Annotated in this window: 59 protein-coding genes, 1 other RNA gene and 1 pseudogene (1 of these 61 running past the window's edge); 21 read left to right on the top strand and 40 right to left on the bottom strand. The window is 37.8% G+C overall.

From position 1 onward, the window contains the following. The 12 genes from RTR43_RS14655 to RTR43_RS14600 form a co-directional block, all read right to left on the bottom strand. Positions 1-93, bottom strand: partial view of a phosphoribosyltransferase family protein gene (locus tag RTR43_RS14655; RefSeq protein ID WP_312472972.1) — the 5' end (the start) only. It extends 1284 nt beyond the left edge of the window; the window shows 93 of its 1377 coding nt (coding positions 1-93); the start codon lies at positions 91-93; the stop codon falls past the left edge of the window. Continuing rightward, positions 44-1231 carry an HpcH/HpaI aldolase/citrate lyase family protein gene (locus tag RTR43_RS14650; protein ID WP_312472970.1) on the bottom strand — a complete coding sequence of 396 codons (1188 nt, stop codon included), beginning with the start codon at positions 1229-1231 and terminating at the stop codon, positions 44-46. The genes RTR43_RS14655 and RTR43_RS14650 overlap by 50 nt, the downstream gene beginning before the upstream one ends. 78 nt (positions 1232-1309) lie before the next feature. Next, on the bottom strand, positions 1310-2086 hold the full coding sequence (locus RTR43_RS14645; protein ID WP_312472967.1) for a TerC family protein: 777 nt from the start codon (positions 2084-2086) through the stop codon (positions 1310-1312). Positions 2087-2166: 80 nt separating this feature from the next. Next, on the bottom strand, positions 2167-2748 hold the full coding sequence (locus tag RTR43_RS14640) for a TerD family protein (protein ID WP_312472965.1): 582 nt from the start codon (positions 2746-2748) through the stop codon (positions 2167-2169). Between the two features lie 105 nt (positions 2749-2853). Then, positions 2854-3447 carry a YpjP family protein gene (locus RTR43_RS14635; protein ID WP_312472964.1) on the bottom strand — a complete coding sequence of 198 codons (594 nt, stop codon included), beginning with the start codon at positions 3445-3447 and terminating at the stop codon, positions 2854-2856. Between the two features lie 239 nt (positions 3448-3686). After that, on the bottom strand, positions 3687-4121 hold the full coding sequence (locus tag RTR43_RS14630) for a BrxA/BrxB family bacilliredoxin (protein WP_312472963.1): 435 nt from the start codon (positions 4119-4121) through the stop codon (positions 3687-3689). A gap of 58 nt (positions 4122-4179) precedes the next feature. Beyond that, a complete protein-coding gene (locus tag RTR43_RS14625) occupies positions 4180-5313 on the bottom strand; it encodes a conserved virulence factor C family protein (RefSeq protein ID WP_312473019.1) in 1134 nt (377 codons plus the stop codon). Between the two features lie 109 nt (positions 5314-5422). After that, positions 5423-7312 carry an ABC-F family ATP-binding cassette domain-containing protein gene (locus RTR43_RS14620; protein ID WP_312472961.1) on the bottom strand — a complete coding sequence of 630 codons (1890 nt, stop codon included), beginning with the start codon at positions 7310-7312 and terminating at the stop codon, positions 5423-5425. Further along, the gene (locus tag RTR43_RS14615) at positions 7309-7959 is read right to left on the bottom strand and encodes an HD domain-containing protein (RefSeq protein ID WP_396954582.1); all 651 of its coding nucleotides are present in this window, start codon (positions 7957-7959) and stop codon (positions 7309-7311) included. Before RTR43_RS14615 ends, RTR43_RS14620 begins: the two co-directional genes overlap by 4 nt. A 95-nt stretch (positions 7960-8054) precedes the next feature. Further along, a complete protein-coding gene (locus RTR43_RS14610) occupies positions 8055-8903 on the bottom strand; it encodes a DegV family protein (RefSeq protein ID WP_312472958.1) in 849 nt (282 codons plus the stop codon). A 104-nt stretch (positions 8904-9007) separates the two neighbouring features. Then, positions 9008-9547 carry a hypothetical protein gene (locus RTR43_RS14605; RefSeq protein ID WP_312472956.1) on the bottom strand — a complete coding sequence of 180 codons (540 nt, stop codon included), beginning with the start codon at positions 9545-9547 and terminating at the stop codon, positions 9008-9010. Between the two features lie 14 nt (positions 9548-9561). After that, positions 9562-11244: a formate--tetrahydrofolate ligase gene (locus tag RTR43_RS14600; RefSeq protein ID WP_396954584.1), complete on the bottom strand. Its 1683-nt coding sequence runs from the start codon at positions 11242-11244 to the stop codon at positions 9562-9564. Between the two features lie 234 nt (positions 11245-11478). Between RTR43_RS14600 and metA the strand changes: the two genes are divergently transcribed. Both metA and RTR43_RS14590 read left to right on the top strand, forming a co-directional pair. Further along, a complete protein-coding gene (metA, locus tag RTR43_RS14595) occupies positions 11479-12387 on the top strand; it encodes a homoserine O-acetyltransferase MetA (RefSeq protein WP_312472953.1) in 909 nt (302 codons plus the stop codon). A 114-nt stretch (positions 12388-12501) separates the two neighbouring features. Beyond that, positions 12502-12714 (top strand): DUF3892 domain-containing protein, encoded by a 213-nt coding sequence (locus tag RTR43_RS14590; RefSeq protein WP_312472952.1) that lies wholly within the window; start codon positions 12502-12504, stop codon positions 12712-12714. Between the two features lie 97 nt (positions 12715-12811). Here the strand turns inward: RTR43_RS14590 and mntR are convergent, their stop codons facing one another. Together mntR and RTR43_RS14580 are read right to left on the bottom strand one after the other, a co-directional pair. Then, a complete protein-coding gene (gene mntR / locus RTR43_RS14585) occupies positions 12812-13288 on the bottom strand; it encodes a transcriptional regulator MntR (protein ID WP_312472950.1) in 477 nt (158 codons plus the stop codon). A 93-nt stretch (positions 13289-13381) separates the two neighbouring features. Continuing rightward, positions 13382-15550: a DNA topoisomerase III gene (locus tag RTR43_RS14580; RefSeq protein WP_312472948.1), complete on the bottom strand. Its 2169-nt coding sequence runs from the start codon at positions 15548-15550 to the stop codon at positions 13382-13384. 559 nt (positions 15551-16109) lie between these two features. On the opposite strand from RTR43_RS14580, the gene cspD reads away from it, so the two are divergent. Then, positions 16110-16310, top strand: coding sequence for a cold-shock protein CspD (gene cspD / locus RTR43_RS14575; protein ID WP_071459908.1), 201 nt, complete (start codon positions 16110-16112; stop codon positions 16308-16310). Between the two features lie 234 nt (positions 16311-16544). Here cspD and RTR43_RS14570 read toward each other — a convergent pair whose 3' ends face one another. Further along, positions 16545-16706 carry a zinc-finger domain-containing protein gene (locus RTR43_RS14570; protein ID WP_312473017.1) on the bottom strand — a complete coding sequence of 54 codons (162 nt, stop codon included), beginning with the start codon at positions 16704-16706 and terminating at the stop codon, positions 16545-16547. Positions 16707-16751: 45 nt separating this feature from the next. Further along, a complete protein-coding gene (locus RTR43_RS14565) occupies positions 16752-17408 on the bottom strand; it encodes a reverse transcriptase-like protein (protein ID WP_312472944.1) in 657 nt (218 codons plus the stop codon). A gap of 184 nt (positions 17409-17592) precedes the next feature. On the opposite strand from RTR43_RS14565, the gene RTR43_RS14560 reads away from it, so the two are divergent. Further along, positions 17593-18012, top strand: a complete 420-nt coding sequence (locus RTR43_RS14560) for an RNase H family protein (protein WP_312472943.1) — start codon at positions 17593-17595, stop codon at positions 18010-18012. Further along, on the top strand, positions 18009-18926 hold the full coding sequence (locus RTR43_RS14555; protein ID WP_312472941.1) for a DMT family transporter: 918 nt from the start codon (positions 18009-18011) through the stop codon (positions 18924-18926). The genes RTR43_RS14560 and RTR43_RS14555 overlap by 4 nt, the downstream gene beginning before the upstream one ends. A gap of 40 nt (positions 18927-18966) precedes the next feature. Here the strand turns inward: RTR43_RS14555 and RTR43_RS14550 are convergent, their stop codons facing one another. Both RTR43_RS14550 and RTR43_RS14545 read right to left on the bottom strand, forming a co-directional pair. Continuing rightward, positions 18967-19236, bottom strand: a complete 270-nt coding sequence (locus tag RTR43_RS14550; protein WP_248735847.1) for a DUF6123 family protein — start codon at positions 19234-19236, stop codon at positions 18967-18969. 41 nt (positions 19237-19277) lie between these two features. Next, a complete protein-coding gene (locus RTR43_RS14545) occupies positions 19278-19769 on the bottom strand; it encodes a divergent PAP2 family protein (protein ID WP_312472938.1) in 492 nt (163 codons plus the stop codon). 90 nt (positions 19770-19859) lie between these two features. Here RTR43_RS14545 and sspL point away from each other — a divergent pair, with 90 nt between their 5' ends. After that, complete coding sequence (sspL, locus tag RTR43_RS14540; protein ID WP_312473016.1) at positions 19860-19994, top strand: small, acid-soluble spore protein L; 135 nt, start codon at positions 19860-19862, stop codon at positions 19992-19994. A gap of 62 nt (positions 19995-20056) precedes the next feature. On the opposite strand, the gene RTR43_RS14535 is transcribed toward sspL, so the two are convergent. The 6 genes from RTR43_RS14535 to RTR43_RS14510 all read right to left on the bottom strand — a co-directional run bounded on the left by RTR43_RS14535 (position 20057) and on the right by RTR43_RS14510 (position 27536). Then, a complete protein-coding gene (locus RTR43_RS14535) occupies positions 20057-20950 on the bottom strand; it encodes a 5'-3' exonuclease (RefSeq protein WP_312472937.1) in 894 nt (297 codons plus the stop codon). Between the two features lie 74 nt (positions 20951-21024). Next, positions 21025-21852, bottom strand: coding sequence for a sulfurtransferase (locus tag RTR43_RS14530; protein WP_312472936.1), 828 nt, complete (start codon positions 21850-21852; stop codon positions 21025-21027). A gap of 14 nt (positions 21853-21866) precedes the next feature. Next, complete coding sequence (locus tag RTR43_RS14525; RefSeq protein WP_312472934.1) at positions 21867-25538, bottom strand: dynamin family protein; 3672 nt, start codon at positions 25536-25538, stop codon at positions 21867-21869. A 148-nt stretch (positions 25539-25686) separates the two neighbouring features. Further along, positions 25687-25848, bottom strand: coding sequence for a hypothetical protein (locus tag RTR43_RS14520; protein ID WP_312472932.1), 162 nt, complete (start codon positions 25846-25848; stop codon positions 25687-25689). A 29-nt stretch (positions 25849-25877) separates the two neighbouring features. Beyond that, positions 25878-26447, bottom strand: coding sequence for an isoprenylcysteine carboxyl methyltransferase family protein (locus RTR43_RS14515; protein WP_312472929.1), 570 nt, complete (start codon positions 26445-26447; stop codon positions 25878-25880). After that, positions 26448-27536 carry a type III polyketide synthase gene (locus RTR43_RS14510; RefSeq protein WP_312473015.1) on the bottom strand — a complete coding sequence of 363 codons (1089 nt, stop codon included), beginning with the start codon at positions 27534-27536 and terminating at the stop codon, positions 26448-26450. An 843-nt stretch (positions 27537-28379) separates the two neighbouring features. Here RTR43_RS14510 and RTR43_RS14505 point away from each other — a divergent pair. From RTR43_RS14505 to RTR43_RS14495, 3 genes are read left to right on the top strand one after another with little or no spacing between them, the layout of a single operon-like run. Next, positions 28380-28529, top strand: coding sequence for a cytochrome c oxidase subunit 2A (locus RTR43_RS14505; RefSeq protein WP_312472926.1), 150 nt, complete (start codon positions 28380-28382; stop codon positions 28527-28529). Positions 28530-28550: 21 nt separating this feature from the next. Next, positions 28551-29027: a cytochrome c oxidase subunit II gene (locus RTR43_RS14500; RefSeq protein WP_312472925.1), complete on the top strand. Its 477-nt coding sequence runs from the start codon at positions 28551-28553 to the stop codon at positions 29025-29027. Beyond that, positions 29027-30691, top strand: a complete 1665-nt coding sequence (locus tag RTR43_RS14495) for a b(o/a)3-type cytochrome-c oxidase subunit 1 (protein ID WP_312472924.1) — start codon at positions 29027-29029, stop codon at positions 30689-30691. Before RTR43_RS14500 ends, RTR43_RS14495 begins: the two co-directional genes overlap by 1 nt. A gap of 124 nt (positions 30692-30815) precedes the next feature. Here RTR43_RS14495 and RTR43_RS14490 read toward each other — a convergent pair whose 3' ends face one another. Together RTR43_RS14490 and RTR43_RS14485 are read right to left on the bottom strand one after the other, a co-directional pair. Next, positions 30816-32318 carry a carboxypeptidase M32 gene (locus tag RTR43_RS14490; protein WP_312472922.1) on the bottom strand — a complete coding sequence of 501 codons (1503 nt, stop codon included), beginning with the start codon at positions 32316-32318 and terminating at the stop codon, positions 30816-30818. A gap of 203 nt (positions 32319-32521) precedes the next feature. After that, complete coding sequence (locus RTR43_RS14485; RefSeq protein WP_312472920.1) at positions 32522-32755, bottom strand: DUF2249 domain-containing protein; 234 nt, start codon at positions 32753-32755, stop codon at positions 32522-32524. Positions 32756-32883: 128 nt separating this feature from the next. Between RTR43_RS14485 and RTR43_RS14480 the strand changes: the two genes are divergently transcribed. Then, complete coding sequence (locus RTR43_RS14480; protein WP_312472918.1) at positions 32884-33036, top strand: hypothetical protein; 153 nt, start codon at positions 32884-32886, stop codon at positions 33034-33036. Between the two features lie 19 nt (positions 33037-33055). On the opposite strand, the gene RTR43_RS14475 is transcribed toward RTR43_RS14480, so the two are convergent. Next, positions 33056-35419 carry a nitric-oxide reductase large subunit gene (locus tag RTR43_RS14475; protein WP_312472915.1) on the bottom strand — a complete coding sequence of 788 codons (2364 nt, stop codon included), beginning with the start codon at positions 35417-35419 and terminating at the stop codon, positions 33056-33058. Positions 35420-35634: 215 nt separating this feature from the next. Here RTR43_RS14475 and RTR43_RS14470 point away from each other — a divergent pair, with 215 nt between their 5' ends. From RTR43_RS14470 to RTR43_RS14450, 5 genes are read left to right on the top strand one after another with little or no spacing between them, the layout of a single operon-like run. After that, the gene (locus RTR43_RS14470; protein ID WP_312472913.1) at positions 35635-36327 is read left to right on the top strand and encodes a Crp/Fnr family transcriptional regulator; all 693 of its coding nucleotides are present in this window, start codon (positions 35635-35637) and stop codon (positions 36325-36327) included. Between the two features lie 44 nt (positions 36328-36371). Beyond that, positions 36372-36605, top strand: a complete 234-nt coding sequence (locus RTR43_RS14465; protein ID WP_312472911.1) for a DUF2249 domain-containing protein — start codon at positions 36372-36374, stop codon at positions 36603-36605. Positions 36606-36630: 25 nt separating this feature from the next. Further along, positions 36631-36837, top strand: coding sequence for a DUF2249 domain-containing protein (locus tag RTR43_RS14460; RefSeq protein WP_312472909.1), 207 nt, complete (start codon positions 36631-36633; stop codon positions 36835-36837). Between the two features lie 14 nt (positions 36838-36851). Then, positions 36852-38096 carry a hypothetical protein gene (locus RTR43_RS14455; RefSeq protein WP_312472908.1) on the top strand — a complete coding sequence of 415 codons (1245 nt, stop codon included), beginning with the start codon at positions 36852-36854 and terminating at the stop codon, positions 38094-38096. A 13-nt stretch (positions 38097-38109) separates the two neighbouring features. Beyond that, positions 38110-38409: a metal-sulfur cluster assembly factor gene (locus tag RTR43_RS14450; protein ID WP_312473014.1), complete on the top strand. Its 300-nt coding sequence runs from the start codon at positions 38110-38112 to the stop codon at positions 38407-38409. A 56-nt stretch (positions 38410-38465) separates the two neighbouring features. On the opposite strand, the gene RTR43_RS14445 is transcribed toward RTR43_RS14450, so the two are convergent. The 8 genes from RTR43_RS14445 to RTR43_RS14410 all read right to left on the bottom strand — a co-directional run bounded on the left by RTR43_RS14445 (position 38466) and on the right by RTR43_RS14410 (position 47642). Beyond that, positions 38466-40388: an ATP-dependent DNA helicase gene (locus RTR43_RS14445; protein ID WP_312472906.1), complete on the bottom strand. Its 1923-nt coding sequence runs from the start codon at positions 40386-40388 to the stop codon at positions 38466-38468. A gap of 21 nt (positions 40389-40409) precedes the next feature. Beyond that, complete coding sequence (locus RTR43_RS14440; protein WP_312472903.1) at positions 40410-41561, bottom strand: THUMP domain-containing class I SAM-dependent RNA methyltransferase; 1152 nt, start codon at positions 41559-41561, stop codon at positions 40410-40412. Positions 41562-41749: 188 nt separating this feature from the next. Then, an RNA gene (gene rnpB, locus RTR43_RS14435) (RNase P RNA component class B) lies at positions 41750-42147 on the bottom strand. A gap of 79 nt (positions 42148-42226) precedes the next feature. Beyond that, positions 42227-42529, bottom strand: a complete 303-nt coding sequence (gene gpsB, locus RTR43_RS14430; protein WP_312472901.1) for a cell division regulator GpsB — start codon at positions 42527-42529, stop codon at positions 42227-42229. A 125-nt stretch (positions 42530-42654) separates the two neighbouring features. Further along, a complete protein-coding gene (locus RTR43_RS14425) occupies positions 42655-43212 on the bottom strand; it encodes an SLOG family protein (protein WP_312473013.1) in 558 nt (185 codons plus the stop codon). Between the two features lie 127 nt (positions 43213-43339). Further along, entirely contained in the window at positions 43340-43669 is a 330-nt protein-coding gene (locus RTR43_RS14420) for a CotD family spore coat protein (protein WP_312472899.1), read from the bottom strand. A gap of 413 nt (positions 43670-44082) precedes the next feature. After that, complete coding sequence (locus RTR43_RS14415; protein WP_312472896.1) at positions 44083-45348, bottom strand: ribonuclease H-like domain-containing protein; 1266 nt, start codon at positions 45346-45348, stop codon at positions 44083-44085. Continuing rightward, entirely contained in the window at positions 45348-47642 is a 2295-nt protein-coding gene (locus tag RTR43_RS14410; protein WP_312472895.1) for a DEAD/DEAH box helicase, read from the bottom strand. Before RTR43_RS14410 ends, RTR43_RS14415 begins: the two co-directional genes overlap by 1 nt. A gap of 198 nt (positions 47643-47840) precedes the next feature. Between RTR43_RS14410 and RTR43_RS14405 the strand changes: the two genes are divergently transcribed. Beyond that, positions 47841-48539, top strand: a complete 699-nt coding sequence (locus RTR43_RS14405) for a Crp/Fnr family transcriptional regulator (protein WP_312472893.1) — start codon at positions 47841-47843, stop codon at positions 48537-48539. Positions 48540-48572: 33 nt separating this feature from the next. Here RTR43_RS14405 and hcp read toward each other — a convergent pair whose 3' ends face one another. Next, on the bottom strand, positions 48573-49871 hold the full coding sequence (gene hcp, locus RTR43_RS14400) for a hydroxylamine reductase (protein ID WP_312472892.1): 1299 nt from the start codon (positions 49869-49871) through the stop codon (positions 48573-48575). 169 nt (positions 49872-50040) lie between these two features. On the opposite strand from hcp, the gene RTR43_RS14395 reads away from it, so the two are divergent. Continuing rightward, a complete protein-coding gene (locus RTR43_RS14395) occupies positions 50041-50544 on the top strand; it encodes an Hsp20/alpha crystallin family protein (RefSeq protein WP_312472890.1) in 504 nt (167 codons plus the stop codon). A gap of 59 nt (positions 50545-50603) precedes the next feature. Here RTR43_RS14395 and RTR43_RS14390 read toward each other — a convergent pair whose 3' ends face one another. Beyond that, a complete protein-coding gene (locus RTR43_RS14390; RefSeq protein WP_312472887.1) occupies positions 50604-51158 on the bottom strand; it encodes a YppG family protein in 555 nt (184 codons plus the stop codon). 187 nt (positions 51159-51345) lie between these two features. Between RTR43_RS14390 and yppF the strand changes: the two genes are divergently transcribed. Both yppF and RTR43_RS14380 read left to right on the top strand, forming a co-directional pair. Then, positions 51346-51555, top strand: a complete 210-nt coding sequence (gene yppF, locus RTR43_RS14385) for a YppF family protein (protein ID WP_312472886.1) — start codon at positions 51346-51348, stop codon at positions 51553-51555. Between the two features lie 70 nt (positions 51556-51625). Next, positions 51626-51824: pseudogene (locus RTR43_RS14380) on the top strand (transposase); the annotation flags it as partial. 355 nt (positions 51825-52179) lie between these two features. On the opposite strand, the gene RTR43_RS14375 reads toward RTR43_RS14380, so the two are convergent. From RTR43_RS14375 to RTR43_RS14365, 3 genes are all read right to left on the bottom strand, one after another. Further along, positions 52180-52536 (bottom strand): DUF1798 family protein, encoded by a 357-nt coding sequence (locus RTR43_RS14375; RefSeq protein WP_312472885.1) that lies wholly within the window; start codon positions 52534-52536, stop codon positions 52180-52182. 84 nt (positions 52537-52620) lie between these two features. Beyond that, entirely contained in the window at positions 52621-52896 is a 276-nt protein-coding gene (locus tag RTR43_RS14370; RefSeq protein ID WP_312472883.1) for a hypothetical protein, read from the bottom strand. 344 nt (positions 52897-53240) lie between these two features. Continuing rightward, positions 53241-54218, bottom strand: coding sequence for a DUF2515 family protein (locus RTR43_RS14365; RefSeq protein ID WP_396954583.1), 978 nt, complete (start codon positions 54216-54218; stop codon positions 53241-53243). 190 nt (positions 54219-54408) lie between these two features. Here RTR43_RS14365 and recU point away from each other — a divergent pair, with 190 nt between their 5' ends. After that, positions 54409-55011 carry a Holliday junction resolvase RecU gene (recU, locus tag RTR43_RS14360; RefSeq protein WP_312472878.1) on the top strand — a complete coding sequence of 201 codons (603 nt, stop codon included), beginning with the start codon at positions 54409-54411 and terminating at the stop codon, positions 55009-55011. A 49-nt stretch (positions 55012-55060) separates the two neighbouring features. After that, positions 55061-57637 (top strand): PBP1A family penicillin-binding protein, encoded by a 2577-nt coding sequence (locus RTR43_RS14355; RefSeq protein WP_312472876.1) that lies wholly within the window; start codon positions 55061-55063, stop codon positions 57635-57637. Positions 57638-57671: the final 34 nt, after the last annotated feature.

The following is a 57671-nucleotide window of genomic DNA, read 5'->3' as shown; positions in this document are numbered from 1 at the left end:
ATTTTCTACTATTTCTATCTCCGTTTCAATGGAGTCAAGGATATTAAACGTATACTTCTTTTTTGATAAGGTCAATGTTTGTGTATTCTTCATGTAACACCCCGTAAAGCTGTGATTTTAAGATGATTTTCTTCGCCCAAAAATAATGAGGCTTTACTTCATTCATTTTATTGGCAAAATTACTTTTCATAACTCCGATATCCCCAGTAGCTGCTTTAACTATATTGCTGGCATCAATATATTCCTCGTAGGAAACAACATTCAGTGACTGAACTATTTTAATATGTGAAGGATGGATGATCGTTTTTCCAGTCAAACCATTTGCAATATCCATAAGGATTTCACGAATCAATCCATCCATGTTCTCACCAATCAGTTCGGCTCTCCATTTCAGTCCTTCATCACCGTACCGTTCGCGAAACGGCGTTTGCCGAAGCTGTGGTTTTAACATCCTCTCTTTAGCTGAAAAATATTCCCAGACTGGACCAGATACCACATACCCACTATTGAACCTTTGAAAGACATTAATAATATCGGAAATACAATCTCTTAATACAGCAATTTCATAAACTGTTGTATCCGCACTCCGGCGAATTCCATATAAACCACAAAAGTCTGTCGCTCCAATCCGAACATTCAGAATATTATCTTTATAGCAATCGAGTAGATGCTTGATCGCTAATAATTCTTCCATTCTCGTTTCTTTTTGAATAACTTTGGCTGTCTCTAAGATAGGCATCGCGTAAAAAGGATGCTGCTCAGAGTGAATTTTTCGTATCTCTGTTAAAAATTCTTCACCATTTCCAACGGTAAACTTGGGTAGGACAACCCCAGTTAGGAGCCTCAGCGCATCACCTAATTGATCTGTAATACGTTTAAATTGCTCAAGGTCCCGAATTCGGATAAACATTAGTGGTAAATCCACATAACCTAAAAACCCTTTATTCAATTCTCCATCCAATTTCAGCATTTCCTCGATAAGCATTGTTTCAGCACGAATCACTTCGTTATCGCCAACGGCATCTTCAAGGTCAATGACTAGGGATGTTAAACCTTCATGCTTTCTTGAAAGAATTTCCTGATGTATATTTGAGCGGGTAGCAGGCATATAAAGGGTCGCACCCAGACCATAGGACAAAAGCTCCCTGTTTGAGTATTTATTAAAAGGCTGCGGCTTTTGAAAGAAAAATCGCTCGATTTCGTCTTCATAAAAATATGTAAAAAAATTCATATTTTATATTTCTCCTTAATTTAAGGTAAAAAAGAAAGGAGACGGACTTTCGTCAGCTCCCTTTTTTATGCAAAATTTCTATAAACTATTTTCTTTTTCTTCGCCCTTTTTCTTATTCATAAAATGAACGATAAATGTTGCACCGAATGTAACTAGTAAAATAATAAAGAAGGTTAGATGTCCCATTTCAATATTGACTGCCGCAAGTAGCATTTTCAAGGCAATAATAAGAATTAATATATAAGCGGAAGTCTCAAGTTCTGGCACACGATCAATTAAGGTTAAGAATAAACCGGCAACTCCTCGCATCATTAACACGCCAAGCATACCGCCAATTAATAAAACCCAAACTTGTTCACTCACGCCAAAGGCAGCAAGAACGCTATCAACAGAAAATGCAATATCCATTAATTCAACAGCTACAACTGTTCCCCAGAAGGTTCCAAATAAACGAATCAGCATTCCGCTCTGATTCATGCCTTCTGCTTCATCACTGTCACCTTCAGCACTTTTTCGTTTGTCTATGAAGTACTTTATCGATAACCAGGCAAGGTACCCTGCACCTAATATCTTCACCCACCAAAGTTTGATAAGAAAAACACCAATTCCAATCGCAATGAATCGGAACGTGTAAGCTCCTAATAATCCATAAAAAAGAGCCTTTTTCCGCTTTTTAGGGGGCAAATGTTTAACCATTACGGCTAAAACAAGTGCGTTATCTGCTGATAACAGCCCTTCAAGAATAACTAAAGTACCAATAAGTCCCCAAGATACAGGGCTTGTTAAAACCTCACCCCACATTTCCCAGTTAAAAAATTGGGCGTAGGTGTCAAGGATATGATTCAAAACTGACATTAAAGTAATTCCTCCTAGAATGTGTACACAATTTTTGTAATAAGACCCTGCCGATCGCCGGATCTCTCAATTTCTAATAATTATCCAATTTGTAAGCCAAAATCCGTTGCCAACGCTGCTAGTCCACCTTGATAGCCGCTACCAATAGCACTGAATTTCCACTCGCCATTGTGACGATACAATTCTCCAACCACAATCGCGGTTTCAATAGAGAAGTCTTCACCTAAATCAAAGCGAATGAGCTCTTCTTCGTTTGTTTCATTAAAAATACGGGCATAGGCATTTGAAACTTGCCCGAAGTTCTGATTTCTGCTTTCTGCATCGTGGATTGTGATGGTAAAAGCAATGCGCTGAACATTTGCCGGTATGGTTGTTAAATTGATTTTTACTTGTTCATCATCTCCGTCACCAGCACCAGTACGATTATCTCCAGTATGTACAACGGACCCGTTAGCCCCCTGAGGATTATTGTAGAAAACAAAATCTGTGTCATTTGAAACTTTGCCGTTTTCTCCTAAAAGGAAAACAGATGAATCTAGATCAAAATCATGTCCCCCATCATATTTATTAGTATCCCAGCCAAGGCCAACCACAACATTTGACAAACCTGGGTTAGATTTCGTTAAATCAACTTTTTGACCTTTTGATAAACTTACTGCCATTTCTTCATTCCTCCATTTTAGGTAATAGTCTTTTTACGATTTTCTATTAAAAAGGTTTCAATTATTATAATAAATTTTCTTCCTGCCCTTTTGCAAATTCAATCACTAACTCATCCATTTTGGTGGAGTGTTTTTGGCCCAATAAATGGAACCCAGCTCATGATGGCTTTGGAATTCATCATGGTAGGTGTGATAGTGAAAATTAAACCAATAGCCGGCCTGAGGTGGATTATCTCGTCTAACATGGAATAGAAGGATATCATTCCCAGTTAAGCGATTTTTAATATTAAAAATTTTTTCCGAGTGACCTGCGCTAGGCTGTTCAGTAATTGTCAGATTTTTTAAATCTTCTTCAGGAAATTGAGCAGATGTTTCATCAAGGGCTTTTTCGATATTTGGTAGAATAATCTCTCGAAATTCATTTTCTATAACCGGCTTAATTTTGCTACCAAACTTTTGATAGGATTGAATTTCTGCCTGTTTGATTAATTCTTCAATAAATTTTTCTCTATTAAAATCCGTTTCTTCGAAAAGTGCAGTCGCTGAAGTTAAAATACTTTCTTGCGCGGGTACTTCAAATGCATCGCGGTCGCCCAGATTTTCTGCGTTTACTGAATTCATTAACTGTGTCGGCGTAACAAGACCAAAGGTTAAGACGGAAACTATTACAAAAAACGATTTACGGAGCCATTTATTCATTGCTAATTCCCCTTTATTCTATTGAACTTTAATTACGTTGAATTTGGGTATCTTAGAAAATATTATACTTCTTTTTTCGAAAAAATGGAAAAAACAGTTTGAAATTTTTCCAAACAATTAATGAGAGGGTACGAAAATAAACTGAAAGCAGTGGCTTCAGTTTTTCGGAGGCTATCTTGAAATCACTTTCTCAAACGTATTGAAAAAGAAAAGGGAGGCACGAGACCCCCCTAGTAGTTTTAGCAATGTGATTCCAATGCCCCGATAAGATTTTGCATAACTGTTTCCAATGGCATTCCTTCAATATCATGTCGTGGAATAAAATGAACGACCTTATTATCCTTTAATAGTGCCATTGATGGTGAGGATGGCTCAATACCTGCAAAATACTCACGCATTTTAGCGGTTGCTTCTTTATCCTGTCCGGCAAATACCGTCACAAGATGATCCGGTTTTTTCTCACTATTTAAAACTGCCTGAGTTGCGGCAGGACGGGCTAATCCAGCGGCACAACCGCATACAGAATTAATTACGACCAATGCTGTCCCATTAGGTTTTCCCATAAACTCCTCAACATCCTCAGAAGTTGTTAGTTCCTCAAAGCCCGCTATAGTTAGCTCTTCACGCATTGGTAATACCATTTGTTTCATATATTCTTCATATGCATTTGACAATCTCAATCACTCCATTTCTTCCTTTTAATGATACAATACCAATTGTTATTTTACAAAATTACTGGTCTGTTTTTCTTGCCTCAGTCATTTGCTTCCAGACAGATCCTTTGGCTTCTTCTCCGCCTTCAATTCTTCCAATCGCCATTTTTATTTGCATGCTTACTTCAAATTCAGAGTCATTTTCTGCAGCCCTTAAAGATGGGAGGGTATGTTCATCACCAACCTCGTATAAGAACATAGCTGCCCGCCAACGTACCAATTTGCTTGGATCATTTAGGGCATTGACCATTGCATCAGCAGCTTCAGAAAAGCCTAAATCTGATATACAATCACCTGCGGTTCTACGAACAGTTACGGTCTTATCCTTTAAGGCTCTATATAAGAGCGGCAGTACATCCTGATTCTTGATCATCCCGAGGTATACAGTCGCAAGTCTGCGAATAGAAGGCTTCTCATCCGCTAATGCTTTTTCAAGGACAGGCAAATCCTCTAGTTCAGGATCAACCATTTGCTCAAGGAGCTGAAAGCGAATCTGCCAATCAGGCACTTGCAAATCGGCAATGGTTACTTTTTTTCGCATCATCTTAGATTTTTGTTCGGATTTGGTTTCGCTTGTTTGAGCTTTTATGATAAGAGCTTCGAGACGATTTTTGGGATAGGCTGCGATTAACTCCTCGACAACTTCTTGGCCAATTTGATCAAAATCCCCATACCGGACACCTTGGTTCTGCCATTTCCGCAATAAGATATAATTGTCTTCAGGCAGCTGCGCTCGCTCTCTTGCCTTTAAGAAGGTTTCCGGCATGCCAAACCTCCGCTCAGCCGAATTATCTGTTAGCTTCACTTGAAGTGGAATGTCCTTAAACATTTGGATTTCAACCTTTATTTCACCAAAATGGTCATCCGCTATATTTATCCCAGTAGCTTCATGGGCTTTTTCTCCGAAGGCTTGCCGAACTTTAGGTAATAATTCCTTCCAGTCATATTTAGCATTCCGTTCAACCGCAAGAAAATCTGCTACATGGTACACACCTTTAATCCCATCAATTTGTAAAATGGATTGAATGATGGGTGGTGCATCAATCGCAGTTTCTTTTTTGTAATTATGGCTTTTCCCCATTGGTAATTCTTGATCTAAATTAATTTTCATTGTATTTGGACTTGGCGTTGGTTCAATCGCCTGAATTTTCAACACAATCACCTAATTCTATTGTTTTCTCTTTCAAGTTTAACACATTGGCTATCGTTCATTCATAGGAGATGCTTAACGCAAAAAAAAATGCGTCGGATAGACGCACTCTTTACTCATTTTCAGCTAGCTCACCCAGATAGGACCATCGTTCAATTAAATGTTCGAGCCTTTCATTTAATTCTGCTTCTTGTTTCATCAAATCCTGTGCTTTTGTGAAATCGCTACCCGTGTTTCCTATTTCAAGAGCAATTTCTTCAAGACGTGCTTCTGTATTTGCAATGTGCTCGTCAATTTCGCTCCATTCTTTTTTCTCCTTAAAAGTCATTTTTTTCTTCTTTTCTTTTTCTGGCGCTTTAGAAGGCTGACTAGAAACAGTTACTGGTTTTTGCGTTTCAACTGACATTTCTTTATCAAGAAATTCCGAATAATTTCCATAGAACGAATCAATGGCACCGTCACCAAGTAACACAAGTAGTTGTTCTGCCACTTTATCGAGAAAATAGCGATCATGTGAAACCGTAATAACGACTCCGGGGAATTCATCAAGATAATCCTCAAGAACGGTCAAAGTTTGCGTATCCAAATCATTAGTCGGCTCGTCTAGCAGGAGGACGTTTGGTGCCGTCATCAAAAGTTTCAATAAGTAGAGTCGGCGCTTCTCCCCGCCTGAGAGCTTGCGAATCGGAGTACCATGAGAAAAAGATGGAAAGAGGAAACGTTCAAGCATTTGTGCTGCCGAAATTGTTTTCCCATCAGATGTCTCGACAATCTCAGCAGTTTCTTTAATGTACTCAATCATCCGCTTGTTTTCGTCCATATCTTCGCTTTCCTGCGTATAATAAGCGATTTTCACCGTTTGTCCCATAATGTATTCACCATGATCAAGAGGGATTTTTTTTGCAAGAATATTTAATAAGGTTGATTTCCCTGTTCCATTACGGCCAATAATTCCAATCCGATCCCCTGGTTTAACAAGTAAATCAAAGTGATCTAAGATCTTTTTGTCTGCGTAATGTTTCGAAGCATCCTTCAGCTCAAAAACCTGCTTACCGAGCCTGCTCCCATTTAAGGAAATATCCAGTTTTTCACTAGACAGCTTTCCACTTGAAAGCTTGTCCCCCAGCTCATCAAAGCGCTGAATCCGGGCCTTTTGCTTTGTCGTTCTTGCTTTGGCACCACGTCTCATCCATTCAAGCTCTCGTCTAAAAAGATTTTTTCTTTTTTCAAAGGTGGCTGCCTCATTTTCTTCACGGATGGCTTTGGATTCTATAAAGGCCGCATAATTCCCTTTATAGCTATATAGATTACCGCCATCTAGTTCAAACATTCTGTTAGCAACCCGGTCCAAGAAATAGCGGTCATGGGTGACTAGTAAAATCGATCCATTATACCTGCTTAGGTAATCTTCGAGCCACTTAACTGAATCAAAGTCAAGATGGTTGGTTGGTTCGTCTAGGATCAGTAAATCAGGCTCGGCAATTAATACCTGTGCAAGTGCGACCCGCTTTTTTTGTCCGCCAGAAAGCTCACCGATTTTCTTAGTAAAATCTTCAATTCCTAATTTCATTAAAATTGACTGGGCATTGGTGCTCACATCCCAGCCATTAAGTGCATCCATTTGCTTTTGTAATTGAAAAAGCTCTTCCTGAACCTTCGGCGCATTTGGATTAACATTAAGCTGCAAAAGTGTTTTTTCATATTCTCGCATCAATTTTAAAATGGGCGCTTCGCCGTGGAATACTTGTTCAAGAATCGTTTTCTCTGTATCCAGCTCAGGCTGCTGATCCAAAAAGGCAATCGAATAGTCTTTGCCCGTGATTATTTTTCCGTCATCAGGAACATCCAATCCAGCTATGATTTTTAATAATGAGGATTTGCCGGTCCCGTTGATTCCGATTAAGCCAACTCGTTCTTTTTCACTAATCGTAAAGGAAATATCATTAAAAAGTTGTTTCTCCCCGTACGTTTTCGAAACATTTTCCACCGTGAGCATTTTCATGAGTGATTTTCATCCCATTCTTGGTAAAATTGTTCTAAAAATAGAAACATCATTTGTTGACGGCTTTCGGCCATTTCTTTAGCCGCTTTTGTATTCAGTAAATCCTTCAATTTAAGGAGTTTTTCATAGAAATGATGAATGGTAGTTGATTTTCCCTTTCGATATTCTTCCAAACTCATTTCTTCTCTTACATTGATATTTGGGTCGTAGATGGGTTGTCCCTTTTTCCCGCCATAGGCAAATGCCCGCGCAATCCCAATTGCTCCAATCGCATCCAAACGGTCAGCATCTTGGACTATTTTCGCCTCGACCGTTTTGAGCACAGTCTTTCTTCCACCTTTATATGAAATGGAGTCAATGATTTGAATGATATGGTTTTTAGCCTCATTAGGTAATGAAATGGAGTGCATAAAAGTGTCAAGTTTCGCTTTCCCAATTTCGATTGTTTCGTTAAGTTTTTCGTCAGGTATATCATGGAGAAGCGCTGCCATTTCAATAATAAACGGATCTCCCTGTCTTTCCTCCCTGCAAATATGTAATGCAATTCGACGGACGCGGTCGACATGGAACCAGTCATGTCCAGTTGCATCTTCTCCCAATTCGTTGTGAACAAAAATTTCGGTTTGTTTTATGATTTGCTTTTTCACGATTACAACACCTGCCTTTATCCTAGCTATTTTAACATGAACCAGCCATAAAAAATAACCCCGAAGGTTCGAGGTTATCCTCTCAATGGCTTAAGTTAGTTTAAACCATTATGCCAGCTGATTCCAAGAGTATTTTCACCAGCATGAACACCAATTACTGCACCTAACGGACAGCAAATTACCTTTAGTAGTGGAAATTGTTCTTTCAATTCAGCTTTCCAAGCATTAGCATGGTCTAGGTGTAAACCGTACAGGATATATACTTCTTTAAACTGATGCTTTTCATAGGATAACCTGAAGTAATCAAAGATTTTTTCTTTTGCCTTTTTCTCACTCCTTACTTTTTCTTTTACCTTTAGTGCTCCGTCTTCAAAAGTAATAATTGGTTTGACGTTTAACAGACTTCCCAAGAAAAATTGGACACCTGACAACCTGCCACCGCGATGAAGCTGTTCAAGGCTGCCAACCAGGACATAAGTCTCATTCGTGCCCTTTATTTTTTCCATTTGGTCAATCACGGAATCTAGACTGAGGCCAGCTTCAAGCAATTCCATCCCTTTTTTTAGTAAAGCAGTCATGGGATAGGTTAGGATATTGGAATCAAACGTAGTAACCGGTATCTCGACAAGCTTCGCGGCTTGCTCACTAGAGGAAACAGTGCCGCTTAATTTCCCTGACAAAAGAACGGCAACAATTCGGTCGTAATCGTTTGCGAGTTGTTCATATAATGTTTGAAATGCTCCAACCGATGGTTGTGAGGTAGTTGGCGGATTTTTTAGTTGCTTTAATTTTTCAAATAATTGAGCAGGAGTTAAGTCAATCCCATCAGAAAATTCTTCCCCATCAAGCAAAATTGTTAATGGTATGGTGTATAAATCTGGATGATTTCTTAATTCATCATCTAAATAGGATGTGCTATCGGTTACCCATGCCGTTTTAACCAAGTCCATCTCCCCTTATTTTTAGTATGAGGTCATAATATCTAGTTAAAATTATCGTACCGTTAAATTTGAACAATGTAAATATTTTCAGAAAAAAATAAAACCGGCTAAAGAAGCCGGTTCCCTTTCATCGATTGCAACTGCTTTACAGTTATAATCATAAAATCAATCATTTCCATTAAATCATCCATTTGATCTTCACTTATTAATCGATCAAATTCCACTTTCATAATAGTAGTGTACTTTTTTTCTTCTTCTAGAGGGTTTGATTGTACAGTCTGAGTTACTTTCCTATTTGCTCCCCAAATTTCAGAGAGGATGGCTTGTAGCCCTTCGAAATCTATGGTTCCGGTTTTTTCGAGAAAAAAATGCAAACTTACATAGCAGCCAGCTTGCCGATTTGACACCGAATCCGGCAAGAGCTCAGCTGCCAAATTATTAAGCAATGCTTCGATTTCGATTTTTGCTGAAATTACACACCCTTTATTTTCCGGTAATCTGAAGCAAAGATTAAACAGACGGGACATTTTAGCCATGTTAAGCATATCATTTCGGTCCGTTATAACAATTTCTCCACTAAGATCCCGATCATAAAGTGCTCCTTCAATAACCACTTTCATATTATCAAAGGCCGTTGGATCAAACATATACTATTTCTCCTTTAGAAAAGCCCCACTGCATTTCCATTTTCATCCACATCCATATTTAAAGCTGCTGGTTTTTTAGGCAAGCCCGGCATCGTCATTACCTCACCTGTTAACGCAACTATAAATCCAGCCCCAATGGATGGTTTAAACTCTCTAACGTTAACGATAAAATCTGTTGGTCTGCCAAGCTTTGTTGGGTCATCGGACAAGGAATATTGCGATTTCGCCATACAGACTGCTAAATTTGACCAGCCGAATTTTTCAAAATCAACTAGTTGTTTTTTTGCCTTTGGAGAAAACTCTACATCCTTGCCACCGTAAACCTTTTGAACAATCGTTCTAACTTTTTGTTCAATCGAATCAGATAGATCATATAAAGAATGAAAATCATTTTCATCCTTTTCAATTACCGATAAGAGCTTTTCAGCAAGTTCAATGCCTCCTGCTCCGCCTTTTTCCCAAACTTCGGTTAAAGCAACAGCAACATTCTCTTTTTGGCACCAGTCTAATAATGTTTGAACCTCTAAATCTGTATCAGTAATAAATTTGTTTATCGCAATAACAACTGGCAATCCAAAGCTTTTGATCGTTTCAATATGTTTTTGCAAATTGGCAAATCCTAGGATTAATGAGGAAATATTTTCTTTTGCTAATTCTGTTTTTGCGACGCCACCATGCATTTTCAAAGCACGAATAGTCGCTACGATAACAACGGCTTCCGGTTTAATACCAGCACTTCTAGATTTAATATGTAAAAATTTCTCTGCACCTAAGTCAGCCCCAAAGCCGCCTTCAGTGATAACATAGTCGGCTAACTTTGCTGCTGCTGTTGTGGCAATTACGCTGTTGCAGCCATGAGCGATATTGGCAAACGGTCCTCCATGAATAAGTGCAGGAGTATGTTCAATCGTTTGAACAAGATTTGGTTTTACAGCCTCTTTCAACAATAATGTTAAGGCTCCTTCAACTCCTAGGTCTGCGACGGTAACTGGTTCTTTATTAATATTATAGGCAACGACCATTCGAGATAATCGTAATTTTAAATCCTTTAAATCTTTCGCTAAACATAAGACAGCCATTATTTCTGATGCCACCGTGATATCAAAGCCATCTTCTCTTGGGACACCTTGGAGTGGTCCGCCAAGTCCGATAATCACTTTTCTTAAGGCGCGATCATTTAAATCCACAGCCCGTTTCCAAACGATTCGACGTTGGTCAATGTTTAGTTCATTTCCCTGCTGAAGATGATTATCGATTAAGGCTGCAAGCGCATTGTTTGCAGTGGTAATCGCATGAAGATCTCCTGTGAAATGTAAGTTTATGTCTTCCATCGGCAATACTTGAGAATAACCACCGCCAGTTGCTCCACCTTTAATACCCATTGTTGGACCTAATGAAGGCTCACGCATCGCAATCATTGCTTTTTTCCCAATCCGAGTGAAAGCATCTCCCAGTCCAACTGTCACAGTCGATTTTCCTTCACCAGCAGGAGTTGGATTAATCGATGTAACAAGAATGATTTTACCACTTTCGTTTGTTTTAAGCTTTGTAAGTGCCTCATTAGATATTTTTGCTTTGTATTTCCCGAATAACTCGAGATCGTCCTCTTCCAAACCCATTTTCATTGCGATTTCGACAATGGGCTTCATCGTCGATGCTTGTGCAATTTCAATGTCAGACTTCACAGTTGTTTTCATTACCAATTTAATCCCCCACATTCAACTAGAATAGAAATTACTTCTTAATTGTACCAAAAGAGCGCTTTCATTCCGATAACTAAATATGAACAAATTATTATCTTTTCTGAATTAATAATAATGTTTATAATGTTAATATCGAATTTTTAAAATATTCATTGACATATATCTGCTTGAAGCAGTATTAATGGATGTATGCTTTTGTAATATTCAGAAGAAGAGGGGGATGGTCAATTGCCAATTAACATTCCAAAGCTTTTACCCGCTAGGGAAGTTCTAGAACAGGAAAATATATTTATAATGGACAACGAACGTGCTGGTAGCCAGGACATTAGGCCGTTAAATATACTCATTTTGAATTTAATGCCTGAAAAGGAAACAGCAGAAACACAGCTATTAAGATTATTGGGAAACACACCGTTGCAGGTAAATGTCAAGTTTTTAAAAACGAACTCCTATGAATCAACTCATACAAGTAAACAGCATCTTGAGCAGTTTTATACTACTTTCCCACAAATTAAAAATCAAAAATTTGATGGAATGATTATTACCGGTGCACCGGTTGAACTATTAGATTTCGACCAAGTGAAATATTGGTCCGAATTAACAAAAATTATGGATTGGACCAAACAAAATGTCACCTCAACCTTACATATTTGTTGGGGAGCACAGGCTGCACTTTACTATCATTATGGAATTAGTAAATTTGAGTTACAGCGAAAATGTTCTGGAATTTATCCACATCAGATCTTCGAACAACATGATATTCTACTGCGGGGCTTTGACGATCATTTTTATGCTCCCCATTCCCGCTATACTGATGTATCAATTGCAGCGATAAAGAATAATACAAACTTAAAATTATTAGCGGCCTCAGATGAAGCGGGGGCATTATTAATTGCTTCCCACGATCGTAAACACGTTATGATAACTGGACATCTGGAATATGAATCGGATTCACTGGCACAAGAATATGATCGAGACTTGAATAAAGGCATGGAGATCCATATGCCGGAAAATTACTTTCCAAACAACGACCCAACCCAGCCGCCAATTAATCGCTGGCGTTCCCATGGTCACCTGTTCTTTTCAAACTGGCTCAATTATTATGTTTACCAAGAAACCCCCTATTCCTGGGGTTAAAACAAGCATCGGTTTTTCCGATGCTTGTTTTCTAATTTCCGAGAATTTCGATAGTCCCTTTTTGTTTATTAATCGTATATTAAAGAAAGAATAAATGAGAAAGGGGGAATTCTTTTGGAAACAATCGCTGCAGTTCATCGCAATCATTTTGGAGAAATTATTAGTTTTGTTACTTCTGGGGGACGGATCATATCCTATCGTAAAGCCTTAATGGATGCTGAAAATGGTCTAATTCAAGGAATACAGGCTGTTCAGGATATGAACGGAACCATATCCTTAATGCCAGAAACTGCTCAGTCATTTGACCATTATCCGAGTGTATTTTAAAAGCACCTAGCCATGCTAAGTGCTTCTTTTTTAATATATAGGAATTTATAATATTGGACTTCGAGAAATGTCCAGCTCCAGGCGCCTTCTGCTTTTCTTATTCTTGTTCCTTTAGTTCTTGAACTTCTTTTAATGGGTCAATCCGGTTCTGGTCTTCTTCACAAAACTGTTTTTGAATATCTTTCAACGCATCAATCCGATTCTGGTCTTCTTCAAAAAACTGCACAAGATCTCCAATGCGATCAATTGAATCCCAGCTTAAATGATGCTCAATGCCTTCTACATCATTATAAATATTCTCTTCTTTTACTCCGATAATTTTTAAAAACTGTTCTAACAAATCATGTCTAAAGACTAGGCGCTTGCCAATCTTTTTACCCTTAGTTGTCAACACAAGCCCCCGATATTTTTCATAGACTAAATATTCATCTTTATCGAGTTTTTGAACCATTTTCGTAACTGAGGAGGGATGTACAGACAGCGCTTCGGCAATATCAGAGACTCGAGCGTATCCTTTTTCTTCAATCAAAATATAAATTTGTTCGATATAATCTTCCATACTAGGTGTTGGCATCCCGTACCCTCCATTATCCATAATCACTAAAAGTTTACTATAGAAAAAATAGAGTGACAAGGCTCTTTATCACTCAAACCCAATTATCTGGAACTATTTCAATGTAGCTTCTTCAAATAAAAGTCTGACTCTCTTTTCCTTTTCATCAAGAAAAAGCCTGGCATTAAAGGTTTTTTCCTTGTTTGTAAATCCTTCAATCAAATCTGTCTTTCCTTCCGTAAGAAGCAGTTTGATATTTTTCTGGGTAATGTTTTTCCCCAGGATAATTTTTGAAATGGTAAAATTGCATTGATTATTTTTATAATTGCTGCAGCCATAAAAGCCGCCCTTATCGATGACAAACCCATCGCATTTTTTACATGGCCCCAGCTTTGTCACTGCCTTTTTTCTCGTGTTTTTCTTACCAGGAGTGAAATTTTCGGAAACCTCTTTAGAAAAAGCCCAATTAGCTGATTGGTCAACACTTGATGAAATTAAATGATAAACCATTTTTTTGGTTTGTTCCATAAACTGCTTCGCGGAAGCTGTACCCTCCGATATCTCCTTCAGCTTTTGCTCCCACTTTGCTGTCATTTCCGGGGAAGCAAGAATTTCATGCCCAATTGCTTCAACCAAGATTTTAGCCTTTGCAGTCGCATAAACTACATTTTTTCTAACCTCAATATACATGCGGTCTTTTAACATCGTGATAATTCCTGCTCTAGTCGCCTCGGTCCCAAGTCCTTCAGTCCTAGTCAAGATTTTCTCGAGCTCTTTATCATCTATATGCTTACCAGCTGTTTTCATTAATGTAATCAATTGGCCCTCAGTATAGCGTTTGGGTGGCTGGGTCTGACTTTCTTTCACATCTACCTTTACAGTCTGGCCCTGCTCTCCTTTTGTCAGCAGTGGAAGTGCTGGATCCTCATCATGTTCCTTTTGGTTCAGAACTTTTCTCCAGCCATCATCGATTTGGACCTTGCCTTTAGAAACAAATGCTGCCCGTCCATCTACCAATGTTGTAATGGTGGTATACTCTGCTATGGCCTTATTATAATGCGCAGCGATTAAACTAGTAACGACTAAATCGTAGATTTTCCGTTCGTCTGGATCAAGCCTATCAAGATTCGGTATTTGTTCAGTTGGAATAATCGCATAGTGATCCGTAACTTTCTTTTCATTTACATATCGTTTATTATCTGTTATTGAAGCGATTGGCAATGGAAAAAAAACCGCATAATCCTTGATATTACTTAATTTATTTAAAATTTCCGGAAATGCAATGGCCTCCTCCTTCGTTACATACCGTGAATCCGAACGCGGGTAGGAGACGTTACCTTTTTGGTAGAGTTTTTGCATGACATCAAGTGTTTTTTTCGGCGAAAATTTAAAACGTTTATTTGCTTCCGCCTGGAGGGCAGAAAGATTATATAAGAGAGGTGGTAAAAATTCCTTCCTTTCCGAAATAACCTCGCTAACTTCAGCGGGTTTTTCACGGCAAAATGCAGCAATCTTCTCTGCTAATTCTTTTGTTTTTACACGAGTTTCACCATCGTTTTGCCATTTCCCGCTATACTTTTTACCGTTGATTAAAAATTGGGCTTGTACCTCCCAAAACGGCTCCGCCTTAAAATTTTCAATTTCTAATTCTCGTTTTACAATTAGGGCCAGGGTAGGAGTTTGTACTCGACCAACTGAAAAGACATCAGAAAAACCCTTTTTCTGCAGAAGCAGACTATAAAGCCGTGATGCATTCATTCCAACGACCCAATCAGCACAGGCACGGGTATAGGCTTCATAATATAAGCTTTTTGTCTCCTTCTCGTCTAATAACTTTTTAAACCCTTCTCTAATAGCATTTGCAGTAAGTGATGAAATCCACAATCGTTTCATCGGTTTCCTGCAGTTTGTTAATCTTAGAATATTGCGGATGATTAGCTCGCCTTCCCGCCCGGCATCGCCCGCATGAATAATTTCAGACACTGCCGAGTTGGATACCAATTTTTTCACGACTGAAAATTGTTTGGCCTTATCCTTCGTTACTTCGTACTCAAAGTGTTCAGGTATCATCGGTAAATTATCCAATGACCATTTTTTCCATCCGGGCTGATACTTTTCGGGTGAGACCAGCTGACAAATGTGGCCAATAGCCCACGTCACGTAAGCACCTTTCGGAAAAAGATCATTTGGAAAAATTTCAATGAAACCATTTTGTTTTTTATGTTTAAAGATGGAAGCCAAAGTTGACCCTTGATCAGGTTTTTCAGCAATTATCAATTTCATTTGAATAGCCCCTTTTTTTGCAAAAAGCGTCTGCTCTCCATTTTACCCACTATTTTAATTCCTCGTAAAGATTATATTTTGCTAATTATCCCCCATTACAATAGTTTATCATCATATTTATATTTATTATTCTTTAATTGGAATTAATATCAATCTATGAATGTCACCTATATATTAGCAAACATTTTTATGATTAATGGTAATTTGTTTGTCATAATTTTGACAAAATCACTTGTTATTCTTAAACCGTTGTATCTAAACAAATCAATAAAAAGACACCATTTTATGACAGCCGATTAAACTTTAATAATTTTAACTATATGTTGAAACAAAATTTGTGTTGATCTAGATATAATTTTTGTCTTTCCACAAATTTATCAGAACCTTTATTTTCATTCAAAAAACCGCTTTCATTTTCTTGACTGTCCATTTCCGTTATTGTATATTTAAAGCATCATGTAACCGAACATTAGCATTCGCTATGGTATTTTGTTACCTGATAATATTTAACTTTGGCACTAGATTTTGGTGTCTCGAAAGGCTTAGGAGGAAGAAGTACATGCAAAACGGTAAAGTAAAATGGTTTAACAATGAAAAAGGTTTTGGTTTTATCGAAGTTGAGGGCGGCGACGATGTATTCGTACATTTCAGTGCGATCCAAGGCGATGGCTTCAAATCATTAGAAGAAGGCCAAGAAGTTTCTTTTGAAATCGTTGAAGGAAACCGTGGACCTCAAGCAGCTAACGTAGTAAAACTATAATCTTAAATTATAATGACGAAATAAAGGCTGACGAAAATCGTCAGCTTTTTCTGGTGGCAATGGGGGAGAGCGTCGCAAAAATGAAGCTGTTTATCTTGTCACAGTGAAAATATACTTTTATCACTTTGAATTAGGTGAAGCCCTGATCTGGTTACACTGCATTTATTATGTTAGTGTACGACTCATTTTCAATTCATATCCATCCACTGGTTAGTAGTTGGAACTCATGATAGTCTATATCAGCTTTTTCCCATATTCCTGTAGTTTTTCGCCTACTGTGCATTGTGAAATGCAAAAACGATGTGCCATTCTCCTTCCGCCTTCTTTTTTCAATAGCTGATGTAAAAAACATCCCTCACAGTATTGCTTCATTAAACTTTCTACATGACTAAACATTTCTTTTCTGACCGTATGCTTCACTAATTCGATACACCACTCTTCTCATAGGATTAATGTTTTTGCAAAGATTTCCTTCCCATCCAGCGCTTGGGTAGCTAGTTTATCTGCTTCCTTATTATCTTTTCTTGAAATCACTGTATACTTGGCCTCAAGACCAAGTGTTTTCATTTTTTCCTCAATCCGGTCCAGCCATCGGTTTAGCGTTTCTTCATAACATGGCCATTCCCCTTCCAGTTGCTTTAAAACTCCTTGTGAATCACCCTTAAATTCACATGATAAATGATGAGCGCCCAACTCTTCCAAAATAGTTAATGCATAGTAAAATGCCGCATATTCTGCTTCATTATTAGATACCAATTCATCCAAGCGCTCATTAGAGCGTATACGGTATTTCTTTTTTCCTTGTCTAAAAAACAGGACCACTCCAAGTCCTGCCTGATTCGTTTCCTTAAGAAATCCCCCATCAAAATAAACAGTAATTTCATGGGGGTCATCCTCAATTTCTATCAACAGCTTTTTCATTTCCTTTAAAATCCAAGATGTCCCTTTCTCATCGTAAAAATACAAATCAGTTACTTTACCTGAGGCTTCCAGCTCTTCCCCAATTTGAACGGCTGTTTCACCTACTACCCATTCAGATGAAAATTGAACCTTCTCATTACTTTTTAATTTATGATTCCACTCAAGTCTATATTTCATTGATTTCAGCCTCTCATGATAAATTTTACTTCATCACTTTATCCAAAAGGAAATGTTAGATTTACTTCATACTTAAATATATTCCTTTATATCATACCCACTTGTGCAATAGAAAAATATTTATCTGCATAGCTTTATTCAAATATGATAAACTTTCAGTAATAAAAAAGTGGGGGAAAGAATAGTGATTGAGGTATACATTGATGGAGCAAGCGCAGGAAATCCTGGACGTAGCGGAGCCGGGATATTTATTAAGGCACACGGCATAACTGAAAAATTTTCAATCCCGCTAGGAATAATGTCTAACCATGAAGCAGAATTTCATGCCTTTATTAAAGGACTGGAGATATGTCTGGAAAAGGGATTTGTCGATTCGGTCGTATCTTTTCGGACAGATTCAGAATTAGTCAATAAGTCTGTTGAAAAAGAGTTTGTCAAAAACAAATTATACGCTCCCTTACTTGAAGAAGCTTTACATTTAGCTGGAAAGATCGAGCTATTTTTTATGAAATGGATTCCCAGTGCCGAAAACAAACTTGCCGATGAACTTGCCAGACATGCTATTCAAAAAAATCCAAGTGAGGAGCCTAATAACCAATCATGAAAAAACCAATAATGGCTGACTTATCTTTGCTCCTTGTTACATTAATCTGGGGCACAACTTTTGTGCTAGTTCAAAATGCTATTGATTTTTTGGAGCCGTTTTCCTTTAATGGAATTCGTTTCTTAATTGCAGCAATTTTACTTATTGTTTGTCTGCTCATTTTCGAAAGAAGACAGCTTAAACAATTGAATTTCAAGATATTTGCTTCCGGTGTTTTCATTGGATTTTGGCTTTTTCTTGGTTATGTAACGCAAACGATGGGGCTCTTATATACATCAACTTCAAAGGCGGGATTTATTACCGGCCTAAACGTAGTCCTGGTTCCTTTATTTTCAATGTTCTTACTAAAACAGTACCCTAGTAAGAATGCGATTCTTGGAGTATTAATCGCAACATTCGGTTTATTTTTGCTGACTATGACTGACGCAGCCACATTGAATATCGGTGATGGGTTTGTTTTTATTTGTGCTATTAGTTTCGCCTTGCATATTATTTTAACAGGAAAATTTAGCAGTAAGTTCCCAACACTTTTATTAACGATTATCCAAGTTACAACTGTTGCCTTATTATCAATTGGTTCCTCATTTCTTTTTGAGGATTGGAGAAAGTCGCTTAATAAAGACATACTATTATCAAAAGATGTCATCGTTGCTTTAATTATTACTAGTGTCTTTGCAACTGCATTAGCGTTTTTTATTCAAACAAATTTCCAAAAATATACTTCTGCAACAAGGGTTGCCTTAATATTTGCGATGGAGCCCGTTTTCGCGGCGATAGCAGGGTATTTTTGGGCTCTGGAACGGTTATCAATTAGTGCTCTTTTTGGATGTATTCTCATTTTTACAGGAATGATATGTGCCGAACTGCCTACTAATAAAATCCCTTTGCTTAGGAAATCCGTGAAAAATAATTAAAAAACTCCCTTCAACTGTAGAAGAGAGTTCTTATTGTAGATTAAATAGCGAGCAATTCCTTTTCCTTAATGAACTTTATCGCATCTTTCCTAGTTCTTATTTTGTTCGAAGATAATGTTTCCAGTAATGAAACATAAAAACTGCCATCAAAGCTCTTTTGGACCTTTAATGTCATTTCAATTGCCGTATTGATGATTTCATCGGTCGCATTGGTGTAGTGTTTCCCGAAGTATATAAAACCGATTGCATCCTCTTGTAATTGGAATCCTTTCCCTTCGAGGTAATGCAGATAATCCTCCACTGTTCGCACTTACCTTACCATCCCTCTCCCTTTATTCTTAAAACATCCCTTTAAAATTTTAACTTAAAACTCAGTAATTTCCTATCCTTTTTTGTACATAAGTGTCCAATGATACCAATTAATACCCCCAATAATGCACCCCCAATTACTTCATCAGGTTGATGACCTAACATTTCTTTTAGCTTGTTAGGTGCATTTTGTTTAAATTTGATGCTTTCTTCTTTCTGTATTTTTTCAATTAAATCGTTCATTGAGTTTACCTTGAGAGTGAGTTCGCCAGTTTGCCTGCGGACACCTTGAGCATCATACATGACAATTAATCCGTAGATAAGTGAAAGTGCGAAATCAAAAGTTGTCAGTCCTCTTTTTAGGGCAATATATGTGGTTAGTGTGGAGACTCCCGCTGAATGAGAACTTGGCATCCCACCTGTACCAAAAAACAAATCAGGGCGCCATTCTTTCTTTTTAAAATAATGAAGTGGAATTTTCACTCCTTGTGCAAGACCAATACTAAAAAGGGCTAAATAAACACCTTTGTTCATTTCGTTTTATCACCTCTACCATTAGTGTTAGAAAGCCCGAGTTTTATTATTCCTAATGGAAATACTAACTAAACAGGAGGTGAAACGTTGATGAGCAAAAAAGGGAATAACCGTGGTGTAAAAGCTCATGGGGTAAACCCACAAGGATATGGTCAGGATACTGAATTTACTGAGGAACCAAAGAGCAAATTAGAAAATGCAGCAAAAAAGATAAATACAAAATAGTAAACCAACCCATATTTTGGTTCAATTAAAAAGGTTGTCCCAAATGGAGACAACCTTTTTCATTAGGAAATAATGGCTTCATCGAACGGCAGCAAACGTTGTAAGCCGCGAAGCTCAATCTCCATCAATTTATTTAACGCTTTTTCTTTTTCAATTCTAAGTCCTGCTTCTTCTAATCCACAGCTTACCGGTACATCACATTTTATTTCAGCAAGCCTTCTCGACAGATGCAGCATATCTAAATCCTGCTCTATTTTCGTTTTATTAGATTTTGATAATCGTTCTAAGCTAGCGATGATGCCCTCAACATTCTCAAATTCCTGTAAAAGTTTTAGGGCTGTCTTTTCCCCAATTCCTTTTACTCCTGGATAATTATCACTTGGGTCACCCATCAGTGCTTTTAAATCGATCATTTGCCTTGGTGTTATTCCCTTTTCCTCAAAGAAGGTTTGTGGCGTGTGGACAAGGTAATTTCCATATCCCTTTTTCATCAAAATAACGGAGATACTTTCATCAAGTAGCTGTAGGATATCTTGATCACCTGTTAAGATGGACACATGCGCATGATTCTTTACTTGGTTGGCAATCGTACCGATGCAATCATCCGCTTCGTAGCCCTCAAGGCCAATATTAGGAATATCAAAGGAAGCGACTACCTCTTTTACCAAGTCAAATTGTGGAATTAGCTCGACAGGTGCCTCTCCACGATTTCCTTTATAATCTGAAAATAACTCTGTTCGGAAAGTTTTACTTCCCATATCCCAGCATACAGCCAGATGAGAGGGTTTAAAGGATGAAACTGCCGTAAACAAATGCTTTACAAAGCCATGAATTCCGTTCGTCGGAATTCCTTTTGAATTTATCATAAATTGCCCTGATACAGCCGTAGCGTAAAATGCCCGGAATAACAACGCCATACCGTCAACAAGCATTAGTGAAGGTTTTTGATTTTCCAATTTCTCAGTCCTCCCATTTTTCTTGTTAGTAAAAACAACATGTGTCCCATTATATCATAAGATCGTCCGAAAAATTATTCGACTTTATTTTCCTCATAAGAAATCCAGTCACTAAAGCTACCAGCATAAAGCTTAACTTTTTCAAATCCGGCTTCCTTTAAAGCAAGAAAGTTGGGCGTAGCGGTTACCCCAGAGCCGCAGTAAACAATAATTTGCTGATTAGCATCAACATCTGAAAACCTTTGTCTTTGTTCCTCAGCTGATAGATATTTGCTCCCCTTTAAGCCCTCCATCCAAGGTTTATTAATGGCGCCAGGAATATGTCCCGCTTTCTTATCAATCGGTTCTTCCAAACCAAGATATCGTTTTTCTTCACGAGAATCAATTAACATCTTATTTAACTGCTGTTTTTCGACCACTTCTTTTACTTCTTCCACAGTTGCAATTAATTCAGATTTCAAATTAACATGGAAATCAGCTTTTTCATACGAAGGAATGTTTGCTGTTAGAGGATAATTTTCATTAAGCCAACCGTTAAATCCTCCATCCAGCACATATACATGTTCATGGCCAAGGTAGTGAAGAAGCCACCAAAAACGCGCAGCATAGGCGCCTTCTCCATTATCGTAGGCGATGATTGTTGTGTCATCACTGATTCCGGCATTTTCTAGCTTGCTTACCAATTCAACTACATTTGGCAATGGATGCCGGCCCCCATGCTCCCCGACTGTTCCTGACAAGTCTTTTTCTAAATCGAAGAAGACAGCCCCTGGCACATGCTGATGTAAATATTCAATTTTTCCTTTTTGGGATTCTGCCAAGGAAAATCGGCAATCGACAATTCGTACATTATTTTCATTCAAGTTTTTCAATAACCAATCCTTGTCTTTAACATATTTCATTCATAATCCCCCACTTATTCGGATAATTTCACTGAAAGCTTTTGTTGTATCTCGGTCAAAAGTTCGGTCGAAACTCCACCATCTAAGGCCGAAAGCAGGCTTAAATAAAAATCATCTGCCTGATCTTTCATTTGTCTTATTAGACGGTTGAATTCGATTGTTAATTCTTTTGTATAATGACGATTCAAACGGCCAGATTCATGCTGCAAATAGTCGTCAGCAAGTGATTGTAAGACGTTAGAGAGTTCATCGCTCATGGATTTTTTATCATTTTTTTCAAAAAAGGACTTTGGATTTTTAAAATAAGACATTGCTTTCATGAACAGCTGCTGATTAACATCCTTAAAGGCAATTGGAAAATCAATTTCTTCACCCTTACTTTTTTCAAACACAGAAAACGAAAGGTCTCCGTTGATTTTATGAAGATGTTGAAATAGCCCTGATTGATAATCAATAATAAGTTTTTCAGCAAACCGTTCTAATCTTAGCGTTGTTGCCCTCATTTCCTGAGTGAAATCATAGCCTAAACTCTCTAGAAATTCGTCAAGCGAGGATTTTAATGCCTTTTTCAAATTGCGCCCGTCGTCCCTGAGTGTGGAAGGGTTAAATGCCTCTTTAAAGAAATCGCCAAAACGCAAAAATACCCTTTGTTTAATATAATAAATTAATTCTTCTGCCTCCTGGTTCATACGGTCATGAATAGTCGCAGCGGTTTGCTCTACAAATAACTGATACATTTGTGCCTTTTGCTTTTCAATTTCCGCTCGTTTTTGCTCTTTAACGGCCTTATCTTCACTTGAGCTTTGAAGAAGTTTGGCTACTAATTCTTGAACACGCGTCAATTCCTTTTCTGCAGCGGAAATGGTCATTTCCGTTAAGTCATTGGAAATAAACTGATAAAAAGCCTGTTCAAAATGGTTCATACCTGAAATTGCATGAAGTGATACAGTCGTCTTTTCATTTAAGGCTAGCAAGCTTGATAATGGATAAAGATGTGGATTTCGGATTCCATATTTCAACAGCTGCTCCTCGACATATTCAACCACTGTTTCCTTCTCTACTTCATTTTCAGCAAGATCAATGGCATTAATAAGGAAGAACATTTTATCCATTTGAAAGGATTCCTTCACACGACCCAACTGAATCAAAAACTCTCTGTCAGCTTTGGAAAAGGCATGATTGTAATACGTGACAAACAATATGGCATCTGAATTTTTAATATAATCGAAGGCAACTCCTGTATGACGAGCGTTAATGGAATCCGCTCCCGGCGTATCAACTAGTGTGATTCCTTTTCGTGTTAACTCACAATCATAATAAAGCTCAATCCATTCTACATAGCAAGATTTTTCTTCCTTCGCGACAAACTCGTGAAATTCGGTTACATCTGTTTCCTTGACGGTTCCGAGCAATTGACGATAGGAGTTGGAGCCTTTTTTAAATGCTTGTAAAAAGGCAAAATGTGTTTTTTCCAATACACCTTCCTGCCCCTTCTCGAGCATAATCTGATCGATTATGTTCGAAGCCTCCGCGAAATCTCTAGCGTGTAAATCAAAAACCTTTAGTGAACGATTTACATCCTCGATCATGATGTCTGGATCCTTAAACTTGACTAGAACAGTTCCATGCGGATGTTTTGCAGAAATCGGCTTGATTTTATTAATGGCAGCAGTAGTCGGATTAGGCGATACAGGTAACACCTTTTCTCCCATAAGAGCATTGGCAAATGATGATTTCCCTGCACTAAATGCACCAAATAACGCTACTGTAAAGCCCTTGTTTTCCAATCTTTCTGCTTTATCTGTTAATTCTTTTGCAAGCTTTTGAAAACCCGGCAGTTCTTTAACTAGCATTGAAGCATGATGGAGTTTCTCGGTTGTGAATTTCAAGTTATTCTCTGCTTGTTGGGTGTCACTTTTCGAATTTTCAAGATTGATTTCTGCTTCAATTGTTTTATCTAAGATGTCTGTTTCTCTTTTTAATGTGCCATTGGCTTCTTGAGAATGAATTACTTCATATTCCTCTTCCTCTTGTGCAAAAAGCTGATACACATCTTCCTCGAGACTTTCTGATTGCATAAGCAAGTCATCTATGGTTTTTTCTCTTAAAAATATTGTTTGTTCCTGCTTTTTTATTGCTGATATTGCATTTAGATATCTCCCCATTTTGCTAATTTCCTTTTCATACTGCTCCCTTACATTTAAAGCCTGGTCATTTAATGCTGCTAAAAAGCTCTCTTTAAATTCAGAAAGTTGATTTCTCGTAATTCTTTTTATTTCATGGGCCACATCTTCTGTGTAATGGAGAACATAATCTCCGGTTACACGTGCACCAGGCTTCACCGTAGTCGTTAATATATCGGTGGGGACTTGGATGGAAAAGGATTGGGCTAAGCTCTGGAGTTCAACTTGATGAAGTTCCGTTTCTTTTAAGTTTAAAAGTAAAAATTCACGTAAATGCCACTCAAGCTGTGATTTTATGTTTACAAGAAGATCTTGATAAAAACTGTCTAGTCGCTTATTTTTCTCCTCCAAGGTTTTTTGCTTGGAGAACAGGAAGCCTACTTTAAACTCAGGCTGACAGCTTTCCAAATAGCCTTCAGCTAATTCCCTTGTTCGAAAAGGCATCAAATATGCATTTTTCATGATTTGGGCTATTTTCTTCTCAAATTCGTTTTCCTTTTCTCCTGAACCATCTTTTATCATCTTAAGATCAGAACTAATTTTTTGATAGGTTGTTGATAATTCTTGTTTTTCTTGCTCTGATAATTCATTTAGGATTTCAAGAATCGGGGTGAGCTTTTCTTCTTCCGCCTTATTTTCCTCGTTAATATGGTCTTGGGAAATTTTTCTTAATGAATGATAAATGGACGGAATTAACATTTGGTCTTTGGCAGTCAATTTTTCCGCAATAAATCTTTGAAGGTCACTAAATTCATTGAAGGGGTTGTCTTTTTGCTTTAATGAAGTATAAAAAATCCTAGCCGGCTTTACCCCCCATGAAGCAAAGGAATCGACAACACTATTTTGAAAATCAGAAAAACTTAATTCCTCATCCTTATGTTTGTCGATTTGATTGATAACCAAATAAACCTCTTTCCCAGCCTCAGACAATTCTTTTGTAAATAAAAAATTTAACTCTGCTTGTACGTGATTATAATCCATCACATAAAAGATTAAATCAGCCAAATGGATGGCTGATTCCGTTGCGACCCGGTGGGCATCATCGGCAGAATCAATACCTGGTGTATCCATAATGACCGTATTCAACGGTAAACGAGACTCGCTATGGCTTATCTCCAATTCTTCAATTCTGTCCCCGTCTTTGCAATAATTTTTTACTAATTCATAATCATAAGGTGCTAAATAAAGTCTAGGTGTTTCATGTTTAAAAAATACCTTGGCATAATCCTCGCCGGATTTTACTTTCACCAAGTTTGCACTTGTTGGAATCGGGCTTGATGGCAGTAAATTCTCACCGACCACTTGATTAATCATTGTCGATTTTCCTGCTGAAAAATGGCCGCAGAAAGCAATTAGAAATTCCCTATTCTCTAACTTTGTTGCCAACTGTTTTACTTTTTCGGCCTGCTCGGTATCATGATGCTCGATTAAATATTCATATATCGAAACGATTTTACGTTTTAGAGTTTGAATGGTTTCTTTCTGATTGTCTGTTTGTACCATTTTTAATTATTCCCCTTAATAACATAGTAATATTTTTTATTTTATACGATAATTCAAACTTTTCCTATCTTGACATCCCTTTTACCAAAAACAATTATAAACAACAAAAAGGCCAAGGTGAGGATCCTTGGCCAATTAAATAAGCGATTCATTGTTGGGTAACATTTTTTAAAACGTGCTTCATGACAAATGCATAAACAATAATGGTGCCGCCGACAAAAGCATAAGCCATATGTAACACCTTCCTTTTTAGACTTATAGTGAGAATGATTTTCATCGTTAACAAAATTTTAGCACAGTTGATAATCATTTTCAATACCACGAGGGGAACTTTCACATTTATTTAACAAACTTCGGAAAAAAGCGATTACAGTCCTGAAACTCACCTTCATACTCCGTTAAATTCCTAAGGGCTTTTTCCTCTTCAGGAATTCGAATTGAAAGCATAATCACATTTAATACAGTAAACAAAAAAGCCGTAAAATAAGCGGTAAACAACATTGGAATAACAATTATTTCAATAGAAACTACAAAATAATTAGGATGCTTGATAAAACGGTAAGGCCCCTTTTTGATAATATCGGCATTAGGCCTAACAATAATTTTTATGTTCCAATACCTTCCAAGTGAGGTAATCACCCAAATTCTCATTAGTTGAGTACTAATAAAAATGAATAATAACCAAGGCCATAGGGGAGATAAGCCTCGATTAAAAAGGGTCTTTTCAATGAAAAAGCTAACAAAAAACAGCAGGTGCATTAACACCATATATTGATAATGCTGTGTTCCAAATTCAATAGCTCCCTGCTGCTTCATCCAATTCTCATTGCTTTTCGCAACAAAGAGTTCAATCACTCGCTGAAGGATGATAAATGCAAATATAAAAATGAACGGAAGAATATCAATCATTCACTGCCACCTCAAAAGCAATAATTCAGAACTAAAGCCTGGACCAAGGGCAGTACAAAGCCCTAAAGACCCAGTTGGAATATTCATTTCCATGTAGCGCTTTAACACATAAAAAATAGTTGCTGATGACATATTTCCGAATTCTTTTAATACTTCAAGAGCAACATCAATCATCGATGAAGGAATATCTAGAGACGTAACATAGGCATCCAATACTTTTTTACCCCCAGGGTGGGCAATAAAACAGTCAATTTCCTCCAATCCAACGTTGTATTGCTTTAAAAATCCAGTTACATTTGGCTTTAACCAGTGTTCAATAATTCGCGGGATATCCCGCGAAAAAACAACATACAATCCTGTATCTTTCATATCCCAGCCCATCACATCTAAAGAATTAGGCATTAGTGTCGATTGGTTTGCATAAATGGATGGTACTGCTTCTTTTTTCTGATAATCATTCATGGCGGCGGAATCACCGCAAACCAACACACAGGCCACTCCATCGGCAAAAAGAGTCGTTCCAATTAAATTACTTTTTGACAGATCATTGCGCTGGAATGTTAAACTACAAAGTTCAACAGATAGAACCAGAACTTTGGCTTTTGGGAATGCTAAGCAATATTCGAATGCTCTTGATAAACCGACAGCACCACCAGCACAGCCGAGTCCCCAAATCGGCACCCGTTTCGTGTGCGGATTAAACGGTAATTGATTCATAATTCTCGCTTCAATACTCGGAGTCGCAAAACCGGTTGTTGAAATAAAAAAAATCGCGTCAATATCGTCATAAGGAATCTTCTTTTTTAGAAAGTTGTCATTATGTAAGCACTTCTCAACTGCTTCTTTCCCTAGCCTGACAGCAGAATCGATATAGGCATCATTCTTGTCTGCAAATGAATGATTCTGATGGAACCACTCAATATCTTTGACAAAATGTCGCTTCTTAATTTGTCCATTTTGGAAGGCTTTCATTAATCTCTCAATATCTTTAAATGAATCACCAAAAAGCTCTCTTGCAAATTCCGACGCTTGGTCTTGGTTAATTTCATGAGGAGGAATAACCTCTGCAATTGACATAATCGTTGGCATCATCATACTCCTTTACCACTTGTAAGGGTATTTTTACCAATTAACCGGAAATTATTCTGAGAATCCTTAGGCAAAAAAAACTTCCCGATTAGGGAAGTAAACGTTTTGAAGGTTGTTGTTGTGCACTTAAATTATAACGCGGATTTGGACTTCCTTCATTACGCAATCATTTCCAATTTTCTTATCAAAAACCTTGCATGGTCATACCCCCGTCAATGAAAAGGGTCTGTCCATGAACATAAAGCACCTTAGGAGCAGTGCTTTTTTAAAATTCATTATTTTACTGGTTGTGTTTGAACTTCGATTTTTATTTTATTTCCTGCTACTACACCGCAAATTTTGCAGATTGCGGCTTCATTGTATAAGAGTCGACATTTTTCACAATAATACTTCTCCACAAAAACACACTCTTTTCTGAAAGAAAATATGGCATTATTTTTTAGCCGATAGGAAAGTATAACTTCCTTTCAGTCATAAGTGTTACGACACCTTTTTTTTTGCCCTTAGGGGCTCTCCAATCGGCAGGTTTTCTATATCATATTTTAAATACTTCAAAGTGTGAATCCCTGTCAAAAAACCGGAATTAAAAAGTATGTGAAGTATTTATCAAGTACTTTTATCACAGGTACGGTGTGATTGTTCATATTTTATTCACATTTGCCTTTGAAGAATTGTGATATAAATCACTGTTATATCAGGTTTTTAACATTAACATAGTAAATATCTAAGGAATGAACAATTTGTGAACTAACAAATTTAGTATTTTACTTTCACAATTGTTTTGTATTATGAAAGAGAACTTATTTAATTTAATTTTCAATTTTCCGAAGGGAGTGTATGGGGATGGCGAATGCGGAATTAAAAACTAAACAAAAAACAGTAATCGAAGACAAATCCTCCCTTAAAGGGACATTAGCGTCCGTTTTCTTTGTGGGAGCATTTATTATTGTCACTTGGGTATGTGTCTACTATCTTTTCTTAGAACGTTTTTAATGATAGAGGGGGGAGAAATTTATGCATATGCATAAATTAGAAAAAATTTGGCTTATTTTTGGAATCAGCGCACTCGTGGTTTTCTTAACAGTAATTGGAGTAAGCGCATTTTATCTTGGTAACAAGCCACCAAGCTGTTTAACGACTATTGATCCTGAAAAGGTCGATCAACAAAAACCATTTGATAAGCCTGGCCTTCATAAGGTTGAAGGAAAAACCTGGGACTACGAATTAGTCTTTGTCGCACAAGCCTTTTCATATAATCCAGGAAAAGTAGAGGTACCTCTGGGTGCAAAGGTGAAAGTTATTGCCACAACGAAAGACGTTATTCACGGCTTCAATGTTGCTGGTACAAATATTAATATGATGCTTGAACCTGGCTATGTAAGCGAATATACAACCACATTTGACAAAGCTGGTGAATATTTAATTGTTTGTAATGAGTACTGTGGTGCTGGACACCATTTAATGAGTTCAATGATTGAGGTGGTAAAATAATGGCTAACGAAACAGTTGCAAAAGTAAAGGTTGACCCGCGTGATGCAAAGCTTTCAATGGCACACTTTTTTGTTGCCTTTTCGGCTCTTGCTCTAGGCGGATTAATGGGACTCTTACAAACACTTGTCCGCTCTGGTAAATGGGAACTTCCATGGGGAATAGATTATTATCAAGTCTTGACCGTTCATGGTGTATTATTAGGACTTGTATTAACAACCTTCTTTATAATGGGATTTCAATATGCTGCTGTGAGCAGAACAACTGGGGGCCATTCAAACGCTGCAAGACGCCTGGGCTGGATTGGTTTTTGGATCATGTTAATTGGAACCTTAATGGCCGCGACCATGATTTTACTTAAGGAAGCATCTGTTCTTTATACGTTTTATGCACCACTTAAAGCACATTGGATTTTTTATTTAGGATTAACTTTTGTCGTGGTCGGCAGTTGGATTGATGGTGCTGCTCAGATTATGACCTATGCAAAATGGCGCAAAAACAATCCTGGAAAACCAAGTCCATTATTAAGCTTTATGGCGGTAATAAATACTGTAATGTGGATTGTCGCGACACTGGGTGTAGCTGCAACTGTCCTTTTCCAATTACTTCCTTGGTCTCTAGGATTAGTTGACACTGTAGATGTTCTTGTAAGCCGAACATTGTTCTGGTATTTTGGACATCCATTAGTTTACTTCTGGTTATTACCAGCTTACATGTGCTGGTATGCCATTATTCCAAAAATTATTGGCGGCAAAATTTTCTCAGATTCGTTAGCACGTTTATCGTTTATTTTATTCCTGCTCTTCTCTATCCCAGTTGGTTTCCACCACCAATTAACAGAGCCAGGAATTGATCCTGCATGGAAGTTTTTACAAGTTATCCTAACTTTCATGGTTGTTATTCCATCATTAATGACTGCATTCTCTTTATTTGCAACTTTTGAGAGATATGGCCGCAGTAAAGGAGCAACAGGCCTGTTTGGCTGGTTTAGAGTGCTTCCTTGGAATGATGCACGTTTTATCGTTCCATTTATCGGAATGGCGGCTTTTATACCTGCGGGTGCAGGTGGTATTGTCAATGCTTCCAACCAAATGGATCAGGTCGTTCATAACACTATTTGGATAACTGGACACTTTCATTTAACATTAGCAACATCTGTTGTGTTAACATTTTTCGGAATTTCTTATTGGCTTATTCCCCATTTAACTGGGCGGAAATTAACAAAGGCAATGAATAAATTAGCAATTATTCAAGCTTGGGTGTGGTTCATTGGTATGACTTTTATGTCAGGTGCGATGCATTTCGAAGGTCTGCTTGGCGGCCCAAGACGTTCTGCTTTCTCCACTTATGGAGGTGCAAAGCAAGCGGCTGAATGGATTCCTTATCAAGTTGCCCAAGCAGTTGGCGGTTCCATTTTATTCCTAGGCATTATTCTAGTACTGATCATCTTTGTTAATCTTGCTTTCTTTGCTCCAAAAGGAGAAGAAGAATTCCCAGTGGCAGAAGCAGAAGACAATGCAGAAAAGGCACCAATGGTGTTTGAAAACTGGAAATTATGGCTTGGTATTACGGCAGCCCTTATTCTTTTCGCTTATACGATACCGTTTATCGATATCATTCAAAATGCACCTCCAGGTTCAAAAGGATTCCAGACTTGGAATAAATGATAAAAGGACGAAAGAAAACTTGATTAGTACAAAAAAGGCCTCAATCTAATCGATTGAAGCCTTTTCTTTTTGAATTTTATTTAGAGACCACTTTGGAAGATTAATAAGCAATACAGATTTTTCTTCAAGTTAACTGATAAACCTCTCCATACTTCTCATATAGATAATCTATTAAATACTTAGCATTTAATCCTTCACCAGTGATATCTTTTAAAAGCTCTAGAGGCTTTTTCATTTTTCCATATTGATGGATGTTTTTCGTCAGCCATTCTTTAATTGGTAGTAAATTTCCTTCCACTAACAATTGATCAAAATTAGGGATATCTTCAATCATTTTATGCTTAAATTGTGCTGCATACATGTAACCTAACGCGTATGAAGGGAAATAACCAAAGCTACCGCCAGCCCAATGAACATCCTGGAGTACACCCAAAGCATCATTCTCGGGACGAATTCCTAAGTATTGCTCATACATGTCATTCCAAATTGTTGGCAGGTCAGCCACTTCAATTTCATCATTAAATAAACCCTTTTCAATTTCATAGCGAATAATAACATGAAGCGGGTACGTTAATTCATCTGCCTCGATTCTTATGAATGATGGCTTGGATTCATTAATAGCACGATAGAAGTCCTCAATATCAACTTGATCAAACTGTCCATTTGCATATTTCTTTAAAAGCTCAAAATTATTTTTCCAAAATGCTAAGCTTCGTCCGACAATATTTTCATAGAAAAGGGATTGCGACTCGTGAATGCCCGTTGACGTTCCTGTGCATAGCGGCGTACCAATCAAGTCTTTGGCAACATTTTGTTCATATAAGGCATGACCGCCTTCATGAATCGTTCCGAAAACTGCGGTACGGAAATCATTTTCATCATACTTTGTTGTCACGCGAACATCACCAGGGTTTAATCCAATGGCAAAGGGATGGACGGTTTCATCCAATCTTCCTGCATTGAAGTTATATCCCATTTTAGCGAGAATTTCTAAACTAAAATCTCGTTGTTTTTCCTTAGTAAATGCTTCAAAAAGAAAATCAGTATTAGGCTTATTGTCAGAATCAGCAATCTTTTTAACTAAGGGGATGATTTTATCCTTAAGTTCATCAAAAACCCCATCTAATACTTCGATGGTCATACCGGGTTCATACATATCTAATAAAACATTATATTTATTTTCTTCATACCCCCAATAGCTGACAAACTGTTTTGTCATCGCTACCAGCTTCTCTAAGTAAGGACTAAACAGTGCAAAATCGGCTTTTTCCTTCGCTTCCTCCCAAACATTTTCTGCCCTTGATTGAAGAATCACAAACTCTTTGTATTCTTCTGCAGGAATTTTCTTATTCCGGTCATATTCTTTTTTGCATTCTTCTAGAATTTTTCTAGTGGTTTCAGGAAGTTCCTGTTTAGATAAATTGGCTATGTATGCGGCCATCTCTTCAGAAGTGGACATTTTAAAGACTTCCGAAGATAACATTCCAATCACTTCTGACCTCTGGTCTACCCCCTGCTTTGGAGCTCCTGTTCGCAGATCCCAATAAATTAACCCTAATGCCTCATTATAAGCAGACATTTTCTTCACATACTCTAAAAACTCCTTCTCTACTTGCGCTTCATTCATTTTAGTACCCCCTTTTTATAAACAAATTTTATCATATTTTTCTGAAAAGTAGGAAGCAATGGAAAATAAAAAAACAACAGAAAGAATTTCTGTTGTAAAATAATTATTTATGGAAAAGTAGATGTTAGCTTGTCATAAATATTCACGTAAAATGCTTAAAGAGAGTTAAGTAAACTAAAAATTCAAACACTCTTGCATAAGAATTACTTCTTACTAATTGCTACTTTCCAGGTTTCAGGACCTTCTTTTAGGTACTCCCAAGAAAATTGATCTGTTCTTTCCATCATAAACTGATATAAAAGCGGTCTTGGATCATGGTCGTTCACTATCATCATCGTATCGCCAGCTGCCAATTCGTCAAAACTGTTAAAAATCGTTGGATGTTTTTCGCGTGGGGGAAAATCTGGTACATTAATAACTTTTGCGTAAGTTTGCATGATTAACACTCCTTTTAGTTTGTTAACTTCTTTTTTATTATATGAAAACATTGTCTGCCATTAAGTGCTTCGTATCACACTTAACACATGTTTTTTTATACTTTTGGAAACTGACTGGAGGGTAAGGAATGAAGGAATTAGTAGGTTTTTGCATAAGCTGTAACAAAGAAATCTTTTGTCTAGACGGATTTTTTAATGGTGTCATTACCAAAGAAAAAGAGAATTATTGTTTTGAATGCTATCAAAAAATTTCCAAAATCGAAGAAAAACCGCAAAGCTGAGCTTTGCGGTTTTTTCGTGCTATTCCTCATCAAGTGCTAAGTCTTTAACTGGAAGCTTTTCCCCCTCTTTATGGGTCGGCTTACGTAAATTAAAGATTGCTTTAATACAAAATAACAATAATACTACTACGCCGATAAGGAAAATGGTGTCAGGCACCGCACGCCAGGTTAATAAGGTTTCCACAAGATGCTTTTGTAGGAACGATGCTGATCGGGAAGCAGCATATCCATGATAGAAAGCTTCCTTGATTTGGATGATACCGACAGGAAGTAAGGATAAGAAGACCATTCCTGCAAGTCCAACATTCAACATGATACAGCTGAATTTAAGCCATTTATCGTTCCATGCTTCTGGTTTTACAATGTTTCGTAAGGAATAAAGTAGTACAGCACAGGCAAACATACCGTAGACACCCATCATCGAACCATGGCCATGTGCTGGTGTTAAGAATTGGCCGTGTTCAAAATAGCTTACTGCTGGTAAATTAATTAAGAATCCAAGGACACCTGCGCCAACCAAGTTCCAGATGGCAACTGAGATCAAGAACCAGAAGGTTCCTTTGTAAGGGAAATCTACGCCGCCCTCACGCATCATTTTGTATTGCTCATATGCTTCTAGAATGAGCAATGTTAACGGAATAACTTCTAATGCTGAGAATACAGCTCCAAGTCCTAACCAAACTTCTGCAGAACCGTTATAGTAGTAATGGTGACCAATTCCGATAACACCGCTGCCTAAAAGTAAAATTAATTGGAAATACAGTTGTCTTACTGTTGATTTTTTCGTTACTAGACCTAATTGAACCAATAAGAAACCGATAACAACCACCGCAAACACTTCGAAAATACCTTCGACCCATAAGTGGATAATCCACCAGCGCCAGTAATCAGCAAAGGTAAAGCTTGTACCTGGATTGATAAATAATGCAAAAACATAGAAGGCTGGTACGGCAATTGCTGAGTAGAATAAGAGATGGATAAGTCCACCCTTATCAGTTTCTTTCTTAAGACCTGCCTTAATCCCTCGATAAACGATGAACAGCCAGATAAACATGCCGACAATCAGAATCAGCTGCCAAATACGTCCTAGCTCTATATATTCCCACCCTGTGTGTCCGAATAAGAACCAATTGTTACCTAAGTAGCCGTTTGCTCCAAGCCATTCTCCAACCATACTTCCAACAACAAGGACAACCAATGCCCAGAATAAAATATCGACTAATAAACCTTGTTTCTTAGGCTCATAGCCACCAACAAGCGGAGCTACGTATATCCCCATTCCAAGCCATGCAGTAGCAATCCAGAAAATCGCAAGCTGCAAGTGATATCCTTTTGTAATATTAAATGGAAGAATATCATGAATCCACTTTATTCCAAAGAAACTATCAGGCTCTATGTAGTAATGTGCCAGTAATGCCCCAAACATACATTGGACGAAGAACAAGGCAACTACTATAACAAAATACTTTCCTGTTTTCACCTGAGAGCTCGTTACTGGTATTTTGCGTAAATCAATTCGTGGGAAGTTACCTTCTTTATATGCTTCTTGCATGCCGAATTGGTAACGATAGAAGAAGAACAGAATAACTCCAATCATTAAGATAAGGATTGTTATACTGGCACCGCTCCACCAAATAGCTGAGAATGATAAATGGTTTCCGGCATCTTCGAAGTACGGCCAGTTATTTGTATACGTGATTTTGTCACCTTGACGAACGGTACTAGAAAGCCAAGCTGTCCAAAAGAAGAAATCAGAAATTTGCGTGATTTGGTCACCTTGTGCAACATATGCACGATCTGTTTTTGGCATATCTCCTTCTTTAATTAGGTTTGCTTTTAATCCCCAGCCGTCACCTTTTGTAAAGATCTCTTTATAATGCACCCTTACTTTCTCAAGTCCGTAAGCTTGTGCATTTGTTAGTTCCATTGTATCCTTGTCGCTATCATAGCGATTCTTGCGCATTTCCTTAATAACATTATTTTTTATAACGGTTTTTTCATCTTCATTTAATGTGGAAAAGTCTTTCCCATACTTTTCATTTGCTTTAAAAACTTGCATTCCTTCTGTATAAATCTGAAGGGCTTCAGCAGTATAGTCGGGACCCATATAAGAACCGTGACCTAAAACAGTACCATAATCCATTAAGCCGTACTTTTGAAAAACAGCCTGACCACCCATGATCGAATCTTTTGTAAATAGAACGTCACCTTTTTCATTTGTGACCTCCAATGGTCTAGGTGCTTGTTCCTTAAATATCCAATAGCCACCAACAAGCAAGACAGTGAAACTAATTAAAATGGTAGCAATTAAAATAGATTTTAATAGACCATTTCTATCCGCCTCCAACACTTTATTTGTTGATGTCCCTCTTTGTATTTCCATACGTGTTCATCCTCTCGTGTTTCTTTTCATTTTGTATTGTAACTTTGGTAACAATCTGACAAAGTGAAGCACCTCATTTATACTGAGTGATTTTTATCACTGCACATGAGAATTATTATCATAAAAAATAGCCAGCTATGACGGAGGTCACATAGCCAGTTCGAAATCATTGCTACAATGTAATAAATCGAATAAATAATATGAAGGTGATGTTAATGAAACAAGAGGACATTATTAAAAGGTTATCTGATGTCCCAATCTTCAAAGAATTATCGGCAGCAGAACTAGATCCTATCGTAAAGATTGCTCAAACACGGTTTTATAAACATAAGATGTATGTTTTTATGCAGGATGATCATCTTGACCGTGTTTTCTTTATCCATAGTGGAAAAATCAAAATATATAAAACTGACCAATCTGGCAAAGAACAACTTATTTCTGTACTTGAACAAGGAGAAATGTTCCCCCATGCTGGATTTTTCAGGAAAGGGAATTTCCCTGCACATGCAGAGGTTATGGACGATGCCATTCTGATTGTCATCCCGATTGATAAATTTGAAGATATACTTATCTCCTATCCAGAACTTTGCATAAAGCTATTTAAAGTTCTAGGAGAAAAAATCGTTGATTTGCAGGGGAGATTAGAAGAACAAGTTCTCCATAATACGTACGAACAAATTATTTTACTTCTTCTAAGGCTATGTAAATCAAATGGTGAAGAGGTCGGTGAACGGTATAGGCTAACTACACAGTTCACTAATCGCGAATTAGCCAACATGATTGGCACTTCAAGAGAAACCGTTAGCAGGACCATCAATCATGTTAAGAAGAAAGAATATGTTACACAGGACCAAGAAGGGTTTTACTTAATCGACCGTGAGGCATTACAACAAGAGCTATTCTATTAATAATCAATATTTTCACCCCGAAAATTTAAGGAGATGTGGATTTTATGGAACCGAGAATTATTGAACTTGATGTACGTGAGGATTTAAAAAATAAAATTGAACCTTTTCAAAAAATAATGGAGGCTATTAAGGAACTAAAGAATGATGATATTTTAATCCTTCATGTCCCCTTCAAACCTGTCCCACTTTTCGCCGTGTTAAAGGCAAAAGGCTTTACCCATGATGAAGAAAAAATTGAAAAGAAACATTGGATAGTCACATTCACAAAGAAAAGCTAAGGGAATTAAAGGGGTGTTGAATGAAATGATATTGGATAATCGCGGCCTAGAACCGCCACAACCGATGATGAGAACTTTAGCTGCATTAGAAACACTTGGAGAAAATGAGGTTTTAACGATTATTAATGACAGGAGACCCATGTTTCTTTATGAGCAGCTTGAAGAACTGGGCTACAAACAACGAACAGAATCACAAAACGATGGAAGTTTTAAAATTGAAATCTTCCGATAAGAAGGTGAACGAACATGCTTCCTCAAAATATGGGAAGTGAAACCAATATCAAGCTTCCTTTTTCATTTGTCTTTTTTAGTCTAATTGCATTGGTTCTATCCCAAATTCTACTTTTGCTCAAAGGACATTTGATGGTAGACGGAAGCTTTCGTATTCCAGCTATCTGGTCCTCAGCCCATTTATTAGTCTTAGGCTGGGCCCTAATGGCAGCAATGGGAGCAATGTACCAGCTCGTACCTGTTGCATTCCTAACTAATATATGGAATGAGAAATTTGGGTTTTTCCAATTTCTCATCACTGCAGCAGGAATTGCGACCTTTTCAGGCATGCTTTATTGGTCACCGCAAAGGGCATTAATCCCGGGCATACTTACCTTACTAGGCATATTGATGTTTTTATTCCAAATGTTCATGACATTAAAACGGCAAGCAAAACCAACTATCTTAACAGCCTTTGTTGGTTCAGCATTGGTTTGCCTGTTTATTACTATTTTCATGGGGATTACGCTGATTTATTGTTTAAAAACAGGTATTGGTATCGAATACTATCAAGTAATTTTTAAAACCCATCTTTTATTTGGATTAACTGGATGGTTTACGCTATTAATCTTTGGATTTTCTTATAAGATGGTGCCGATGTTTTCCTTATCCCATGGTTTTCCTATGGTCCATGCGAGATATGTATATGGAATGTATGTCTCTGGACTGATAATTACGATGATTTCTTTCAGTACCAATAATCATGTTCTTCTGAAAATGGGCTTCTTTTTGCTTTTAGCAGGGTTTTCGGTTTTTAGTTGGCATATTAAGATTGTTATTAAAAAAAGGTTGAAGAAAAAACTGGATAAACCATTTACGTTTGCCTTAGTAGCGATTGGGTTTGGAAATGCGATTCATTTTGCAGCTTTTATCCTGCTGTGGACTAGCTCTATTTCAACATTAGCTGCTACACTCATTTATAGCTATATATTACTATGGATTGTCCTAAGTATTGTGAGTTACTTATATAAAATTGTTCCTTTCCTTTGGTGGACTTATAAATATAGTAAAAAGATTGGGAAAAGTAAGGTTCCATCCTTAAAAGAGATGATGAATGAAGGGATTGTCTTTCCTGTATTTTCGTTGTTTATAGCAGCTGTTTTAATCGTCTTTTGGGGATTAATCTTCAAAATTGCTATTCTTTTTAATACTGGACAGTTTATTTTATCAATCTTATTTATTATTATCGCCCTTAGTATCCTAAGTGTCTTAAAAAAATAGTGAGGTGTTAATGATGAAATTAAAAGAAAAAATCCTTAATGAGTTAAAAACTGTCTATGATCCAGAGTTAAATATTAATGTGGTAGACCTTGGCTTAATTTATCATATAGAAGTTTCAGCTGATGCAGATGTTAGGATAACAATGACATTAACAACACCTGGCTGCCCGCTTCATGACAGCATTACCAGTGGTGTTCGTTATTGTGTTGAAGGTATGGAAGAAACTCAAAAAGTTGAAGTTAATCTCGTTTGGGAGCCTGCCTGGTCGCCAGAAAAAATGACACCAGAGGGTCTTAAAGCACTAGGACATTAATTAAAAAAGCGGAAGCACAGGGATTAACCTGCTTCCGCTTTTCTTTTTATCCTTGATTAATGTTCTAGTGCCTGAGTTGGCAGAACCTCTTTAATTTTCTGTAAAACATCCGGATTGATCTCTTCATTTATTAAAATATGAACAGTTCCTTTGTCCTTTTCACTCCTGATTAGCCTCCCTACTCCCTGACGAAGGCGCAGGAGCATGTATGGTAAGTCGACATCTAGAAACGGATTGTCCGTTCCATTCCTTTTAGCCGTAAACACTGGATCATTAGGAGGAAAAGGCAGCGAAACAATCAAAACATTTTCAAGCGATCTACCTGGGATATCAAGACCTTCCCAAAGGTGAATCGAACATAAAATTGCTTGCTCTTCATTTTGAAATTTCGAAACGAGCGTGCTGATTTCCGCATCCCCTTCAAAGTAGATGGGATACGATATCTCTTCCGATAGTCTTTTCTTTATCTCAGCTAACTCTTCCTTACTATTTAAAAGAATTAGCGCACGCCCCTCCGACTTGTTAATCATTTTAACAAGATAATTGATTTTTTCAGAAATACCATTAGAGAATCTAGGAAGATGAACCTCCATTTTTTCATCATATTCAAATGGCGATGCAACTGAAAATGATAAGTATTCCTTTACACCAAGACTATTAGCAATATAGTCAAAGGATTTTTGATTTGAGAGCGTTGCAGAAGAAAAAATAAACGGTTTTTTCTGTGAGAAAACCTCTTCCCGCATAACTTCTTCGACCATTTTTGGCATAATAACCAACGTCCGCTCTCCCTTGTCCTGTTCAAACCAAGTGATTCCATTTAATTCTTGCAGGAAAAGCGATAACGAGTAGGTGATTTGTTCCAAATACTCCTCGACAATTTTCAATTCATACTCATTAATGACATATAACTCACCTTCAAAAACCAGTTCCTCCTCCAATACTTGAAGGGTATAATGTAACTTTCGGCATGCCTTCATTACTAATGGATGTTTGGTAATAACTTGTTTTTCAGTGCCTTGTGACAATGAGGAAAATTGTGAAATTGTATCAAAAAATGCTTCGCTATCTAAAAGAGCCTCTTCAACTGTGAATAAGGTTTTCTCACGCACTTCATTTTCCATTAACCTTGTGAGCAATTTCTCTAAGGTATACTCAGTAAAGCGGTAACTTAACGCTTTCTGTGCTGCATATTCAAGCAGGTGGCCCTCATCAAAAACAACGGATGAATGTTCTGGTAATAAGGGCAACTGACCTTCTCGCTTTCGTGATTCCTTAGTCCAAATATGCTCCATATAAAAATCATGGGAACAGATGATTAAATCTGTTGAATGACGATAAAAATCCCGGTGTAAAGTTAGCCCACAGCGATGGCGTTTTTCACAAGAAAAACAATCCTGAAGGGGATCCCAATTAACCTGACCCCATAATTCATCAGATAAAGCGGAATAATCCCTTCTATCCCCATATTTTTCAAACGACTGCATCGAGCCTGCCGCGTGGACGAAATCCGGTAGCTGCTGATAAATAGTAGAGATTTCATCTGAAAAATCGCTATTCCTTACCTGGTCCAGCTTTTTTAAACAAAGGTACTGATCCCTCGATTTTGCTAAGCGCACATCGATATTTAGACTCAGGACCTTCTCTAATTTTGCAATATCGCCTTCTTTTTTTACAAGTTGCTCAATTAATGTTTCATCCGCACAGGCAATCACAGCAGGCCGATTCATGTACCGTGCATACATAATCGCATAAAGTAAATAAACAATCGTTTTCCCAGTTCCAACTCCCGCTTCAGCAAACATCACTTTTTTATCCTTAAATGCTTTTTCAAGTTGAAAAGCCATGAAAATTTGCTCATCCCTAAGTTCGAAACCGGCTTCCGGTAAAATATCATAGAATAAATCGCCGATCCAATCACCTAATTTATCGTAAAAGGAATCAGTCTTTGAAACAATAAACGGCATCCGATTCTGCATCTTATTCCCCCCAAAAACCCTCTATTTCATCATTTCATTTTGACGAGGGGGCTTTTTCCCCCAATATTGATAAAGGTCCGTCCGGATAAAGCCATTAAACAGCTTTCTTTTTTTCGTTGCCGGCTTTCCGTAAAATTGCTCAAACTCTTCATTTGATGTCAGGATATAAATCGACCATGTTTCGAGTTTACCGAAGGCCTGACCCATTTCCTTATACATCTGCTCAACAGCCTTTTTCTCCCCAAGTCTTTCTCCATATGGAGGATTACCAACAATAACCCCATATTCTTTACTTGTAGAAATGTCTCTTACTTGCATTTGTTTAAATTGAAGGATGTCAGCAAAACCGGCCTCAATCGCATTCTCTTGAGCGATTTTCACCATTCTGTGGTCTATATCTGTACCTGTTATGTCTATTGGCTGGTCGTATTTTGCCAAGTCTTCTGCTTCCATACGAGCATCATCCCAAACTTTCGACGAAATCCAATTCCAGCCCTCTGAAACAAATTCTCTATTAAAGCCTGGAGCAATATTTTGTCCAATCATTGCTGCCTCAATCGGAATGGTACCTGAACCACAGAAAGGATCAATGAAGGGGCTATCAGCCTTCCAATTGGTTAACATCACAAGAGCAGCAGCCAGGGTTTCCTTTAACGGTGCCTCCCCCTGATCGATTCGATATCCGCGTTTATGGAGGCCTTGACCGCTGGCATCAATGGTAATAGTCGCAACATCCTTTAACAAAGCTATTTCAATGCGATAAAAAGCACCATTTTCTTCAAACCAACTGTTTCGCTTATAATATTTCTTCATCCGTTCAACAACAGCTTTTTTGACAATAGCCTGACAATCCGAAACGCTAAACAATTTTGATTTGACGGATTTTCCAATCACAGGAAATTCCGCATCTTCAGGAAGGAATTTTTCCCATGGCAGTGCCTTCGTTTTCTCAAACAATTCATCAAAGGTATAGGCCTTAAACTCTCCAACTTTTATCTTTATTCTGTCAGCCGTTCGCAGCCATAAGTTACTGCGAGCAATCGCAGATTCATCCCCTGAATAAATAACCTTCCCATTTTCCACTTCACAATCGTATCCAAGTGACCGTACTTCTTTTGCAACCAGGGCTTCTAGACCCATTGCCGCAGTAGCAATTATTTGATAGTTTCCCATTTCTTCACCCTTAATTTCTACTTTTGTTATGTATATATCGTTATCCAATAACAACGATTTATGATATTCGCTAACATTATTAACAAATAGCAGTCAACGAATGCACTATTCAAACAAGATTACAATAAAAAAGCTCCCCCAAATTAGGAGAGCCGTTAAATAACCAGCATACTTTCCCATTAATAACGTTCTGTAAGCCATGTTCTGTACCATCGTACTACAAGCGACTATTTGTCTCGTACAGAGGTGGTAATCATCTATCTACAGATTCATAAGGAATCTGTCCTTCTCCTCGTTCAATTCCTCAGAGAAAGTGCCCCTACCATTATTTGGGTTTCTCGCTCGTGGGGTTTACCCGTTCCACCCTTTCTATTTCTAGAAAGGCTACGTCACTGTGGCACTTTTATAGGTATTCATACCATATCCGTTGGACTTAGGTATTTTCCCGGCCGTCAGCTGGATGCTAGCCCCAACTGCCCTAGCTTATGATTTCGCTAGGCACGAACACTACGAGCATCTCAGCTCGTGCGAGCATGGACTTTCCTCTGCAATTTGCAAATGCTCCTTGCAGCGATTACCCGAACGTCATTAATGATACTATATTATTATATGTATATTCTGCTGTTTATTCAATGGTTTTTATTAGGAAATACTAGCACAATCTGTTAATCATATAGTTTATTGCCAAAAACATGTTTTTCTAAATTGGATAAACGTTTTAATATATCAAAATTTGTTGTCCCAGCTGGTTGTGCCACCGGCTGCCTTTTCGAGCTATCCTCGAGCTGTTTTCGCAGCCTGAGGTTTTCCTGTTGAAGGTCCTCAATTTCTTGATGAAAGGTTTCATAATCTTTAATAATAAAATCCAAAAATTTATCAACATCTTCTTGTTTATAACCTCTTACTCCGGTCTTAAACTCTTTTTCTAAAATATCCTTAGCTGTTAATTTCACTTTATCAGAAAGCATCAAAATCACCTCAGTATTCGCCAATCATTACCTATTATTTTTTCAAAAATAACTGCTTTTGTCAATTTTCTTGTGTATTTAAATTTAGAATCGTTTTTTTAGCGGAAAAAGCATCTCGACTATTCCTAAAAATCAGTACGTTTTAACTGTTCATCCTCAACAATCATTTGTAAGTCATAAAAGGTTATAAGCTCTATTGAATAGTCACGATCTTTTTGATATTGCATTGCTAATTCATAAAGATATTTTGGACTTCCTTCCTTTTCCTGATCATATAGAAGCAAGAGCCCATCACTTTTTTCAATAAAAAACTGATTTTTCAACCGGAATTGCCAAGGTTTTTCATATCCCTTTTTCGTAACAGAATCAATGAAATCTGCCGCTGCAAGTACAGACTGATACCATTCTTTATTGTTTTCATTCCATTGGGCTTCCTGGTCTAGGAAAGGGGTTATTACCGCAAGCTTTACATTAGGAAAGTCCTTCTTCAAATCAAAAACAACTTCAGCAGCCCATAATTCTACCCCTAACTGACCACTAATCAGCACCCACTCTAGTCCTTCTTCTAACAAAGTTAGCAAAGATTTCTTGATAGCAGCCTTAATAAATAATGCCGATGGATGGTCTTTCTTAAAAATCCCTAATTCAAAAGGTTTATAGCCTGAAATGGACAGCACTTTTATCAAGAGCTTTCTCCTCAGTTGAAAAATTTTTTAAAAATGGACAAACACTTTGACAAACATAGCATATCATATAGTAAAACAAATTTAAAAAACAAGGGCTAAAAAGCCCTTGCAATTAACAGTACTCTTAAGGTCTAGGACCCATAAAAGGTCCCGGAGCAAAGCCTGGGCCTCCTGGTCCAAAACCTGGACCACCCATTCCAAAGCCGGGTACGACATTTGCAGCCGGCATTCCGCCTGGAGCACATGGATTACAGCAGTTAATATGCTGATTGCATACATCTTCACAGCATGAAGCTGATTGCGGGCAGTAATGCTTATGTTGGTACATATGATGATTCACCGTTGTTGCGTGTACTGGATGAATATGTGGCACCACCGTGGTTGAGAACGTGTGGTTTACAATTTGTTGAGTCGGGTGAATAACTGGCGGCAAAAAATTTGTTCCAAGATACATATAATGCTCTCCCTTCAAATATTCTGTTTACATTAACAGCCTATGTTGAAGGAGTTAATCTTGTACTAATGAAAATACCTATTTTTCACGAATCAGGATTAATCTCAACGTTTGCGCCACCTATTATTCTTACAAAAGGGAATAAAAGCTGTCTTTTAAGCTTGTAAAAATAACTGCAGTCAAACAAATAACAATAAAAAATAAGAATAAAATTGCTTTATACATATTACCAGCTCCATAAGGTTTTCAGTAGTCATTTTTATCTAAATCCAATTTTAAATTCTACCTTTTCTACCCTTGATAAACAATATGGAATTTCTGGATTTTCACAGAAAAACGAAAAGAATTTGTGGCAATTAATCGAATATTGCCGAAAACGATATTTCCATCGTTATTTTTGACGAATTTTGCGCTTACCCAGGAAATTTAGCATTTTTTTGTTCTAAGCGAATAAGTCTGGTTTGAAGCTGTTCCAATGTCATTTGGCCTGTTAATTTTACAAGTATTTTAGATTGTGTTATTAATAAAATTGCCTTTTTACAGTAGTTAATAGCAAGCTGATAATCTTTTAGTCTATGTTCATGGATTTTCGCAAGCTCCAGGCATGCCGTTAACATCATCCGTTCATCACCAGAATCGACAACATCCACGAACAATTTTCGTGCACCTTCCCACTCGTGTTCTTTTTTGTGCTGGAAGCCCAAGGTGAGCTTTGCCTGAAAGGAAGTTAAATCAATGCCCGTGGTCAGTTTCCTCAGTACTTTTTCTGCTTCACTCTTTTCTCCTAATGATGCAAACCAGCGCCCGACTTCATACGATTCCGGCCTTGTTTGATTCATATCTACGCCACATATTTGGAAGGTTAGATGGGTATATAATGTTACAAGCGACAAAATATCCACTTCATTATGTTTTATGATTCCGATCATGCCATCAGGCAGCTTACTTTCAATGAAATCAAAATAGATCATTGGGGCCAAAAATCCGGGAATATCGTCTATTCTTTCTACTCCTAAAACCTCTTTTTCAACAACAGCTAATTTCAAACGCTCCAATTTATGCTTCCATAACCTTCTTGCGGCATGGAATAAATCAAAATGCCCAAATGCAGGCAGCTTTGGTACATGCTCTCTCACAAGCGTATGCCTTGTTTTAACTTGAGGCCAATCAAAGGATTTTCCATTATAGGTAACCAACGTTTTATAATTTACCTTTTCTAAAAAACTTTGATATAAAGGAACCTCTGCACCAGGATGTGGCAGGATATGTTGCCTTAAAACAAGCTGATTTCCTGAAATACTGGCATAACCAAGTAAAAAAATGGTATTCCCCACTCCGCCCCCGAGGCCGGTTGTTTCTGTATCAAAAAAGAAGAGTTCCTCAGCCCGATGTCCTTGCGCTGATAAAGGATGGCTGACGGAAAGCTTGTTCCAGATTTCAACAGCAGTAAGGAAATCATGGAAACAATACTTTCCATGCTGCTGGGATAGTGGATATTTCACTTCCCTGATCAAGCAATAATCATGATCAATAAAATAGGGGATCACGCCTACTTGCTCCCATCTCTCCCTGAATGGTACATCAACGCCAGAAGATTCAGTCAAGAGAACCTGTTTTTCCCCTTTTAATCCGGCTGAAAGATGTGGCTTTAATCGATTCAATTTATTTTTTAACGACATTACTGCACTTCCCTGTCAAAAGCGATAGGATATAAAAAAGAGGCAATAATTTTCAAGGCATCCTTTTTTGCCATTTCCCCAACAGTATCAGTCCCAATACAGGAGGGACAACCGGATTCACATTGGCATCGATCAATCATTTTTTTCGTTTCGGCAAATACCTCTGACATCCCACTGTGGATTTTTTCGCTTAAGCCAATTCCTCCCGGATAACGATCATAAAAGAAAATCGTTGGCTTCTCATTATGGTCTGCCTTCACTTGCGGGATGACATGGATATCTTGCGGGTCGGCCATCACAAATAAAGGTGCGATATGATTTAAGGCATGTGCTGCTCCGACAAGCCCCTGTTCTAATCGCTCATGTCCCATTTCTGCTAGCGGCATATTTAAGGAAATCCAGGCAGCATTCGTGTGAAGTTCCTCTTCTGGAAGATGAATGGGCCCTGACCCGATATTTTCGTGTGTCTCAAATTTGATTTTTTTAAAAATCGTTGCCATGGCCCGGACACTAACATCCCCAAAACCAATTTCTACATCAGTCAAGGTTTGTAGCTTGTCCTCCTCGAGCACTTTTAATTGAACGGCAAGATTGGCATCGGTAAAATAGTCTACATCCACTTCCCTGACAAATGCCTTCTTTTCATCCCAGTCAAGCTTTTCAACTTGGAATTGTGTACCTTGATGCAAATAAATTGCCTCATCATGCAGCAGTGTCATCGCAGAAAACCGATCCATTTCTCCGATTACTTTTACATTTGCAATATCCGTTTGATCGACGATAATCACATTTTCCTGGGATGCTGAGCGCAGGCTTATGTTATGAGCGGGAAAAGAATCGTTCATCCAGTACCATTTGTCCCCATTTTGATAGAGGACTCGTTCCTCTGCTAAATACTCCAACAGTTCCTCTGTTTCCACTTTGCCGAACTGCTCATCTGCTTTAAACGGAAGTTCATAGGCAGCACATTTCATATGATCGATTAAAATGATTAGATTATCCGGATTTATTCGTGCTGTTTCCGGGCTTTTATTAAAAAAGTAATCGGGATTCTGGATGATATATTGATCGAGCGGACTCGAACTGGCAACCATGATGACAAGGGCTTCTCCATGCCTCCTTCCTGCTCTTCCTGCCTGCTGCCACGCGCTAGAAATCGTACCTGGATAGCCTGTCATAATGCAGACCTGGAGCGCCCCTATATCCACACCTAATTCCAGTGCGTTTGTACTGACAACCCCGTAAATCTCACCTGTCCGTAAACCCTTCTCAATTTTTCTTCTTTCAGTCGGAAGATAGCCTCCCCGGTACCCCATGATTGATTTGGCACCTAATTGGTTTTTCACTAATTCTTGCAAGTAGGTCAAAATAATTTCAACCCTCACTCTACTTCTTGCAAAAACAATCGTTTGAATTTTATTTTTTAATAGTTCACCGGCAATTTTCCGTACCTCTAATGTAGCACTTCTTCTAATATTTAACGGTTTATTAACAATTGGCGGGTTATAGAAGAGAAAATGTTTCGTCCCACTAGGTGCCCCGTTATTATCAATCAAGCTCATTTTCTCTTCAGTTAAGTTTTGCGCAAGCTCTAAGGGATTTGCTATCGTTGCGGATGTACAAATAAACACAGGATTACTTCCATAATATTGGCATATGCGTTTCAACCTTCTTATGACATTAGCAACATGGCTTCCAAATACGCCGCGATACGTATGAAGTTCATCAATGACGACAAATTTAAGATTTTCAAACAAAGATACCCATTTTGTATGATGCGGCAAAATCGCTGAATGGAGCATATCGGGGTTGGTAATAACCACATGCCCTGCTTTCCTTACCTTTTGCCGAATATTTGCAGGTGTATCTCCATCATACGTATAGCTGTTAATATCAACACCTGCTGCTTGAATAATTTCGTTGATTTCACTCTTCTGATCCTGTGCCAAAGCTTTAGTAGGAAACATATAAAGTGCCCGTGCACTTGGATTTGCTAAGATAGTTTGCAATACAGGAAGGTTATAGCAAAGTGTTTTTCCTGAAGCCGTTGGGGTTACTGCAACGATACTTCTTCCTTCCATTATTTTTTCATAAGCTGACTTTTGGTGAGTATAAAGCTTTTCTATTCCCCTGCTGTAAAGAGATTTTTTTAAAACCGGATGTAAGTCTTCAGGTAATGGCGCTGTTTTAGCAGGTTTTTCATCAATTGTTTGCCATGTGACGATATGTTCTTTAAATTTTTCATTTATTTTTAACTCTGTCAGAATTTCGCTCAGGCTTTTCTTTAACATCATACTCCTCACCTCATTACTTTTATTTTATCGAATAAACGTTCGTAACAAAAGAAAAAAATGAATTTTTTCACTAACAAGAAGAGAGAAACGCCAACTTCCATTCATTCAAATGGACATCAATAACAATAATAATAATAAACTATTGCTTGATTTTTTGTTACAATAGAAAGTAACTGAAATTAATTTGTGGGTGATAGAATGAAAATAGACGAAATAAAAAAAGTACTTTCTGATTTCACTCTTTTTCGAGAATTAAATGATTTTGAATTAACGAAAATTGCCGATATCGCCATTGCACGAGATTGGAAAAAGCAAAGCCATGTTTTTCTCCAGGGTGACCCGCTTGAAACCGTCTATTTTATTTATGATGGAAAAATCAAAATTTACAAGAGTGACGTTAATGGTAAGGAACAGATTGTTGCTATCATGAAAAAAGGTGAAATGTTTCCCCATGTCGGCTTTTTCAGAAAAGGTGACTACCCTGCCTATGCGGAGGTACTTGAATCATCCAAACTCATAGCGGTGCCGATTTCTCAATTTGAAACGGTGCTAATTGAAAACCCTGAGCTTTGTATCAAGGTATTTAGGGTTCTTGGTGAGAAAATTGTCGATTTACAAAACCGTCTCGAAGAGCAAATTCTCAATAATACTTATGAACAAATCATTAAACTTCTTATTAGGATTGCTCAGAAACATGGTCGGGAAAAAGGAGATGGAACCATACTTCTTAAGTCCGAATTTACGAACAAGGATCTTGCCAATATGATTGGAACCACCAGGGAAACAATTAGTCGGACATTAACAAAAATGAAAAAAGATGAGTTAATCGAAGTGGATGTTAACGGAAATATGATTTTAAATGTAGAAATTCTTCTAAAAGAAATTAATCTTATATAAAAAACCGCAGTAATCATGCTGCGGTTCTTTATATTATTTTATAGATAACTGAAGCATTTCTTCGATATCTTCTTTTGCAGTACCAATCAGTTTTAGATTAAAGGTATCTTGAAGTACTTGCAAAACTCCCTCAGAAATAAATTCAGGAGGTTTTGGCCCAATACGGATATCCTTGATTCCTAAGCTAAACAGTCCAAGTAGAATCGCTACCGCTTTTTGCTCAAACCAAGACAAAACAATGCTTACTGGAAGTTCATTCACTTCGCAGCCAAACGCATCCGCTAAAGCCATGGCAATTTTCACAGTAGAACCTGAATTGTTGCACTGGCCTAAATCGATGTAACGAGGAATATTTGTTCCTGGAACGACACCGTAGTCAACGTCATTAAAACGGAATTTCCCGCAGGAAGTTGTTAAGATTACTGTCTCTGGTGGTAACGATGTTGCAAGTTCACGATAGTAATCCCCACCATGACCCGGAGCATCACATCCGGCAATGACAAAGAATCGCTTAATCTTACCTGTTTTCACTGCATCAATTACTTCAGGTGCTATGCCTAGGACCGTTTCATGATGGAAGCCTGTAAGCAGTGTTTCCTCAGACTCGATAGCTGCTTCAGGAAGTTCTAATGCTCGAGCAATTAAAGGAGAAAAATCATCATTAACAATTTTTTCTACATTTTCAAGCCCAGTTACTTCATAAGTAAACATTCTGTCAGCATAGGTTCCTTTAATCGGCATCACACAGTTAGTCGTCGCTAAAATAGCTCCAGGGAATTTTTCGAACAGACGGCGTTGATCATACCAAGCTTTTCCGATATTCCCTTTTAAATGAGAATATTTTTTTAGAGCAGGATAGCCGTGTGCTGGCAGCATTTCGGAGTGTGTATAGATATTAATACCCTTTCCTTCTGTTTGCTTCAATAATTCTTCTAAAGCAAATAGATTATGACCAGTTACAACGATACATTTTCCTTCAATTTTGTTTTGGCTTACACGAACGGGCTCTGGTATGCCTAAACGATTTGTATGGGCCTCATCAAGGATTCCCATCACGCGGACAGCAGCCTGCCCTACTTTCATGGCCATCTCGATATGTTCTTGAACATTGAAATTGGAGTTCGTTAATGTCAGATATAGCGCTTCATGAGTAGTTGTATCTACAAATGGGTCCGTATATCCCAGTTGATTAGCATGTGTACGATATGCCGCAATTCCCTTTAATCCAAAAATAATCGTGTCTTGTAAGCTTGCAATCGTCTCATCTTTACCGCATACACCGATAACCTTACAACCACCAGATGGGGTTTGTTCACATTGATAACAGAACATATAGATTCCTCGCTCTCCATTAAATTACTGCTCTAGCGTACAAATAATCATAATCTTTTAGTGTGATCTACATCACACAAAACAATTTGTAATAAATCGTTCAAAAAGTTGTTGCAAATATATGACGGCACCTACCTAGATTTGTCAGCATATGATAGGGAGTAAAATAATGGAAAGAGAGGGAATGTTAATGTCATCCATGCCTCCAAATGAGAAAAACAACCCCAAAAAACCGATACCTGAACCTTTTCGTGATTTGGTAAGATCAATGAATGATTTCTTCACTGAAAAACCGGTACGTGGATTTTTACAATCCATTGATGATTTTTTCAAGACTCCATTTCCCGTTGCAGCTGGTTTTCATGTAGAAACAGCGGAAACTGGGAAGGAACATATTATTACTGCAGAGCTTCCAGGTGTTAAAAGAGAACAAATTCACTTAAATATTACAGGGAATTATTTAACCATATCAGTTGAAAATAATGAGATGGAAACTGTGGAAGACGATCAAACCCAAGTTTATCGCCGCAAATTTATTCGACAACAATCAGCAAGAACCGTCGCACTTCCACATGCGATTAATGAAAAACAGGTGAAGGCATCTTACCGAGATGGTTTATTACAAATAAGAATCCCCCAAGAAAAAGGGAAAGTAATAGAAATAGACGATTAGCCAATTATTTATTGAGCTTCGTGAAATCGAAAAAGACGGCCGGTGGCCGTCTTTTTCGATTACACTTTAAATATTCCTCCAAATCCTTTTACTAATGAAGAAACTTGATTCACCGCATTCATCATTGTTCCTGCTGTATTCACCATTTTATTAAAGTCCACCGACCCATCTTGAGACTTAAAAGAATTCATGAACGATTGCACTCCACCAGGTTGTTTTGGAAGGATGTTTTGTTTTGGATATGGATTCATCATTGGATAGCCATTCATTGGCATGTATGGTTGATTTTTTGCTATTTCATCCTGTGGTACCAGTGGATTTTGGAATAAGAATTGTGAATCCTTTTGAGTATATGGTTGAGCTTTGCTTGGCATTGTTTGAGGGCCGAATCCTGGTTGAACGTTTTGACCATATGGCTGGTATTGCGGGTAGTACGGATTTTGTTGCTGGTAACCCATCCAATCATAATTTTGTGGCTGTGGTTGATAAGAATAAGGTTGATTACGATTAATATTCTGGTCCTTCCATTGGTATCCAATTGGATAATCTTGGTGCATTATTTGCCCCGAGTATCCATAATTGACAAAATTATTTGGTCTTTTCTTACCAAACATGGGCAAACATCTCCTCTTTATTTTTCTCCATTACACATTATGTAGGTAAGAAATGAATGGTGATTAATTTGAAATCTACCCAACTGTCTAATTTAGGGGGATTTTGTCTAAAGTTTAAATATTTTAAAAACTATAATTCTTTTTATTTCGTGTTACGATAAATAAAATGATGAAGGAGGAGCTATTTATGGACATTAACCAATTAAAAAGCAAATTTAATCAAAGTCGGGATTATAACACAGATGATATTAATGCATTAATGGATTTTGCTAAGAAAGCATATATTCAAAACGAAATTGGCATAAAAGAATATCGCCAACTTGTCCGTGAACTTGAAAACCAAGGCGCAGTTATTCCTGAAACTGATAATAAAAACTCCCTCATCAAACATTCTTAACCCAAAAAAAGAGATGCTAAGCATCTCCAGGCTGTCGAAAAACCTTCGACAGTCTTTATTTTTTTTATTGCTTTATAAATTTAGAAAGGAAAAAATGGAGCGAAGCTTCGTAGACTCAAAAGAGCTGTATGGGCTTCGCTACTGCCGGTTACGGGGATTTTAAGAATGCAAGTGAACAGGCTCTCCTTACAGCAGCTTGCCAAAATATAAAAATGATTGCGACACACTTAGCCAGGTTAGAAAAAGTGTGTTGCAATTCTTTAGGTTGATTTGCCACCCTGTTGATTGGAGCGGAGGGCACTCGACTCCTGCGGGATAGAGAGGTCACGGGAGACCCCGCAGGCTCCAAAGGAGCCGAGGAGAAGGAAAAGCGGAAGCGCCTTGTCCAGCCCCGACAAGCGCTGGAGGGCCTGACGTTGAAGTCGTTCTTTGACTTCAGCGGCAGGACCGAAGCGACCTCGAGGGGCTAGGCGCTGCAGCTAGACGAGCTCCCGGACCTCCCCGCGGAAAGCGAGTGCCTAGAGCGGAAATCAGCAGGCCAGTTAGCAGGGCCAATCCATTATTAAAAAATTGCAGAGAAATATACCCTTTCTCGACAATCTGGAGATGCTAAGCATCTCTTTTCTATTTTTTAACTCCTTTTAAAATTTCCTGCAGGAAAAATTCAACCGTTCTCTGAGCATCTAAAAACCTTTTTTTGCTAGTAGTTGAAAAAAAGGATTGAATCGCTAGCTGATCAATATGTTCCGAGGTCGAGTCAATTTGCTTTAGATGAATATATTTATGTGAAGTTTTCGAGAGCCAATTTTTCATCATTTCTTTCCACTGGTCGTTAACTTCCTTCACTTCATTTGCAAATGGTTTAATGACCTCATGAAAATCCTCAGTAGTTCCTGTTTCTCTGGCACGTTGATAATACTCTAGAAATAATCGATTATACTGGAGAAGCTTTTCTGTTAAATAAATGATTTCCTCAGACATCTATTTTATATCCCTTCTAAACCTTAAAATTAAAAAGTTGCAATGAGCATTAGGCTACTCTCATTCCATCCATTTTAACTATAATTAAAATCCTAATTCAAGCTCTAATGTTTTTAAAACCTGGTTTGGGCTAGTATGAATATTTTTATCAGTGAAAGTCGAATGAATATGATTTAGTAAAATATCCATATCTGCTAGTTTTTGAACTGGTCCCGTTAAGTTTTCATATTCTACCTTATTCAAACTAATGCGAAGATCGGAGAAAGATGCCTCGAGAACGGACTCCAATTCTTCTAATTGATCGTATATATCTGTCAGCATGGTAAGCAGTTTTTCCTTTTCGGATATTGGCTTATTCATTAAAAAACCTCCTCACGATTATCTATTAGGTAGTATTCTCTGTATTTCTCTCGCTTCCTTCCCCTATGACAAAACTAGAAGCAATTCGTCAAAGAAAGTGTGAATGCTTTGCTTATGCAATAGCTTTTCGACATAAACTTAATTTCGCATGAAAAAATGAAAACCGCACAAGCTAATATAGGAGGTGCTTTTAATGTCAAAAAAGAAAAAACAAACAAATAAACAAACACAATCAGAAGCAGAAAAAAGACTGGGCTATGGTGATAAAAAATTAGAGGGACCTGATCGTCCATCAACATGAAACAGAAAAAGCAAAAAAGCAAGGGGGTTGAACCTTGCTTTTTTTATTCCCATTTTTTCAACTGAAATAATTTTTGTATGGAGAGGATAAATTGAAGTTGGTTCGACTTTGCGAAATACCAATCCGTAAGATGAATGGAGTGCCGATGACGCGCAGGAATATATAACCAAGTGGGAGAAACTCTTCTTTGCAAACTCCAATCTTCATATGTATGTTGATGATGAGCAATTACCGGGAAACTCATTCGCAGCATAGGCGTGTTCTGGTTAGTCTTTATTTTAAAATATTGTTCATAATCATGTCTTGACCCTGTATGCGCTGTTTCTTCAGCGAATTCAAAAAAATACGGATATAGGCGCGGATGGAATAGAATACTGGCTAGTCTTTTTCCTAAGTTAATTCTCTTTGATAGGGATTTAAAACCATTTGCACTTGCCCCATAAACTTCGCCACCACATGTTGGAAATAGGACACAACTGAAATGGAGCCAGTCTTGAAAGGAAAAAATCAGCGATTGGAAAACTTTCTTCTTATATACGGGATGTTCGATAACAGGAGTTTGAATCACATTTTGTTCGTTAATAATTAATGCAATTGTAAGTCTATCCCTATCGGTTTCGAACCAATAGCGATGCCATTCTTTTTGAATAAACTCAGAAACATTGAAATAGGGAAGTAAATGAAACATTGGTCTATTTATTTTCGTCGAATATTGATAGAGCAATAACTGAGGAAATACATCATGAAAAATAAGCCAATTTGCCCGCTCATAAGTAAGAAAAAGCTGTTTTCTTGTTTTAGCTTCTAAGAGATGCGGGAATATCGCCCCAACAAGATCACACATATTCCATCCCCCATTTCTTGAGACCATACTGGCTAGGAATGACCAAATAATATCCGGATTTTGTTTAAAATATGTAAAATAGGCATTCGTTCTTGAGATATTATCGATATTTTTTTTACTCGTTTCACTTAGAATTTGACGGATGATTGTTTGTTCCTGTATCGTAAGATGATTCATATTCATATTCATCTTCCCTTATTTTTTTACTAGAGTTTGAGTCACATTAGACCTTTTATGAAAAATGAACCATGCGTATGTATGACATACAAGGTACAATTGTTATTAGAATACGTATACGGAAGTATTTTATACACCCCAATCTCGCTAAGATTTGATATGATAAGGAATAGCTTGAGAGGTGCATAATATGAATTTGAACTATCCAAATGGAAAAAGATACAAACCGAAAGAAAGTGAGACTGCCACAACAACGAAGAATAAGAAAAATAATTCTTATAGTAACCGGGGAATGACACTCGAAGAAGATCTAAATGAAACGAATGAATTCTACCGGGAAAGAAAAATTGCCGTCATTCATAAAAAACCGACTCCTGTTCAAATTGTCCAGGTAGATTATCCAAATCGCAGTGCTGCCGTAATAAAAGAGGCTTATTTTAAACTTGCATCAACAACTGACTATAATGGAGTTTATAAAGGAAAATATATTGATTTTGAAGCAAAAGAAACACAAAACCCTACCTCCTTTCCATTAAAAAATTTCCATCCCCATCAGATAGAGCATATGGAGGAAGTACTGAATCAAGGAGGCATTTGTTTCGTTATTCTTCGTTTCACAAGATTTGAACAGGTTTTTTTACTTGAAGCTAACCACTTGTTAACTTTTTGGGAAAGAATGGCTAATGGGGGAAGAAAATCAATCACAAAAGAAGAAATCGAACAAAAAGGTCATCACATTCCACTTGGATTTCAACCAAGAATTGACTATATTAAAATAATTGATAGATTTTAACCTCTTTCATAGGAAAATGTGTTGAGGTTAGAAAGGAAGGAATATTACAATGTCCCAACAGTATCAATCGAGAGAGGAGCGCCGAAAGAAACTCCAATCTACAGGTAAGCAAAAAACCAAGAAAAAATCCGGAGGACTATTCAAGAAAATCTTTCTTAGTCTGGTTGTCATTGGGATTGTTGGTATACTGGCAGGAGTTGGAACTTTTGCCTATTTAGTAAAGGATGCTCCCAAACTTGACCCAAAATTATTAAAAGATCCAATCCCTTCAAAGATTTTAGATAAAGATGGAACCCTGATTACCGAAGTGGGTGCCGTTAATCGTGAATATGTAAACTATAAAGATATACCAAAGGTATTAGAAAATGCCGTTTTAGCTACTGAGGATTACCGGTTTTACAAACACCATGGTATTGATCCTATTCGTCTCGGCGGCGCTGTTTTGGCTAATTTCCAGCGTGGATTCGGTGCAGAAGGTGGCAGTACAATCACACAACAGGTTATCAAAAATGCTTTTTTAACGCAGGAAAAAACATTAAAGCGTAAAGTTCAAGAGGCATGGCTTTCTTATGAACTTGAACAAAAATACACTAAGCATCAAATTTTTGAAATGTATGTGAATAAAGTCTTTGTATCTCAAAACAGTCACGGACTGGCAACGGCTGCAAAGATCTATTACGGAAAACCATTAAAAGACTTAACTTTGGCAGAAGCTGCCCAAATAGCAGGGATGCCACAAAGCCCGAATAATTATAATCCTTTCACACATCCGGATTTAGCTGAAAAAAGACGAAATATCGTCTTAACATTAATGGAACAGCATGGTTTTATTTCAAAGCAAGAAATGGAAGAAGCAAAAAAAGTTTCTGTTGCAGCCACTGTATTAAAACCTGAACAGCGTACTGTAGACGAAAAGCCTTTCGATTCATTTGTCGATGCTGTTATTAATGAAGTGAAGGATAACACTGATTTTGATATTTTTACAGATGGTTTAACCATTTATACGACATTAGATCAAAATGCACAAAAATATGTTTATAATATGCTTAATTCAAAAGATATTATTAACTATCCTGATGAGAAATTCCAAGCTGGGGTTGCTCTGCTTGATACGAAAACGGGAGAAATCCGTGCGATTGGCGGCGGAAGAAACCAACAAGTAAAACGCGGATTTAACTATGCGATTGACACGCAGCGGCAGCCAGGGTCTACCATTAAACCAGTTCTCGATTATGGCCCAGCAATTGAATACTTAAATTGGGGAACCTATGAAATGATTGAGGATAAACCAATTACCTATACTACAGGGAAAAAATTTGGAAACTGGGATCAACAATATAAAGGGCCGATGACGATTAGAACAGCATTGCAATTATCCCGAAATACCCCTGCAGTCCAAGCGCTTCAGCAAGTTGGGTTAGATAAAGCTAAAGATTTTGCTATTGGGCTCGGTATTCCATTAAAAGAGATATTTGAATCTTACGCAATCGGAGGATTTGGCGGAAAAACCATTGGTGTTTCCCCACTTGAAATGGCAGGGGCGTATAGTGCTTTCGGTAATAAGGGTGTTTATACGAAACCACATGCAGTCTCAAAAATTAAACTACGCGACGGAACCGTAATCAGTCAGGCACCGGAATCAAAGGTTGTAATGAAGGATTCCACCGCCTTTATGGTTACCGATATGCTAAAAAGCGTGCTCGTCTCTCCCGGTACGGGGACAAAAGCAAAAGTTCCTGGTCTCGCAATTGCTGGAAAGACCGGAACAACCAACTATTCGGAAGAAGATATGAAGAAATTTAATATTAAGAGCAGCAAATATGTTCCGGATGCATGGTTTAGCGGATATACAACTAATTACACTGCCTCTATTTGGACAGGGTATGAAGACAGCAGAACACCAATCACAAATGTCGGAACTAACCAGCAAATCGCTCAGTTAATATTCAAAAATTTAATGGCCTATGTATCAAAGGATATTGATACTCCTGATTTCACTGTTCCAAATAGTGTTCAAAAAGTCAGGATCGAAAAAGGCACGATGCCGCCGGTACTTGCTGGTGAGTTCACACCAGATAGTGAAGTGTTGACCGAATATGCGGTTAAAGGCCATGCACCTAATAAAGTATCGGTTAAATATAATAAACTTGATGCTCCTACCAATCCATCAGCAAAATATGATGAAGCAACAAAGGCAATTACTGTAACATGGGATTACAAAACAAATAATGAAAATGTGACTTTTGATGTTACAGTTGAAGACGGATCCGGTCCGAAACATTTCCCTGTTACAGGTAATACCTTAACTGTTCCTGCAACTCCTGGAACTAAGTATACCTTTACAATTGTTGCGATTAACGGAGATAAAAAGAGTGACCCAGCCACTGCAGTGATTGATATTCCAAAACCTAATGTGGATAATAATCAAGGAAACGAAAATGGCAACGGTCAAGGCACTAGCAATGGCGATGGCCAAGGGAATAGCAATGGCAATGGTCAAGGTCAAGGTAATGGCAATGATAATGGGAACGGTGGGAACCAGGGAAATCCTGGTGGTACCATCCCGCCAGCAATTCCTCCTGGAAACCCTACAGGTGGTCAAGGCTCTGGATCCCGAGAACCTTAAAATAAGAAAAGCACAAGCGCCCTGGTCAGCGACG

This window comes from Neobacillus sp. (assembly GCF_031988165.1).
GTDB classification, from domain to species: Bacteria; Bacillota; Bacilli; order Bacillales; family Cytobacillaceae; genus Neobacillus; species Neobacillus rhizosphaerae.
This window is presented reverse-complemented; position numbering and strand designations above follow the sequence as displayed.

Excerpts from the sequence above, each read along its gene's own strand:
- RTR43_RS14645 (WP_312472967.1), bottom strand. The coding sequence starts at position 2,086 with ATGTCAGTTTTGAATCATATCCTTGACACCTACGCCCAATTTTTTAAC.
- RTR43_RS14355 (WP_312472876.1), top strand. The coding sequence starts at position 55,061 with ATGTCCCAACAGTATCAATCGAGAGAGGAGCGCCGAAAGAAACTCCAA.
- mntR (WP_312472950.1), bottom strand. The coding sequence starts at position 13,288 with ATGCCAACACCTAGTATGGAAGATTATATCGAACAAATTTATATTTTG.
- RTR43_RS14600 (WP_396954584.1), bottom strand. The coding sequence starts at position 11,244 with ATGAAAACAACTGTGAAGTCTGACATTGAAATTGCACAAGCATCGACG.
- RTR43_RS14525 (WP_312472934.1), bottom strand. The coding sequence starts at position 25,538 with ATGGTACAAACAGACAATCAGAAAGAAACCATTCAAACTCTAAAACGT.
- RTR43_RS14565 (WP_312472944.1), bottom strand. The coding sequence starts at position 17,408 with ATGAAATATAGACTTGAGTGGAATCATAAATTAAAAAGTAATGAGAAG.
- hcp (WP_312472892.1), bottom strand. The coding sequence starts at position 49,871 with ATGTTCTGTTATCAATGTGAACAAACCCCATCTGGTGGTTGTAAGGTT.
- RTR43_RS14395 (WP_312472890.1), top strand. The coding sequence starts at position 50,041 with ATGGAAAGAGAGGGAATGTTAATGTCATCCATGCCTCCAAATGAGAAA.
- recU (WP_312472878.1), top strand. The coding sequence starts at position 54,409 with ATGAATTTGAACTATCCAAATGGAAAAAGATACAAACCGAAAGAAAGT.
- sspL (WP_312473016.1), top strand. The coding sequence starts at position 19,860 with ATGAGCAAAAAAGGGAATAACCGTGGTGTAAAAGCTCATGGGGTAAAC.
- RTR43_RS14405 (WP_312472893.1), top strand. The coding sequence starts at position 47,841 with ATGAAAATAGACGAAATAAAAAAAGTACTTTCTGATTTCACTCTTTTT.
- RTR43_RS14370 (WP_312472883.1), bottom strand. The coding sequence starts at position 52,896 with ATGAATAAGCCAATATCCGAAAAGGAAAAACTGCTTACCATGCTGACA.
- RTR43_RS14445 (WP_312472906.1), bottom strand. The coding sequence starts at position 40,388 with ATGCAGAATCGGATGCCGTTTATTGTTTCAAAGACTGATTCCTTTTAC.
- RTR43_RS14485 (WP_312472920.1), bottom strand. The coding sequence starts at position 32,755 with ATGCAAACTTACGCAAAAGTTATTAATGTACCAGATTTTCCCCCACGC.
- RTR43_RS14515 (WP_312472929.1), bottom strand. The coding sequence starts at position 26,447 with ATGATTGATATTCTTCCGTTCATTTTTATATTTGCATTTATCATCCTT.
- RTR43_RS14640 (WP_312472965.1), bottom strand. The coding sequence starts at position 2,748 with ATGGCAGTAAGTTTATCAAAAGGTCAAAAAGTTGATTTAACGAAATCT.
- cspD (WP_071459908.1), top strand. The coding sequence starts at position 16,110 with ATGCAAAACGGTAAAGTAAAATGGTTTAACAATGAAAAAGGTTTTGGT.
- RTR43_RS14505 (WP_312472926.1), top strand. The coding sequence starts at position 28,380 with ATGGCGAATGCGGAATTAAAAACTAAACAAAAAACAGTAATCGAAGAC.
- RTR43_RS14415 (WP_312472896.1), bottom strand. The coding sequence starts at position 45,348 with ATGTCGTTAAAAAATAAATTGAATCGATTAAAGCCACATCTTTCAGCC.
- RTR43_RS14440 (WP_312472903.1), bottom strand. The coding sequence starts at position 41,561 with ATGGGAAACTATCAAATAATTGCTACTGCGGCAATGGGTCTAGAAGCC.
- RTR43_RS14465 (WP_312472911.1), top strand. The coding sequence starts at position 36,372 with ATGGAACCGAGAATTATTGAACTTGATGTACGTGAGGATTTAAAAAAT.
- RTR43_RS14375 (WP_312472885.1), bottom strand. The coding sequence starts at position 52,536 with ATGTCTGAGGAAATCATTTATTTAACAGAAAAGCTTCTCCAGTATAAT.
- RTR43_RS14365 (WP_396954583.1), bottom strand. The coding sequence starts at position 54,218 with ATGAATCATCTTACGATACAGGAACAAACAATCATCCGTCAAATTCTA.
- gpsB (WP_312472901.1), bottom strand. The coding sequence starts at position 42,529 with ATGCTTTCTGATAAAGTGAAATTAACAGCTAAGGATATTTTAGAAAAA.
- RTR43_RS14490 (WP_312472922.1), bottom strand. The coding sequence starts at position 32,318 with ATGAATGAAGCGCAAGTAGAGAAGGAGTTTTTAGAGTATGTGAAGAAA.
- RTR43_RS14500 (WP_312472925.1), top strand. The coding sequence starts at position 28,551 with ATGCATATGCATAAATTAGAAAAAATTTGGCTTATTTTTGGAATCAGC.
- RTR43_RS14455 (WP_312472908.1), top strand. The coding sequence starts at position 36,852 with ATGCTTCCTCAAAATATGGGAAGTGAAACCAATATCAAGCTTCCTTTT.
- RTR43_RS14390 (WP_312472887.1), bottom strand. The coding sequence starts at position 51,158 with ATGTTTGGTAAGAAAAGACCAAATAATTTTGTCAATTATGGATACTCG.
- RTR43_RS14555 (WP_312472941.1), top strand. The coding sequence starts at position 18,009 with ATGAAAAAACCAATAATGGCTGACTTATCTTTGCTCCTTGTTACATTA.
- RTR43_RS14530 (WP_312472936.1), bottom strand. The coding sequence starts at position 21,852 with ATGAAATATGTTAAAGACAAGGATTGGTTATTGAAAAACTTGAATGAA.
- RTR43_RS14570 (WP_312473017.1), bottom strand. The coding sequence starts at position 16,706 with ATGTTTAGTCATGTAGAAAGTTTAATGAAGCAATACTGTGAGGGATGT.
- RTR43_RS14460 (WP_312472909.1), top strand. The coding sequence starts at position 36,631 with ATGATATTGGATAATCGCGGCCTAGAACCGCCACAACCGATGATGAGA.
- RTR43_RS14520 (WP_312472932.1), bottom strand. The coding sequence starts at position 25,848 with ATGATTATCAACTGTGCTAAAATTTTGTTAACGATGAAAATCATTCTC.
- RTR43_RS14470 (WP_312472913.1), top strand. The coding sequence starts at position 35,635 with ATGAAACAAGAGGACATTATTAAAAGGTTATCTGATGTCCCAATCTTC.
- RTR43_RS14475 (WP_312472915.1), bottom strand. The coding sequence starts at position 35,419 with ATGGAAATACAAAGAGGGACATCAACAAATAAAGTGTTGGAGGCGGAT.
- RTR43_RS14545 (WP_312472938.1), bottom strand. The coding sequence starts at position 19,769 with ATGAACAAAGGTGTTTATTTAGCCCTTTTTAGTATTGGTCTTGCACAA.
- RTR43_RS14510 (WP_312473015.1), bottom strand. The coding sequence starts at position 27,536 with ATGCCAACGATTATGTCAATTGCAGAGGTTATTCCTCCTCATGAAATT.
- RTR43_RS14480 (WP_312472918.1), top strand. The coding sequence starts at position 32,884 with ATGAAGGAATTAGTAGGTTTTTGCATAAGCTGTAACAAAGAAATCTTT.
- yppF (WP_312472886.1), top strand. The coding sequence starts at position 51,346 with ATGGACATTAACCAATTAAAAAGCAAATTTAATCAAAGTCGGGATTAT.
- RTR43_RS14410 (WP_312472895.1), bottom strand. The coding sequence starts at position 47,642 with ATGATGTTAAAGAAAAGCCTGAGCGAAATTCTGACAGAGTTAAAAATA.
- RTR43_RS14450 (WP_312473014.1), top strand. The coding sequence starts at position 38,110 with ATGAAATTAAAAGAAAAAATCCTTAATGAGTTAAAAACTGTCTATGAT.
- RTR43_RS14495 (WP_312472924.1), top strand. The coding sequence starts at position 29,027 with ATGGCTAACGAAACAGTTGCAAAAGTAAAGGTTGACCCGCGTGATGCA.
- RTR43_RS14420 (WP_312472899.1), bottom strand. The coding sequence starts at position 43,669 with ATGTATCTTGGAACAAATTTTTTGCCGCCAGTTATTCACCCGACTCAA.
- RTR43_RS14650 (WP_312472970.1), bottom strand. The coding sequence starts at position 1,231 with ATGAATTTTTTTACATATTTTTATGAAGACGAAATCGAGCGATTTTTC.
- RTR43_RS14635 (WP_312472964.1), bottom strand. The coding sequence starts at position 3,447 with ATGAATAAATGGCTCCGTAAATCGTTTTTTGTAATAGTTTCCGTCTTA.
- RTR43_RS14605 (WP_312472956.1), bottom strand. The coding sequence starts at position 9,547 with ATGTTTGATCCAACGGCCTTTGATAATATGAAAGTGGTTATTGAAGGA.
- RTR43_RS14580 (WP_312472948.1), bottom strand. The coding sequence starts at position 15,550 with ATGAAATTGATAATTGCTGAAAAACCTGATCAAGGGTCAACTTTGGCT.
- RTR43_RS14620 (WP_312472961.1), bottom strand. The coding sequence starts at position 7,312 with ATGAAAATGCTCACGGTGGAAAATGTTTCGAAAACGTACGGGGAGAAA.